The following is a 56211-nucleotide window of genomic DNA, read 5'->3' as shown; positions in this document are numbered from 1 at the left end:
AGGCAGGCGGTGCGATGATTGTGACGGCCGACCACGGTAATTGCGAGGTGATGATCGATCCCGTCACCGGCGGGCCGCATACGGCGCATACGACAAATCTCGTCCCTGTCGGCCTCGTGGGTGGGCCTGCGGGCGTCCGTTTGCGTGCCGGGCGTCTAGCGGATCTTGCCCCGACATTGCTTGATCTGATGGGCCTGCCCAAGCCTGACGAAATGACGGGCGAGACACTGATTCAACGATGACCAGCCGCTTTATCCTCTCGTTAACTCTTTCACTGGGTTTGGGTTTTGCCTCGGCGGGGCCAGTGGTGGCACAAGATGTGAGCGAAACCGCATTGCGCGCCGCCGATGATTTGCGCGTAGCAGTCGAGGCGTTGCAAGTCGCGCAGACAGCAGAGAGCCGCGTAAGCGCCCTGACGGAAACGATCACCGCCTATGAAAAGGGGTTGGGGGCGTTGCGCGACGGGTTGCGCCGTGCAGCCATACGAGAGGATGAGATCAAGGGGCGGTTCGATTCAAAGCGCGCGTATCTTGGGCAATTGCTTGCCGTGATGTCGACGATGGAGCGGTCGGAGGGGCCGCTTTTGCTTTTGCATCCCTCGGGCCCTGAAGGGTCAGCTCGATCGGCCATGGTCTTGTCCGAGGTCACGCCGGCTCTGCAGGCTGAGGCCGAAAAGTTGCGCGTGGATCTCGAGGAGATCGCAAGCTTGCGCGCGCTGCAACAAAATGCGGCCAACACGTTGCGGGATGGTTTGGCGTCCGTGCAATCGGCCCGCACGTCGCTGTCGCAAGCCGTTGCAGATCGGTCAAAACTACCGGAGCGTTATCTGGAAGACCCCGAGGAGCTACGTGCCTTGGTTGAAAGCGCAGATACAATGGAGGGCTTCGCCACGGGCTTGGCGGATCTCGATGTGGATATCGGCGCGCCGATGGAGGATTTTGTCGGCGCGAAGGGGACGCTGCATCTCCCAGTGATGGGGACGCTTCTGCGCCGCGCAGGTGAGGCGGATGCCGCGGGCATTCGCCGCCCCGGTATGATCTTTGCGACAGGGCCCGCAGCGCTCGTGACGACACCTTGGCCGGCGACCATTCGATACCGCGGTCCTTTGCTAGACTACGGAAACGTGATGATCCTTGAGCCGGAAGAGGGCTATCTTCTGGTGCTGGCGGGTTTAGGAACGGTTTATGGGGAAACGGGAGACGTGCTCTCCAAGGGCGATCCGATTGGTTTGATGAGCGGATCAGAGCCCGCAGCAGAGGAATTCGGCGCAGAATTTGTCGCCGCCGCCCGAGAAGGCTCTGGCGCGGCGCGCAGCGAGACGCTTTATATGGAACTCAGACTGGGCGGGAAGCCCGTGGACCCCAGATCGTGGTTCATCGAGACGAAGGATAACCAAGGGTAGACGATGAAAAAATTTGCAATCGCTGCACTCGGCGGCACCGTGGCTGGCCTGCTGATGACAACGCAATTCGCAGGGCCGCTGATCGCGCAAGAGGTCGACAAGCCCGCTAATGTCTATCAACAGCTCGATCTGTTCGGTGACGTGTTCGAGCGCATCCGCGCCGATTACGTTGAAGAAGTCGATGAAAGCAAACTGATCGAGGCGGCGATCAACGGGATGTTGACCTCGCTTGACCCCCATTCGTCCTTCATGAACGCGACAGATTACACCGACATGCGTACGCAAACGCGCGGCTCCTTCGGCGGTCTTGGGATCGAAGTGACGCAAGAGGACGGGTTTGTGAAGGTCGTCACGCCGATGGATGGCACCCCAGCTGACTCCGCAGGGGTTGAAGCGGGTGATTTCATCACGCATGTCGACGGCGAAAGCTTGCTCGGCTTGCAGCTTGATGCAGCGGTGGAGTTGATGCGCGGCGAAGTTGGTTCGGAAATCGTGATCACCGTGGTGCGCGAGGGTGAACCAGAGCCGTTCGACATCTCGATCATCCGCGATACGATCAAAATGACGGCCGTGCGTGGCCGCACCGAGGGCGATGTGGTCGTCTTGCGGATCACCACGTTTAACGATCAGACCTTCCCGAACCTTGAGGAAAACCTCACCAAAGCGGTGGAGGAACTCGGCGGGATGGAGAATGTCACCGGCTTCGTAATTGATTTGCGTAACAATCCAGGTGGCCTGCTAAATCAAGCTGTTATGGTTTCCGATGCGTTCTTGGAAAGCGGTGAGATCGTTTCGACGCGTGGTCGCAATCCTGATCAGGCTGAACGCTTCAATGCGGAAGCGGGCGATCTGGCGCAAGGCAAACCCATGGTGGTTCTGGTCAACGGTGGCTCGGCCTCTGCGGCGGAAATCGTGACGGGCGCCCTGCAAGATCATCATCGCGCAATCGTTGTCGGTACGCGGTCATTCGGCAAGGGCTCCGTGCAGACAGTGATGCCGGTGGGCAATGGGGATGGCGGGATGCGTTTGACGACGGCGCGCTACTACACGCCTTCGGGTCGCTCCATTCAAGCTTTGGGGATCGCGCCTGATATCATCGTTGAGCAGCCGCGCTCTGCGCCGGTGGCGGAAGATGAAGCGGATGCGGAAGAGGCATCCATCGCTCAGCGCTCACGGTCCGAGGCGGATCTGCGCGGTGCGATTAGCAACGACTCGATGACCGAAGATGAAAAGCAGCAAGCTGTCGAAGAGCTTGAGAAGGCCGAAGCCGTGGCGAAGCTGCGCGAAAGCGATTATCAACTCGCCTATGCGATTGATATTCTCAAAGGCCTTTCGGTTCTCAAGCCCGGTGAGGCGCAAGAAGATCAAGCATCTGCGAACTAATCAGCATCGCAAAAAAAGACCAAGGGCGCCTTCGGGCGCTCTTTTTTCCAAGAGAGCTACGCCATGACACCGCAAGAAATCGAGAAGATGCCCTACCGCCCCTGTGTGGGGATTGTATTGGTTAATCAGGACGGAAAGATCTTTGCCGGTCTGCGCCTCGATAACCCGACCCCTGCGTGGCAAATGCCGCAAGGTGGGATTGACGATGGCGAGAAGCCTAAGGAGGCCGCGCTGCGCGAACTCTGGGAGGAGACGGGCGTCACATCCGATCTCGTCGAGATTATTGCGAAGACCGACGACTGGATCACCTATGATTTGCCGACGGAGATGATCGGCAAGATTTGGAAGGGGCGCTATCGTGGTCAGAAACAAAAGTGGTTTTTGATGCGCTATAGCGGCACGGATGCGCAGGTCAACATCGCGAGCGAGCACCCCGAGTTTTCACAATGGGCTTGGAAAGAGGCTGACGAGATTATCGCGTCGATCGTTCCGTTCAAGCGCGCTGTGTATGAGGATGTGATCGGGCGCTTCCGCGAACATATTTGATCGCGCCGCCCAAGCAACGATGTTACAGGCGCGCGGCCACGAAAATGGCCGCGCGTTTTCTTAGAAATCCAGCCCCAGATCGAGCGTACGGGCGGAATGCGTCAATGCACCGGAGGAAATATAATCCACGCCGGTGGCCGCGACCTCCGCAATCCGGTCGAGTTTCATGTTTCCGGAGGCTTCAAGCGTGGCGCGGCCCGCGTTGAGCTTTACCGCCTCAATCAGTGTTGGGGTTGTCATGTTGTCCAGCAAGATGACATCCGCTCCGCCAATCGCGAGCGCTTCTTCCAGCTGATCAATCCGGTCCACCTCAAGCTCGATCCGCATCATGTGGCTGCGGGCGGCTTTTGCGGCGTGCAGAACGGCGGATATGCCCCCGGCTGCAACGATATGATTATCCTTGATCAGGATCGCATCTGACAAACCATAGCGATGATTGTGCCCCCCGCCATGCGTCACCGCGAGCTTTTCAACAGCGCGCAATCCGGGCGTCGTCTTGCGCGTGCAGGTAATCCGCGTGGATGTGCCCTGCGTTTGCGCAACGAAACCTGCAGTTAGGGTCGCGATCCCTGTCATCCGGCCCGCGAAGTTGAGGGCAACACGCTCGCCCATCAGGATCGACGCGGCCGCGCCTTCAATCGTCATCAATATATCGCCGGCCTTACAGGGCTGGCCATCATATATATGTGTCTGAATGACGAGCGATGCATCGACCATCCGAAACGCCATCGCGGCAATTTGCATTCCCGAGACCACGCCCGCCTCGCGCGCATTCAGCCGCGCCTCATAACGGACGCCCTGTGGTACGACGGCGCGCGTCGTAGCATCGCCCATAGGGGCGAGATCTTCGGTTAACGCCATCCGGACGAGGGGTTCCAGCAGAAAGTCTGGCAAGGAATTTGGCTGGGACATTTAGGCCTCCGTCGGGTTGGCGCGCAGCGCAAGCGCCTCGGCAAGTGTGATAGTAGAGCGCATGGCGAGCGTTGGGTCTGCCTGCGGGTAATCCGTGCGGAAATGGCCACCACGGCTCTCGCGGCGCGCAAGAGCGCTGGCCGCAATTAAAGTCGCGGTCGCGGTCATGTTCAGCATCGCATTGGACGCGGGTGCCATTTTCTCGATCCGCTCGATTTCCCGCAGAGCAAAGCGCAAGCCTTCGGCATCGCGCATGACGCCGACGTGGTTTGTCATCACGCGGCGAAGTTGCGCGACGGCCTCCTCATCGACGACCTCATTGCCCGATGAGAACGTCAGCGCGACGGGGTCTGCCCGCAGTTGATCGGGGAGGGCGGCCTCAATCCCGAGGGCGCAAATACGCGCGTAGACCAAGGCTTCCAGAAGCCCGTTTGACGCCAGACGATTAGCGCCGTGCAAGCCTGTGGAAGACGCCTCGCCGCACACCCAAAGATTGCCCAGAGACGCCCGCCCGAGGGCATCTGTCGTGATGCCGCCCATGTGGTAATGCGCGGCTGGTGCGACGGGGATTGTGTCGGCGACAGGGTCGATGCCGGCGGATTTGCATGCCTCGGCGACGGCGGGGAATTTCGTTATTACCTCCGCGCCAATTGTTGCGCGCGTGTCGAGCATCGGACGGCGGCCCGCCTGATGCTCCGCGAAAATCGCACGGGCTACGATATCGCGCGGGGCGAGTTCCGCATCGGGGTGAACCGCCAACATAAAGCGTTCACCTGCATTATTAATCAGCGTCGCACCTTCGCCGCGCAAAGCCTCCGTCGCCAAGGGGGCAGGGTCTTCACCGATATCCATCGCGGTCGGGTGGAATTGCACGAATTCTGCATCGGATATCTGGGCACCTGCGCGTGCCGCCATGCCGATCACTTGGCCACGGATGCGGGGCGGATTGGTCGTGACAGCGTAAAGTCCGCCGGACCCACCACCCGCGAGAAGTATCGCTGGCGCGCTCAACAAGCGACGATCGGAGGGCCGATCCGCAGCCTCGAGCCAGACGCCTCTCACAATCCCGTCCTCAACCTCTAGGCCGGACGCAAGCACGCCTTCCGCCACTTGGACGGAGGGCGTCTCGCGCACGGCGCCAATTAGGGCCTGCATTATTTCGCGCCCCGCTTGATCGCCTTTGACTCGGACAACGCGAGGTTTTGAGTGTGCCGCTTCGCGCGACATCACGTAGCCCCCTTGCGTATCGCGATCAAACGGCGTCCCCAGATCGGTGAGATCGAGGATATGTGCCTTCGCCTCTGCCGTGACCATTCGCGCGATGGTCGGATCGACGGTGCCCGCGCCGGCGGTCATCGTATCCAAGGCATGCGCTTCGGCGCTATCGGAGGCAGACATCGCGGCCGCGACACCGCCCTGCGCCCAAGCAGAGGATGCACCAACGCCTAAAACTTCTGGCGAGATAACGAGAACAGGGCGCGGCGCCAGTTTCAGCGCCGCGTAAAGCGCGCCCAAACCCGCGCCGACGATTACAACGCGGTCAGTGGAGGTGGTCATTTGGCGGACAACTCGATCATACGCTCAACTGCGAGGCGCGCTTTCTCCGAGACGACAGGATCGACAGTCACTTCCTGACCCATCGTATGCAGCGACCAGAGAATTTTCTCCAATGTGATCTTCTTCATGAACGGGCACATGTTGCAGGGCCCGACGAAATCCACCTCTGGATGCACATCCGCGATATTTGATGCCATTGAGCATTCCGTCACCAAAAGCGCCTTCGCAGGTTTCTCGGCGGCGACATAATCGATGATCCCTTTGGTCGAGCCCGAGAAGTCCGCCTCGGCGACGACATCGGGCGGGCATTCGGGATGCGCAATGATCCGTGTGTCGGGCTGCCATTCGCGGAACTCCCGCAGATCCTTCGCGGTAAAGCGCTCGTGTACGATGCAAGAGCCTTCCCACCAGACGATGGTCTTTTCGGGCACTTGGTTCGCCACATTCTGCGCGAGATATTGATCCGGTGTCATGATCACCACGTCGCTGTCCATTGCGCGGACAATCTGCGCAGCGTTGGACGATGTGCAGCAAACATCGGACGCGGCTTTCACTTCGGCTGTCGTATTCACGTAACTGACCACCGGCGCACCGGGGTATTTTGCACGCATCTGGGCGATATTCTCGGCGTTGATGCTTTCGGCTAGCGAACAGCCCGCATCCATATCAGGGATCAAAACCGTTTTCGCAGGATTGAGGATCTTGGACGTCTCCGCCATGAAATGCACACCGCATTGCACGATCACATCCGCCTCGACGCGCGTAGCCTCGATCGCGAGCTGAAGACTATCCCCGACGACATCTGCGACACCGTGGAAAATTTCCGGCGTCATGTAGTTGTGCGCAAGGATCGCGGCGTTGCGCTTTTTCTTCAAATCGTTGATCGCCACGACATAAGGCGCGTAGCGCACCCAATCGGCGTAAGGCACGACTCGGTCCATCTTGGCATGAATGTCGCGCGTAGCCTCCGCAAGTTCAGCGGACGGCGCCAAGTCATAAGACGCGGCCAAAGTTGCGCGAAGTGTCAGCATATCCAGCATGGGTTTCCCTCCCCCAGCGAAAACAGGCCCTCACTTAAGGGCAGGACGGGGGGAGGTTCCATGGGAAATATCAAAAAACCACTCTTTTTTAGCTTTTGCGGCCCTTAGTCAAAGGCGCAACCCGTTCTTCCAGACGGATGAGAGGGCCCAATCGGCGTCTAGCAAGGCAAAATTCGCTGGCAAGCCGGAGGCGATCCGGCCCAGATCTGCTCGGGATATTAGCTCAGCTGGCAACCGTGTCGCCATGTTGAGCGCCCGAACGGGGCAAGTGCCCCATGTGATCAGATTTCGAACTGCCTGCGCCATCGTCAGATCCGCACCCGCCAAAGTGCCGTCTTCCAGAGTCAGCCTGTCATTGCGTCGCAAAATCCGGCGGCCTTGGAGCCAGAAATGATCGACCGCAGCCCCTGAAACGGCCATCGCATCCGTCACGAGGAAGATCCGATCCGAGGTTGCTAGGGCCATGCGCGCACTCGCGGGGTGAACGTGAATGCCGTCCGCGATCAGCCCCGCGTAGATCGGAAGGTCCAAGGCGGCGCCGACAAGTCCAGGCTCGCGTGACCCCATTTGCGACATTGCGTTAAAGAGGTGGGTGGCGATAGACGCACCGGCCTCGTGATAGGCGCGCGCGACGTCATAGCGACAATCTGCGTGTCCAAGCGCGATCAAGACGCCCGATTGCGTCAAGCGAGAGACCTGATCAACCGTTGCCGAGGCCGGCGCCACCGTGATTTTAAGTGTCTTGAGCGCCCGCTTCGCGTCGATGTATCGCTCAAGATCCTCGTCCGACATGGGGCGTATCAACGCGGGATCATGTGCGCCCGCTCGGCGCGGATCGAGGTGGGGGCCTTCGAGATGCAGGCCTTCGAGACCCGGAGTGCGACAGGCCGCGCGGATCAACGCTCGCGTTGCGTCCGGCGTGTCGGTGATCAAGGTGGGCAGGATCGTCGTGGCCCCCAATCGCGCGTGTGCGGCGCCGATTTGGGACAGCGTTTCTGGCGTGCTTGTGCCACTGATCATGTGCCCGCCGCCGCCATTGACTTGGAGGTCCACGAAGCCGGGGCATAATGTGCCGCTGAGGCGCTCGACCGGCCGATCACCAATCTCACGTTTCGGAATCAGCGCCGCAATTCTCCCGCCATCCAATGCGACGGCGTGGTCCGTGCTCAGGCTATCGCCGATCAACATGCGGTCGGGCAGGAGAATTGTGCTCATTTTGCGGCCTCCATGGCAAGGGCGACGGCCCCGTCGAGAGATGTTCCTTTCGCGGGGATGACGTTCCAGTCTGTCGAGAGAGAGGCAGAGAAAACAGAGCCTAAACCACCCAAAAGTACAACCGGTAGGTTTTTCTGAACGGGTTGAAGATGCACTATTGCTGTCGTGATTTCGCCTAGAGCAGCTTTGAAAATGATGAGGGCTGCCGGATCGCCAGCTTCTTTTGCGGGCAGCAGGTCGCGTGCGAGGCTGGCAAAATCCGCAGGCGTTGCGGTTGCGCCGAAGGCGACGATCCCTTGCGCACCGCCCATTTTTTCACGCAGGCCGATCAGGAGTGGGGTATCGGGCGCCGCGCCTTCATAGGCGCGCAAGGCCGCTCGGCACAGCTCGCGGCCCATCCAAGCGCCCGAGCCCTCGTCGCCCAGTCGTAATCCCCAACCTCCGATGACGCGGGTCTGTTGCGCATATCGCGATGCAAACACCGACCCAGTGCCAATAGCCGCGAGGATTCCATCCGTACGGCCCAAAGCACCGATGAGCGATGTCTCGACATCCTGCACGATGCGCGCGGATTTGAAAGGAAGGTGTGCGGCCAGCCAATCGCGCGGATCTTGAAGACTCGCCCCCGCAAGCCCGAGACCTGCGTTGATATCAGCTAATACTGCTTTGCCATCAGTGGCCTGCCTTGCGGCGGTAAGAATGTTGTGCAGCGCTTGATTGCGGTCCGTCGCTATATTGGCAGGGCCGGATGCCCCTTCGCCCAGCACGTTTCCATCGCGATCAACCAATCTCGCGCGGCAACCTGTTCCGCCACCATCAATCCCGAGATAAAACATTCAACTCTCCCGCGCCTCATACGGCGCACACGTTTCGCCTGTCAGGCTCAGAGCAGTGATGATAGCGCGATGAGCGCCACGATTTCGGACGCGAGTATCAGCGCGCCGAAGACATCGCCGGTTTGTCCCCCGAGCATGCGCATAGCAAACCCGGCAACCGCCAGCGCCGTGAACGCGGCCATGCACAGCGCAATCAAGCCCGCTGGTCCGAAGGCCATTGCGAAAGTTATCACGAAGAAGGACACGGCAAGCCGATGATTGCGCGCCACGCCGCCAAGAGCAAGCCGCCCCAGCCCATCATCGCGGGCGGGGGGCATATGGTGGATTGCGAAAACAACAAGTGTGCGCGAGATGACCGGCGGCAACACCAATGCAAGAGCTGGCAGGTCGATCATAGCGCCCCAGCGCAGGCCAATCCCCAGCACCAGAGCAATGACGCCGTAAGAGCCGATACGGCTATCGCGCATGATCTCCAGTTTGCGGGCCCGATTGGCCGATCCCGCGCTGTCGGCGAAATCGGCCAACCCGTCTTCGTGTAAGGCGCCAGTTACCCAAATCATGACGAGCAGTGAAAGCCCCGCGCTCACGACGGGGGATAGGTTAAAGGCGGGCGCAAGCGCCATCGGTAGCGCGCCTAACCCCCCGATGAGCGCCCCGATCAGTGGAAATGCCCATGCCGATTGCACAAGTGTCGGGACCTGTCCCCTTATCTCGCCGACGGGCAATCGCGTCAGGGCCATGAATGCCATTTGCACTTGCGCGCGGGCAATCATGCCTCCGATACCCCGGCCTCGCCAAAGGTGGCCATGCCGTTGTGGCATTCCAAAGCGGAACGCAAGATTCCGAGAGCCAATGCCGCTCCGGACCCCTCGCCGAGTCGCATGTCAAATTCCAGCACTGCTTTTTGGCCGATAGCGTCGAGCAAACGGCGATGCCCCGGTTCGGCGGAGCAGTGGCCGACGAGGCAGTGATCCAAAAGCGTTGGATGGGCGGCGTAAAGCACCGCAGCCGCAGCGGTGCAGATGAAGCCATCCAAAATCACCGGAATATGTGCCATTCGCGCAGCGAGGATCGCGCCACAGATCGCCGCCTGTTCGCGCCCGCCGAACCGAGCAAGAGTTTCGAGAGGGTCTTGTCCCGCATGTCGCGAGAGGCCCCGCGCAATCGCATCGATCTTGCGCGCGATGCCTTGCGAATCGGCTCCCGTCCCCGGCCCGACCCAATCTACGGGTTGTCCCCCAAAGAGCGCGGCGGCGAGGGCTGCGGCGACCGTCGAGTTTCCAATGCCCATTTCACCGAGCAATACCACATCCGCATTCGAGCGCACCGAAGCCGCGCCAATATTCATTGCTTCGATTGTCTCGGCCTCGGTCATCGCGGGGCCTTGGGTGAAATCTTGCGTCGGCGTCTCAAGATCCAATGGGATCACCGAAAGATCGGCGCCGTTCACGCGGCAGAGTTGGTTGATCGACGCACCGCCTGCGTTGAAATTTGCAACCATTTGCGCGGTCACGGCCTGCGGATAGGGGTTCACACCCTGCGCGCAGATGCCGTGATTGCCCGCGAATATCAGGGCCTGGGCAGAGGTGATCTGCGGCCGTGGCGTGCGTCTCCATCCGGCCATGAAGATCGACAGATCCTCCAATCGACCAAGTGATCCTTGCGGTTTGGTTAAGCTGTCTTGGCGCTGTTTTGCGCTGGCCGCGGCCTCCTCATCGAATTGTGCGAGCGGCAATGCGGCAATATCGGCAAAACATTTCAAAATCAGGGGCATCTACTTAACTTTCACAGGTAAACCGCAAACGGCGAGCGTGACCTCATCCGCTTGGGCTGCGATTCTTTGATTGAGCGCGCCTGCCGCATCCCGAAACGCGCGTGCGAGGGCATTCTCGGGCACGATTCCGCTGCCTAACTCATTCGTCACAAAAATCACAGGATGGGTTTGCTCGGCCAGCACCGTGAGTAAACTTTCGGTCGCGGCGTTCCAGTCATGCTCGCCAAGCATCAAATTGGTGAGCCAAAGCGTCAAACAATCGACGAGCCGAGGCGCGGTATCAGTGGCGCGGATCACCGAGACGATATCGAGGGGTTCTGCGTGGTTGATCCATTCCGGCCCGCGCCTTGCGCGGTGGGTGGCGATGCGCGCTTCCATCTCGGTGTCAAAAGCTTGCGCCGTGGCGATGTAATGCGCTTGCGCGCCCGTCCGCAACGACAGGGTGCGCGCTTCTGCGAGCGCGCTTTTGCCCGAACGGGCGCCTCCGGTGATCATAATCGTCTTGCTCATGGCATCGTGACAAAGCAGAAACGGAGAGACATCGAAAGGGGGAATACGACGATGCAGCGCCGCGAGACGACAGAGATTGTAATGATCCGTCATGCTCCCTCTGTGGACGGGGGGTGTTTGGCAGGCGCGCGCGACGTCGCGGCCACGCTTGAGGGGGCGAAGCTTGCGCAGCTGCGCGCCGCAATCGGAGATGTTGATCATGTGATTGCCAGCCCGATGCAGCGATGCCGCCAAACTGCGGCCGCCCTATTCGATGACTGGTCCATCGAGCCAGAGTTGCGCGAGCAGAATTTCGGAGATTGGGAAGGGGTGCCTTATACCGAGTTACCCGATATCGGCGTGATGTCTGGCGCGGAGTTGGCGTTGCATCGCCCACCGCAGGGTGAGAGTTTCGCCGATCTTTGCGCGAGAGCGTGCCCCGTTATTTCCGGCCTCGGTCATCACGATCAACACCGGAAAATAGCGCTCGTTGTTCACGCGGGAACGATCCGCGCCGCGCTCTCATTGGCGGTGGGGCAGCCCGCCGCGCTTTCGTTCCAAGTCGCAAATCTGTCTCTAACGCGGCTGATTTTGCTTCCTCAAGCGGCCTATTCGATCGCAGGTGTCAATTGGACAGCGTGATCCGTGTCGAGGGGCATTTCGGAGAATTGGTGCAGGGGCGCCTAGGAGCGTCAGGTCCCGTGGTTCTTGTGTCGTTGCCCTGCGCGGCGCTTGCCGTGACGGCACGCCTCTTGCCGCAGGCCGGCCTCTCGATTCATGGGAGCGGGCAGCGCATCATCTCGCCTGCGCGCGCGCGGGCTCTCCTTCAAGATCTCGGAATCCGGATGACGGGGCGCATTGTTTTGCGGGCCGATATGCCAGCGGGAGGTGGTGCGGGGGCGTCAACGGCCGCTTTGGTTGCGATCGCCCGGCTGGCCGGCGTGAGTGACAGCGTCTCCATCGCGCGGGCTTGCCTACGCACTGAGGGCGCGACTGATCCCTTGATGTTTCCCGATGCTGGGCGCCGCGTTTGGGCGTCTCGGCTTGGCAAAACAGTGTCAAACTTGCCTGAAATAGAGCCGTTTGATGTCATCGGCGGCTTTATAGGGGCGCCCGTTGCTACCGACGCACGGGATGCGAGATTCCCCGATGTCGAAGACCTCATCAAGAGCTGGACGACTGGTCGTCTGGATCAGGTCGCCGAGCTGGCAACGGAATCGGCGCGGCGAACGATTGCTCTGCGTGGCCCGCGTCACGATCAGAGCGAGGCGCTCGCAAAGCGACTGGGCGCTCGTGGATGGATGATCGCGCACACAGGGTCCGCGCGTGGATATATGTTTCCGAAGGGTCAAACCCCGCCAAATGCGAAGAGCATCTTGCGGGACGCGGGCTATAAATCTGTGGTTCGGTTTCGGGGGGGGGCATGACAACAGCTTGGATCATGCTGGTGGCGATCGGTCTTGACGCTCTTTTGAGCTGGCCGAGCAGGATCTACGTGCGGATCGGACATCCGGTGACTTGGCTGGGCGCCCTCATTACCGCGCTGGAACGTCGCTTGAATCACGGTGGTTTGCGGCGCGCGAAAGGTGTGGTGATGATGCTCATCGTCGTCACGCTAGCCACCCTTGTCGCGAGTGCGGTGCAGGTAGGTATCGCTCACTTCGTCTCTAATTCTGCCCAATCCTATCTTTTATTGGGGGTCGTGGCGTGGCCCTTCATCGCGACACGTTCGATGTATGACCATGTTCGCGCAGTTCTAGTGCCCTTAAAATCGGGTGACATCGCCGCGGCACGTTTTGCCGTCTCAATGATTGTGGGGCGCGATCCATCCGCGCTTGACGATGCCGGGGTCTCACGCGCCGCAATTGAAAGCCTTGCCGAGAATACTTCGGACGGAATTGTCGCGCCGGTCTTCTGGGGTTTGGTCGCGGGATTGCCCGGAATTGTTGCCTATAAAGCGATCAACACACTCGATTCCATGATCGGGCATCGCTCCGAGCGCTATGAGGCCTTCGGTTGGGCGTCTGCGCGGATTGATGATCTTGTGAATCTGGTTCCTGCACGGATCACGGGGATGCTGTTCGCCGTCGTATCGCCTTCGCCGCTGAGGTCTATGCGCGCGATGTTTAGGGATGCGCGGCATCATCGGTCGCCGAACGCGGGATGGCCAGAGGCTGCCATGGCGGGCGCGCTCAACATCCGGCTTTCCGGTCCGCGGGTCTACGATGGTCAGCTCTCGCAAGAGCGGTGGGTAAATGGCGGAGGTCAAGATCCCCGTGCCGATGATATCGCACGTGGGTTGAGGTTGTATCTTCGGGCGATGGGCCTCATGACGGTTCTAGTCGCTTGCCTAGTGGAGGTATGATGCGTGATCACGGTGGCAATTTAGACGCAGCTCGCTTGCGCTACGGCGGTAGCGATTGGATCGATTTGTCGACAGGTATCAATCGCGCGCCATACCCCTTGCCGTCTATTTCGCATGAGGCGTGGGCCAGTTTGCCGCAACGCACGCAAGTGGTGCGTCTTTGCGAGCAAGCGCGCGCGACTTACGCTGTCGCCGAGCAGGCTGACATCTTACCGGTCGCCGGGGCGCAAGCGGCGATCCAGATGTTGCCTCACGTGTTGCCGCGCGGGCGCGCGCACATCTACGGCCCAACCTATAACGAGCACTCAGCAGCGTTGAGTGCGGCGGGTTGGGATGTCCGGACGGTTACATCGCTGAGTGATGTCGAGGGCGCGGATCTGGGCGTGATCGTTAATCCGAACAACCCCTCAGGCGAGGTTTTCCAGCCCGAGACTTTACTTGCCTTGCGGGCAAATGTTGGCGCGTTGATCGTGGATGAAAGTTTCGCGGATCCGCAGCCCGACCTATCGCTCGCGCCATATGCGGGGGAGGCGGGCCTGCTGATCTTGCGATCGTTCGGGAAGTTTTACGGGCTTGCCGGTTTGCGACTTGGCTTTATCATTGGGGCGCCTGATCAAGTTGCAGCATTGCGTGACATGGCGGGGCCGTGGCCGGTGTGTGGACCGGCGCTTGAGATCGGTCGAACCGCATTGGGCGACAGGGATTGGGCGAAGGTAACGATTGCGCGGCTTCGTGAGGAATGCGGCGTGATCGACGCGATCGCCCGCCAAGCGGGATGGACGATGATCGGTGGTTGCGAGCTATTTCGGCTCTATTCTTGCGAAAATGCGCAGGCCGCGCAGGACAAACTTGCGCGGGCTAGCATTTGGAGCCGGATTTTCCCTTGGTCAGACGAATTGATCCGACTCGGCTTGCCGAGCGGGGACGTGGAATGGGGCCGTCTCAGGGCGGCAATGGAGGGCTAATGGAATTCTCATCTGAGCAAGCATTGGTATTGCGCGAGATATTGCGCTGGCGGCGTGATGTCCGTCATTTCCGGACGGATCCGGTTGAGGAAGAGACCCTTCGGATGCTGATCGCGGTGATGGCGGCCGCGCCGTCCGTCGGGAATGCGCGCCCGTGGCGCGTCGTCCGCGTGCGCGATAAAGCTTTGCGCGGGGCGGTGCGGGCGGAATTCGAGCGGTGCAATTCTGCTGCTTTAGAGACGTATTCCGGCGAGCGAGCAGAAACCTATGCGGGACTGAAGCTCGCAGGGCTCGATGCGGCACCTGAGCAATTTGCGATCTTCACGGATATGGAGCCCGAAGCAGGGCACCGCCTCGGCCGTGCGACGATGGCTGAAACCCTGCGGCAATCTACGGCGATGGCAATCCACACGCTTTGGCTGGCTGCAAGGGCGGAAAATCTTGGAATGGGCATGGTGTCCATTGTCGATCCGGAACGCATGGAGCAAATCTTTGATGTTCATGCAGATTGGGAATTCTCCGCCTATCTTTGCATCGGGCACCCCGAATTTAAGGATGACACACCGCTTTTGCACCGCGCCGGATGGCAAGAAAACGCGCCAACTCTCTGGGATGATCGCTAGCGCGCAACCGAAAGAATTGCGTCGACATCGCAATGCCGTTCCAAATGCTGCGCGAGCGCGTTGAGCGTTTCATCAATGAGTTCAGAGTGGCGCAGGCCAGAGTTGGGCGCACCCAGCTTCGACAAGAACGCGGAGCGGAAGGTGTCATCCGCGAACATCCCGTGAAGGTAGGATCCCGTGATCCGGCCATCCGCCGATTGCGCGCCCTCTGGCTGCCCGTCGATCAGGGCGAAGGGACGTGCGCAATCAACGCCCGTCGTTGTGCCAATATGAATCTCGTAGCCGTCGATGTTTAAGCCGGTGGAAGCATGCGTCGCAGTGACGCGTGTGAGGCGCTTGTTGGGGGTCATGAGAGTTTGGGTTTGGAGAAAGCCGAGCCCCTCGGTTTCTCCCGCGGTGCCTTCGATACCCTCTGGATCGGCAATGCGCTGCCCCAGCATCTGGTAGCCGCCGCAAATCCCCAACACATGCCCGCCACGCCGAATATGGGCGTGAATATCGATATCCCAGCCTTGCGCACGTAGATAGGCGAGATCACCCCGCGTCGATTTCGATCCCGGAATGATGATGAGATCGCAAGGCGGAATCGCTTCGCCTGCCCGCACCATCGTCAGCCGCACGGACGGCTCGGCCGCGAGCGGATCAAGGTCGTCGAAATTTGCGATCCGCGAGAGGGTCAAAGCGCAGATATGAATTGGCCCGTTGCCGGAATTCCGGCGAAGATCGAGCGCATCCTCCGCCGGCAGGTTACCTGCATCGGTGAAGAACGGAACAACACCCATCCCGCGCCAGTTGGTTCGGTGCTCGATGAGCCGGTAGCCATCATCAAACAGCGTTGGGTCTCCGCGAAACTTGTTGATCAAAAAGCCTGCGATCATCGCGTTGTCTTCCGGGTCCAGCACGGCTTGGGTTCCAACGATCTGCGCAATGACGCCGCCGCGATCGATGTCTCCCGTCAGAATAACGGGCACATCCGCCATCCGCGCAAATCCCATATTCGCAATATCGTTGGCGCGCAGATTAACCTCAGCAGGGCTGCCGGCGCCCTCTACAATAACAAGATCGCATTGCGCTTTCAGCCGGTTAAAACTTTCCAAGACCGGTGCCATAAGGGATGGTTTTAGGGCGGAATAGTCTCTTGCCCGAACGGTTGTGAGACGCTTTCCTTGCACAATGACCTGCGAGCCGGTCTCGGACTCGGGCTTTAGCAGGATCGGATTCATATCCACAATCGCATCGCGTTGTGAGGCGAGCGCTTGCAAAGCCTGCGCGCGCCCGATTTCACCGCCGTCCACTGTCACGGCTGCGTTGTTTGACATATTTTGCGGCTTGAACGGCGAAACTGACAATCCCCGCAGCACCGCGGCGCGGCACAAACCCGCAACCAGCAACGATTTCCCAACGTTAGAGCCTGCGCCCTGGATCATAACCGCGCGTGTCATCGCGTCAGAACTCCACGCCGATCTGCGCTTTGATACCCGACCGGAACGGGTGTTTGATCAACGTCATCTCGGTCACAAGATCTGCGATCTCGATCAGCTCCTCCTTAGCATTCCGCCCTGTGAGGCAGACATGTGTCATTGGAGGCTTTTCCTCCCGCAGGAACCGGACCACCTCCTCGATATTGAGATAGTCGTAGCGCAACGCGATATTGATTTCATCAAGCAAAACAAAACGGATTTCGGGATCGAGGATGAGTTCTTTGGCCTTCGCCCATCCTTTCTCCGCGGCGGCGATGTCGCGGGCCCGATCCTGGGTTTCCCACGTAAAACCTTCGCCCATCGCATGGAATTGGCACAGATCAGAGAAGTTCGCCTCAATCAGGCGGCGCTCGCCGGTATCCCACGCGCCCTTGATGAATTGTACCACGGCGCAAGGCATCTCATGCGCGATACACCGCAAGATCATCCCGAATCCCGAGGAAGATTTGCCTTTCCCCGCGCCGGTATGCACGAGGATCAGCCCTTTCTCACCCTCCTTCGCAGCCATGATCTTATCACGCGCGGCCTTCTTCTTTGCCATTTTCATCGCGTGACGGGCGTCAACGTTGTTCTCATCGGTCATCTGTTGATCCATCCTTGACAATAGGGGCTGCGGTGCCTCAGTTGGGCCGCATGTTGGTTCCTGTTCTAGGACAGGTGAAGAGGGAATGCGACAGGTTTACGACCGCTCATCGGTCGCAACCGAAGCGCAGCCGCCCCCGCGACCGTGACCGGAGAGACCCGTCAACGCCACTGGGAAACCGGGAAGGCAGAGGGGTTGAGGGGAAACCCAGATCCGCAAGCCGGGAGACCTGCCAGCATCGACTGAACGGGCGAACGGGGTGTTTCGCAACCGGCAGAGACCGCGCGCGGTTTTGGCTGGCTATGCCCTATTCTCCCCCGATATTGGAGAGGCCGATGACGACGCTTTACGTATGCACCACATGTAAGCGCGAGGGCGCTGACCCCGACGCAGACCGCGACGGGGCGAAGCTTTTGGCCGCAATCGTCGCGCAAAATGTGCCTGATGCTGTGCAAGTTGTGCCTGTGGAGTGTCTCTCCGCGTGTTCGAATGGCTGCGCAGTTGCGCTGACCGAGGCCGGGAAATGGACCTACGTCTACGGACGTATGGATCCGGATCTTCATGCCGCCGAGATTCTGGAGGGCGCTGCAAAATACGCGGCCTCCGCCGATGGGATCGTGCCGTGGCGCGACCGCCCCGTTATTTTTCGCAAACAATCTGTTGCGCGAATTCCGCCCCTTGTTCCGGCTCAGGAGTAACTCATGTCCGATCTCGCTAAAATTCCCGTCACGATCATCACCGGCTTCCTTGGCTCGGGGAAAACAACTCTGATCCGGCATCTCATGGCCAATCCACAGGGCAAACGCCTCGCGGTTCTGGTCAATGAATTTGGCACCGTCGGCGTCGATGGCGATATCCTTAAAAGCTGCGCTGACGAAAATTGTCCGGCGGAAAATATCGTCGAACTCGCGAACGGTTGTATTTGCTGCACCGTGGCGGATGATTTCATCCCGACGATCGAGGCGCTGATGGCGATGCCACAGCGCCCTGATCACATCTTGATTGAAACTTCGGGTCTTGCTTTGCCAAAGCCGCTGCTTAAGGCCTTCGATTGGCCTGCGATCCGGTCCAAAATCACGGTCGACGGCGTCATCGCATTGGCGGATGCGGAGGCAGTCGCGGCGGGCCGCTTTGCCCCGGATGTTAAGGCCGTGGATGCGCAGCGCGCCGCCGACGACAGCATTGATCACGAGACGCCGCTGTCGGAAGTTTTCGAAGATCAGATCGCTTGTGCTGACATCGTATTGTTGTCGAAGGCGGATCTCGCAGGCGAAAGCGGTCTTGCTGCCGCGCGTGCGGTGATTGACGCGGAGGCGCCGCGTAAGCTTCCTGTTCTGTCAATGACGGATGGGGTCATTGACCCGCGTGTGATTTTGGGTCTGAACGCCGCAGCGGAAGATGATCTGGATGCGCGGCCGTCGCATCATGACGGGGCGGATGACCACGAACATGACGATTTTGAATCGGTTGTCATTGAAATGGGCGAAATTTCTGATCCAGAGGATCTCGCGGCGCGGATCGTCCGCCTCGCGCGGGAAAATCATGTTTTGCGCGTGAAGGGTCACGTGGCGGTTGCCGGCAAGCCAATGCGCTTATTGGTGCAAGCGGTCGGTGAGCGTGTCCGTCATCAGTATGACCGTCCCTGGGGGACGGAACGGATGTCGGCTCTCGTAGTGATCGCAGAGCATCACGACATGGATGAGGCCGCGATCCGTACGGTATTGCTCGGCTGATGCACGTCGTTTTTCGCGAAAGTCACGGCCTCGAAGAAAGCGAGACGCCAACGGATCTGGGGCAGACGCCCGCGGATATGGTTGTGCTTTCGTTTTCCGATAGTGACTTGGGGGCTTTCGCGGCGGGGTGGCATCGGGCGGAGGGTGGTTTGCCGAGTTTGCGCTTGGCGAACCTTGTCGCGTTAAAGCATCCGCTTTCGGTGGATGTTTATTGCGAACAAACCTTGGCCGAGGCGAAGGCGATTTTGGTGCGCGTGATCGGCGGCGAGAGCTACTGGCCTTACGGCCTGGCCTCGCTGCAGGATCTCGCGCGGCGAAACAACATTGCATTGGCCGTTCTGCCGGCGGATGGGCGGGCAGACGAGCGTCTTACCGCGCTCTCGACTGTTGCAAATGAGACCCTGACCCGGCTCAAAACGCTTTGTGATGCGGGCGGGGCCGTGGCCGCGCAAGCCGCGTTGGCGACCCTCGCAAAAGCCGCGAAACTGCCCGTGGGAGATGTCGCGGAGGCGGTCGATCTGCCGCAAGCTGGTTGGTACGATCCCGATAGGGGGGCAACCTCGCGGCCGGATGCGGCAGATGTGGTTGTGACGTTCTACCGGAGCTATCTCGTTTCGGCCGATTTAGAGCCTATCGATGCGCTTATTCGTGATTTTCGCAAGCGAGGGTACCGCGCGGCTGGCCTGTTTGCGCCTTCGCTAAAGGGTCCTTCGGCGGCATGGGTATCAGAGGAACTCTCGCAAATCGCGCCGTTGGCCGTTGTTAACGCGACCGCGTTTTCCGCGAAGGGTGACGACGGGCGTTCACCATTGGATGCGGCAGGTTGCCCCGTGTTCCAAGTGGCTCTTTCAACCGCGCGGCGCAAAGAATGGCTTGTGGCTGATCGCGGTCTGTCGCCTGCGGATCTCGCAATGCATGTTGTTTTGCCAGAGGTCGACGGGCGGATCTTCGCTGGTGTGATCTCGTTCAAGGCGCCGACAAAGCGGGACGCCGATCTGGAGTACTCCCGATTTGTTCACCGCGCGGATGCGGGCCGGATCGCCGCCGCATTGGACCGTATTGAGGGGTGGATAAAGCTATCGCAAACCCCCGCGAAGGACAAAAAACTGGCGATCATCCTGTCGATATATCCCGGTCGGGCGGATCAGTTGGCTCATGCGGTAGGTCTGGATGCTTTGGCATCTGCGCAGGCACTTTTAACGCGGTTGCGAGTTGGCGGCATTAAAACGGCGCCTGTAGACGATCTGGGCAAACGACTAATGGATGCCAAGATTAAGTGGCCCCTTGATCAGTATAGGGCGCAGTTTTCGGCCGACTTAGAGCCTTTTTTGAGCCTTTCGCAGGCTTGGGGTGCGCCTAGCGATGACCCGCTTCTAGAAGATGGCGCTTTCAAGTTTTCTGCCATTCAGTCGGGAAATGTTATCCTTGCTTTGCAACCAGAGCGCGGTGACGTTCTTACGCGGGATGATGATTATCATGATCTCGCGCGGACGCCGCGCCACTCCTACGTTGCCTTCTACCTTTGGCTTAAGGCGCTGGGCGTCGATGCCATTATTCACATGGGCGCACATGGCACCCTCGAATGGCTCCCGGGTAAGGCTGTTGCGCTTTCGGATTCCTGCTGGCCGGAGGTGTTGACGTCTGCGCCTGTCATCTATCCGTTCATCGTGAATGACCCAGGCGAGGCGGCGCAGGCGAAGCGCCGAATCGGGGCGGTGACATTGGGGCACATGCCTCCGCCAATGCGCGAAGGGTCTTTGCCTGAAGGCTTCGAACATCTGGAGCAGTTGCTCGACGAATACTCTACCGCGGACGGTATCGATCCCAAACGTCGTGAGCGGTTGATTGCGCGGATTTTGGAGGAGGCAAAAGGCCGCGGCCTCGAAGAAGATCTGGGCATTCCGCAAGGGGCCTCGGCAGCAGATGCCATCACGCGCATCGATCGGTTCGTATGCGACATCAAGGAATCCCAGTTTGGGGACGGGTTGCATATTTACGGTGATGCTGCGGGTGAGGCTGAGGGGCTTATGGCCGCGATCGAGGGAAAGTTCGTGGCGGCGGGGCCTGCTGGATCTCCCTATCGTGGCCGCGATGACGTTTGTCCGACCGGTCGCAACCTTTTTTCGGTCGACCCCCGCGCTGTGCCGTCACGGGCTGCGTATACGCAGGGTGTTAAGCTGGCCGAGGAGCTGTTGCGCCGTCACCTGCAAGATCACGGGGATTGGCCGAAGGGCCTCGTGATCGATCTTTGGGGGTCGGCCACGATGCGCACCGCCGGCGAGGAATTCGCGATGGCGCTTCATCTGGCGGGGCTTGCGCCAACATGGAACGACGGGTCTGCGCGGGTGTCAGGTTTCGAAATTCTTCCGCTTGCGGTTCTCGGGCGACCGCGTATCGACGTTACGATCCGCACTTCGGGCCTGTTTAGAGACGTTTTCGCGGGCCTTGGTCAGATATTCGAGGCAGGCTCGGCTGCGCTTGCGCGCCGAGACGAGGACCCTTCCGATAATCCGTATCTGTCCCGTTCTCCGCGCGTGTTCGGCCCCAAGCCGGGCCAGTACGGCATGGCGATGAGCGAGGCGATGGAAACCTATTCTGATGAGGGGCGTGATGCTGCCGGTGAGGCATGGTTGAAAGCGTCGGAGTGGGCAATCGACGCGAACGGAGCCGCCTATCGGGATCGCGCTGCTTTGGAGGCGCGCGTTCTCAAGTCTGACGGGTTCGTCCATGTCCAAGATTTGGCAGAGAGTGATCTTTTGCTCGCGTCGGATTATGCGGCGCATGAGGGCGGCTTCGCGGCGGCTGTTCAAAGCCTTGGGGGCAATAAATCGAGCCTGTATCACCTAGATACGACGAATCCGGACGCCCCGCGCGCCCGCGCTTTGACAGAAGAAATCGCGCGAGTTGTGCGCGGGCGCGCGGCCAATCCCGCGTGGGCGGACGGGATGATGCGGCACGGGTTCCGTGGCGCTGCGGAAATTACGGCGACGCTTGATCATCTCGCGGCGTTTGCGCATTTGACCCGCGAAGTTCCTGCGCATCTCTTTGATCTTTACTACGAGGCGACGCTGGGGCGCGATGACCTTGTGGAATTCATGCGGGCTGCCAACCCTGCGGCGCTGTCCGCCTTGCAGGCACGGTTTGATGCGGTCTATCAGGCAGGTCTTTGGGAAACACGCCGAAATTGGATCGCAAGCGCATTGGAGGGTGATGATGTCTGAGCCGATCATTCAAGGCTGGTGCCCCGGCGCGCGGCAGCCGATGATGTCCGGTGACGGGTTGGTTGTACGTGTGCGCCCGCATCTGGGGCGGCTTTCCGCGGATCAGCTTGCAGGCATTGCGGCTTTGTCGCGCGAGCATGGTAACGGGCTGATCGATCTCTCAAACCGCGCGAATTTGCAGCTGCGCGGGGTGCGTGAGGCGCGTTTTGATGTGGTGTTGGCGGAGCTTGATACACTTGGTCTGCTGGACGCGGATGTCGAAACGGAACGACGCCGCAACATAATCACCTCGCCGCTTTGGCGGCCGCAGGATGCGACTTTGCGCGTGGCGGAACAACTCGAGGCATTGCTTGCCGCCGCGGATGACTTGCAGCTTCCGAGCAAGTTCGGATTCGCAGTCGATCTTGCGGGCGCTCCGGTTTTGCATGGCTCGGCGGCGGATATCCGTATTGAGCGCCATGGTGAGATGGCTCTGATCAGGCCGGACGGGTCTAATTCTGCGATGGTTGTCCCGCTGGTGAAGGCGTCGGAAACTGCGTTGCGCTTGGCTTATTGGTTCGTGATGACGGGCGGTGTTGTTGACGGGCGTGGACGTATGGCGGCGCATCTAAAGCGCAGAGATATCGGCCTGCCTGCTGCGTTTGATCACATGATCGCCCCGTGGGACAGGCAGCCCCCACCCAACCCAGGGCCGCACGAACTGGGATATTTCGCTGGGTTTGCGTTTGGCCAGATGACGGCAGATATCGTCTCTCACATTGCCAAATCCTGCGATTTCATTCGTCTGACGCCTTGGCAACTCATTCTCATGGAGGGGCTGGCGGACGCTCCCGCGATTGACGGGCTCGTGACGAACCCCGCGGATCCGATCCGCCGCGTGCGCGCGTGCACGGGAGCGCCGGGCTGCCCGCAGGCACTTCAGGCAACTCGTGATCTGGCGCGCGCGCTTGCTCCAAGCGTTCCGGAGGGAAAGCTTCTGCACGTAAGCGGTTGCGCGAAAGGCTGCGCCTATCCGGCATCGACGCAGCGGGTTTTGATCGGGCGCGAGAACGGCTTTGACCTTGTGAAAAACGGCCGGGCGTCCGATACGCCCGAGGAACATTCGCTCAGCGTGCCAGCGCTGATGGCGGGGAAAGATATCTGGGGGGCGTGATGGCTTGGGCATATGAAAAAAACGGCGCGGAAATCTATGTACAATCGTTCAGGACGATCCGCGCTGAAGCCGATCTCGCACGGTTCACTCCGGAGGAAGAAATCGTTGCCGTCCGGATGATCCATGCGGCGGGGATGGTCGGGCTGGAAGCGCATGTTGAGTTTTCCGCGGGCATGGCCATCGCGGCGCGTGCAGCTTTGGAGGATGGCGCGCCGATTTTATGCGATGCCCATATGGTTTCAGAAGGAATTACGCGAACGCGTCTGCCGCGGGAGAATGAAGTGATCTGCACCCTGCGCGATCCCCGCGTGGCGGGTTTGGCGCAAGAGATGGGCAATACACGCTCTGCGGCTGCTCTGGAACTCTGGCGCGATAAGCTCAGGGGTGCTGTTGTTGCGATCGGGAACGCGCCGACGGCTCTCTTTCACTTGCTTAATATGCTTGAAGATCCGTCCTGTCCGCGCCCTGCCGCGATTATCGGCTGCCCTGTCGGTTTCATCGGCGCGGCGGAGAGTAAAGACGCTTTGATGCAGGTTCAGCCCGTCCCCAGCATGGTGGTGCGCGGGCGTCTGGGCGGGTCCGCGATAACTGTTGCGGCTGTCAATGCTTTGGCAAGCCGGAAGGAGTAAAACATGGCGCGGATTATCTGCACGGGGCTTGGGCCTGGCAATCCGGATCTGATGGCGGTGCGGTCGGACCGCGTGATCCGCGCCGCGACCCAGATTGCGTATTTCCGCAAGAAGGGGCGCAAAGGGCAAGCACGTCAGATCGTCGAGGGTATGTTGGGCGAGGGCGCGACCGAGCTTCCGATGGAGTATCCTGTCACTACAGAAATCCCCTTCGACAGTCCCGAATACATCCGCCTACTTGCGGAATTTTATGATGATTGGGCGGAACGCCTCGTCGCGATGGAGGGCGAAGTTGTTGTTCTGTGCGAAGGTGATCCATTCTTTTACGGCTCATTCATGCACCTTTACACGCGGTTGCTGGGGCGGGTGGAGATGGAAGTCATTCCTGGGATCACAGGCATGACGGGATGTTGGAACGCGACCGGGACGCCGATCACATGGGGTGACGACGTCATGACTGTTTTGATGGGCACCCTGCCAGAACACGATCTCATCGCGCAGATGGAGCAGTCGGACGCCATTGTGGTTATGAAAACGGGCCGGAACCTGCCGAAAGTTCGCCGCGCATTGGCCGCCGTTGGTCGGCTGAATGATGCGTGGCTGGTCGAACGCGGTACGATGCCAAACGAGCGGATCGTGCGGTTGGCCGAGGCCGATGAGGCGGATTGTCCGTATTTTGCCATCGTCCTCGTTCATGGCCATGGTCGCCGACCGGAGATTGCGCAATGAGCGGTTGGGTCAAAATCGTCGGTTTGGGGCCGGGAAATGAAGGATTCGTGACGCCGGATGTGCGCGATGTCATCGCGACTGCGACCGATATCGTTGGCTATATTCCCTACGTCGCGCGCATCGCGCCGCGCGAGGGGTTGCGATTGCATGCAACCGACAACCGCGTTGAGATTGATCGCGCGGCACATGCGCTGGAAATGGCGGCGGAAGGTCGTCGTGTCGCGGTCGTTTCATCCGGCGATCCGGGGGTTTTCGCTATGGCTTCGGCGGTGTTCGAAGCGATGGAAGACCGGGCCGACTGGCAAACGCTTCCCGTTTCGGTTTTGCCCGGAATCACCGCCATGCTGGCGGCGGCAGCGCGGGCGGGCGCGCCATTGGGCCACGATTTCGCGGCGATTAATCTGAGCGACAACCTCAAGCCTTTCGCTCTCGTTGAGAAACGCATCCGTCTTGCAGCGCAGGCCGATTTTGCGATGGCCTTTTACAATCCAAGGTCCAAATCACGGCCACACCAATTTGAGCGCGTTCTGGAGATTCTGCGAGACGAATGCGAGCCTGCGCGCTTGATCATCTTTGCCCGCGCTGTTTCGACGTCGGACGAAAATATCATATGTGTCCCGCTTTCTGAGGCAACGCCCGAAATGGCGGATATGCGCACCGTTGTCATCGTTGGAAATTCCGCGACGCGGCGGGTTGGGCCGCATATTTATACGCCGAGACGGGCCTGATGGAGCCACGCGAGCGCCTCTTTGACGGTCCCCACTTGTTGCCGATCCGGCAATTGCGGGCGCGTGATCAAAATAACAGGCAGGTGCAAAGCGCGCGCGGCAAGGAGCTTCGCCTCGGCCCCCGCACCCCCCGAATTTTTGGCGACGACATGCGTGATCTCGTGCGTTCGAAGCAGCGCGAGATCGTCGTCCAAATAGAACGGTCCGCGGGCGATGATCGTGGCGCAGTCGGGCAGAGGAAGCTCGGTTGGCTGATCCACCAATCGAAGCAGGTAGTGGTTCTTTTTCCGCGCAAAGGGGGCGAGGTTTTGCTTCCCGATCGCCAAAAAGACACGCGCTCCTTCGGGAAGACTGTCGACGGCCGCCTCAATATCCCTGACGCAGGTCCAATCGTCCTGCGGACCGGCGCTCCATTCTGGCCGTTCGAAGCTCAGCAGCGGGATATCCATCTGCGTACATGCGGAAATCGCGTTGGCACTCATTTGGTGCGCGAAGGGATGGGTCGCGTCGATGACATGGGTGATCTTGGTATCTCGCAAATATGTCGCGAGCCCGTCTACGCCGCCGAAACCGCCAATTCTCATCGGCAAGGGCTGGTTTGCGGGCGTTTTCGTGCGGCCCGCATAGGAGAACACGCAATCCAATCGCGCCGTCGCCAAGCTCCGCGCCAACGCACTTGCTTCTGTTGTGCCGCCAAGAAGGAGAATGCGCATGTCTGACCCTTGGTTGACGATTGTTGGCTTGACGGAAGATGGACTGGCGGGACTGTCGAAGGCAAGCCTTGCTGCGCTTGAGCGTGCCGAAATCATATTTGGCGGCGCACGGCATCTTGCGCTGATTGATGCTGGGCAACGGGGAATGGCGTGGCCAATACCGTTCTCGATCGAGCCTATCATGGCGCAACGCGGACGAAATGTCGTGGCGTTGGTCTCGGGCGACCCCTTCTGGTTTGGCGCGGGGAGCACGCTTGCTGGTCACCTTGATCCGCAAGAATTTCAAACGCTGAGCGCGCCATCTATCTTCTCGCTCATCGCCGCGCATTTGGGCTGGCCGATCCAAACTACGGTTTGCACGGCGTTGCACGCGGCCCCGTTCGAGATATTGCTGCCGCATCTTCATCGCGGCACGCGTATCATCGCAACCCTGCGCGACGCACGCAGCGCAAGCGAACTTGCGGATTGGCTCACGCAGCGCGGGTTTGGCGAGTTTTTGCTGCATATCGTCGAACGGATGGGGGGGGCGGAGCAAAAGATTACCTCAGCTCGCGCGGATGCAGTGCCTCGCTGCGATACAGATAAGCTCGTCGCCTGTGCGATAGAGGTCGCAGGCGCGCAAGGCTTACCGCGTGGCTTCGGCTTGTCGGACGAGCGCTTCGCGTCAGACGGGCAGATAACCAAGCGTGTAATTCGCGCGATGACTCTCTCGACACTCGCACCACGGAACGACGATTTATTGTGGGACCTTGGGGCGGGTTCAGGCTCTATTTCAGTGGAATGGTGTCTGAATGGCGGGCGCTCGATCGCGGTTGAGCAAAAGGCCTCGCGCGTTACGAATATCACTGAGAATGCGAGACGCTTCGGCGTCGAGGCGCGGCTTTCGGTGCGTCTGGGCGATAGTATTGCGCTCTGCGCAGATTTACCTGATCCCGATGCGGTCTTTATCGGGGGCGGTGCATCGGCTGCGTTAATCGGCGCGGTGGTTCCACGGCTGAAAAGCGGGTCGAGGCTTGTCGTCAACGCGGTCACGTTGGAAACTGAGGCCGTGCTGATTGCGGAGCAGGCGGCACGGGGTGGGCGTTTGATGAAAATTGACGTCTCAGAAACGGAGCCTTTGGGTCGGATGCGGGGATGGACCGCCGCGCGCCCCGTTGTGCAATGGAGTTATATCAGATGAGCAGAGTCGTTGGAGTTGGATGTCGAGCGTCAGCCGGGAAAAGCTCGCTTATTGAAGCGATCGAGCGAGCATTGGTCGCGGCGCCAGGTCCTCTGGATACGCTAGCGACATCGGCGGACCGTGCTGGAACAACGTCTGTATTGGCCGCGGCAAAGCATTTTGGGTTGCGCGTCGTCCCCGTCGATCTTTCCGATATGCGCGGCGTCGCGACAAGCACGCAATCAGAGCGTATCCTCAGCAAGTTTGGTGTCGGCAGCCTGTCCGAAGCCGTTGCCTTAACCGTTGCGGGAGGCAATGCACGACTTTTGAGCCCGCGCGAGATTTCGTCCGACCGGATGGCGACGGCCGCAATCGCAGAAGGAGACCGCACATGACGGTTCATTTTATTGGGGCCGGCCCGGGCGCGGCCGATTTGATCACTCTGCGAGGGCGCGATTTGATCGCGGCGTCGCCCGTTTGCCTCTATGCAGGGTCGCTCGTGCCAGAGGCCTTACTTTCGCATTGCCCAGAGGGCGCGAGGATAGTGAATACCGCACCGATGAGCCTTGATGAGATCATCGCGGAAATCGTTGCCGCGACCGAGGCGGGGCAAGATGTTGCTCGCCTGCATTCAGGCGATTTGTCGGTGTGGTCCGCGATGGGCGAGCAACTTCGGCGCCTGCGGGCCCTGAATATCGCATATGATGTCACGCCAGGCGTTCCGAGTTTCGCCGCCGCTGCCGCCGCGCTGGGCGCGGAATTGACCTTGCCAGGCGTCGCGCAATCGGTTGTGCTGACTCGCACATCTGGCCGCGCGTCCGCGATGCCGGAAAGCGAAAGCTTGGTGAACTTCGCGCGTACGGGCGCGGTCCTTGCGATCCACCTTTCGGTTCATGTCCTCGAAAAAGTCATCGCGGATCTTACGCCGCACTACGGCGCAGATTGTCCCGTTGCGGTGGTTTGGCGCGCGACATGGCCGGACGAGCGGATCGTACGTGCAACGTTGGGGTCGTTGGAGTCCTCGATCAGCGCAGAGATGGCGCGCACGGCGCTTATTCTCGTGGGACATTCAATCGGCGCCGAGGACTTTGCGGAAAGCAGGCTTTATGCCGGAGATTACGATCGGCGGTATCGCCCCGTTGGCACCGAACCGCGCTTCCCCGAGCCGGAGACGCTCTAACTTATGACACGTGGTTTGATCATTTCTGCCCCTGCTTCGGGCACCGGAAAGACGACGCTTACTCTTGGCCTGATCGCCGCTCTGAAAAAGCAGGGGGTCAAGGTTCAGGGGTTTAAGAACGGGCCAGATTATATCGATCCTGCGTTTCATGAGGTTGCATCGGGTCTCCCCAGTTTTAATCTTGATTGCTGGGCGATGCCCGAGGCCCAAATCTCCGGCCTGATCGCAAGTGCAAAGGGCGCGGATCTGGTGATCGCGGAGGGTTCGATGGGCCTCTTTGACGGTGTTGCCACGCGCGGCGCGAGCGGGCAGGGGGCGACTGCCGATCTCGCGGCGCTGACGGGTTGGCCTGTCGTTTTGGTTCTTGATGTGAGTGGCCAAGCGCAATCTGCTGGCGCGGTTGCACTTGGGTTCGCCAAGATGCGGCCCGACGTTGTGATCGCGGGCGTAGTGGCGAACCGTGTTGCCTCCCCAAGACATGAGATGATGGTCCGTGAAGGGTTGGCGCAGGCTGGGTTGGCGTGTCTGGGATGCTTGCCGCGCAACAATGACGTGCGCTTGCCTGAACGCCATTTGGGTTTGGTGCAAGCCCAAGAAACGGCATCGATCAGCGCTATCCTCGATGAAGCGGGTGCGTTTGTCATGAAGCATCTGGATGTTGATGCGATCCGAGCGGTAGCCTTGCCCTGTCAAATGGCGGATGACACTGATGCAACCGCGCGCATCACGCCGCCCGGACAGAGGATTGCGCTTGCGCAAGATGTCGCGTTCTCGTTCGTCTATCCACATCTTTTACACGGCTGGCGCGCGGCTGGGGCGGAGATTTTGCCCTTTGCGCCGTTGAAAAACGAGGCGCCGGATCAAGCGGCCGATGTCTGTTGGCTGCCTGGCGGCTATCCTGAGCTTCACGCGGGTGAGATTGCTGCGGCAGGGGCTTTCCGCAGCGGGCTGCGCGAGTTCGCGCAGACGCGACCTGTGCACGGGGAATGCGGTGGGTATATGGCGTTAGGGGCGGGGCTGATCGATAAAGATGGTGCGCGCCACGAGATGGTTGGTTTGCTCGGTTTGGTGACATCCTATGAAAAGCGCAAAATGCACCTTGGATACCGGATTGCCACGTTAAACGCGCCGATTCCGTCTTTAGGGGCGGGAAGTCTCGCGCGCGGGCACGAGTTCCATTATTCTACGATTATCGATCAACCCGATGCGCCTCTCGCGTCGGTCCGCGATGCCTCGGGCAATGCCGTTCCGGAAACCGGTTCATGGCGCAGCTTCGAAGGCGGGGGCCGCGTCACGGGGAGCTTCTTCCACTTTGTCGCGGAGGCCTGATGGCTGGCTTTGTTTCTTTCGTTTCCTCCGGCCCCGGCGATCCTGAATTGCTTACGGTGAAGGCTCTCAATCGGCTTCAGGCGGCGGATGTCGTGCTTTACGATGATTTGTCGTCCGGCCCGATTTTGGCTTTGGTGCGCGAGGGGGCAGAGTTGATTGCGGTGGGAAAACGCGCAGGTCGGCCGTCGCCCAAGCAAGAATACGTGAGTGAGCTACTCGTTGAACATGCGAAAAAAGCGGCCAAGGTCGTTCGCTTGAAGTCCGGCGATTGTGGAATTTACGGACGGTTGGAAGAAGAAATTATTGCGCTGCGTGAAGCGGGAATTGCGTTCGAGATCATCCCGGGCGTGACGGCCGCTACCGCGACGACGGCCGCTGCGGGTATTCCTTTGACGCGTCGGTCAACCTCGCGGCGTGTACAATATGTCACCGGCCACGATTTGACAGGCGCGTTACCGGAGTCGCTCAATTGGGCAGCTCTGACGGATGGGGGTGCGACGACTGTGGTGTATATGGCGCGTCGGACGTTCCCTGATTTGGCCACGAAATTGATGGCGCATGGTCTCGCGCCCGAGACGCCCGCCCTGATCGCGGAAGGGGTCTCCACCGATGCCGAATCGATCCGCCATTTTACCGTCGCGAGCTTGGCTAAGTATCTCTCGGAGACGCCCGCGCCGGAGCGCGCGCCCTCTCTAATCATCTATGGCCCCCTGATGACGTGAACGACCACGCCAATGTCGTGCGTGACGCTTGACCGGTTTGGTTGGGCGTGAGACATGTGATGTGACGGTTCTGCAAAGCGTGCGAGCGCTGGTGGATGAAAAGGGAACGCGGTGAGGTGTAGCCATCAGGCGCCAAATCCGCGACTGCCCCCGCAACTGTGAGCTGAGAGTCGCCCCGATAAGCCACTGGCGAAAGCTGGGAAGGAAGGGGAGGCGTTAATCTGCGAGTCAGGAGACCTGCCGTCATATCAAGGGGCGTTTGCCCGCAACCAATCCGCCGTCGGGGATGACGGCCAGGAGTGAAGATATGCATATCGAACCGGGCGTCGTAAATGGCGCCAAACTCGCACTTTCCTATGCGACCGCCGCAGGGGCCGCCGTTTACGCTGGCCGTGAAGCGCTGAAGACCGTGTCATCTCGCGGCATTTTGTCCTTCGCGGCGCGGTCTTTGATCGCAACGATTGGCACATTCGTCTTCTTCGAAATTCTTCCGCATTTCGCGGCGGGCGTCTCGGAGGTTCATTTGATTCTGGGATCTACCTTGTTCTTGATGCTCGGGATCGGGCCTTCGGCGCTTGGTCTTGCGATGGGGCTTTTGCTGCAAGGGCTTTTCTTCGCCCCGACTGATCTGCCACAGTTCTTCATGAACTTGACGACACTTCTGGTTCCGCTGTTCGCGCTGCAAGCGGTCGCTCAGCGCGCAATCGCGAAAGATACCGCCTATGTGGATCTCAGCTACGCGCAAGCGCTGAAGCTCTCGGTTGCCTATCAGGGCGGGGTTGTAGCTTGGGTCGCATTCTGGGTGATTTGGGGGCAGGGCTTCGCGGCAATGTCCGAAATCATGACTTTCGGCGCGGCCTATATGACGGTTGTTCTGTTGGAGCCCCTCGTCGATCTCGCGGTTCTCGGAATCGCAAAATCGGCAAAGGGTTTGCACGGCTCTGGCCTCGTGTCCGAGCGCCTTCACACGGCGGCTTGATTAACGCATAAGCGCTTACCGGCCCTCTGCATGTGCAGGGGGCCGTTTGCATTCGGAGGCAGGATGGAACTCTTTTTGGTTGGGATCGGCACGGGTAACCCCGAGCATCTCACGCTTCAGGCCATTCGTGCCTTGAAAGCGGCAGATCTCATCATCGTGCCGCGTAAAGCAGGTAAGGATGATCTTTCCGAATTGCGGCTCGATATTTGCGCGGAAGTAGCGCCGGATGTCGCGATCCGCGAGTTCGATCTACCTGTCCGTGATCTTGCGGAGCCCGATTACGCAAAGCGGGTGAACGATTGGCACGATGCGATTGCGCAGGTCTGGATGACGGCGATCGACGGCGCTGGGCGGGTCGCCTTGCTCGTTTGGGGGGATCCATCGCTCTATGACAGCACATTGCGCATTGCCGCTCGGTTGTCACCTGCGCCGCTGATGACCGTCATTCCCGGAATTACGTCTATTCAGGCGCTCACCGCGGCGCATGCGATTCCACTGAACGATATTAACGAGCCCGTCGTGATCACAACAGGCCGGCAGTTGCGCGATGCGGGGTGGCCGCCATCCGCGCGCAGTGTCGTCGTGATGCTGGACGGCGAATGCTCATTCCAACATTTGCCGCCGGACGAGATCGAGATCTGGTGGGCCGCCTTTGCGGGGATGCCGCAGCAGGTGATATTGTCGGGGGCGTTGGGCGATATTGGCCCCGAGATCATCGAGACGCGCGCGCGGGCGCGGGCGGCGCATGGATGGGTGATGGATATCTATCTTATGCGTCGATCAGAAAAATCCTGAGATCATTCACATTCGTGCCGGTGGGCCCCGTCACAAAAAGCGAGTCGATGGCATTGAACGCGCCCCATGCGTCATTCATCGTGAGCGCGGCAAACGGGTCAACGCCCGCGGCTTTCATTGCGTTGAAGCTCTCGCCATCGACATAGGCGCCCGCATTATCTTCCGATCCGTCGATGCCGTCAGTGTCTGCGGCGAGGCAAGAGATGTTCCGCGCACCACGCAAAGCGATCGCCACGCCAAGAGCGAATTCGGCGTTGCGCCCGCCGCGCCCATTTCCGCGTAAAGTGACAGATGTCTCACCGCCCGAAATCAAAGCGAGGGGCGCTTTGCCGAGGAAATCCGCACTCATCGCGATTGCGGTCAGTGCTTTGCCAACCTCTCTCGCCTCGCCTTCAATGCGGTCCGATAGGATGAGTGTCGTATAGCCTTGTGATTCCAGATATCGCGCGGCGGCTTCAAGGGATTGCCGCGGCGATGCAACCATATGCGCCTGAAGATCGCCTGTTTCCGGCAAGCGCGACGCTTGGGAGGCGAGTGCGGCTGCGACCCTCGTATTCGGGATGATGTTGTAGCGCGCGAGGATTGTCTCCGCGCTTTCCAAATGGGGTGGTATTCGCACCGTGGGCCCAGATGCCACGGTTTCGGCATCATCGCCAGGCACGTCGGAAATGAACAGCGTCACGATTTTCGCAGGCGCTGCGAGGGCTGCGAGGCGGCCACCTTTAACCTGACTAAGCCGCTGGCGGATAACGTTCATCTCGCCAATCGTTGCGCCGCAAGCCAGCAGTGCCCGCGTCAGCTCTTGTTTGTCATCAAGGCTGATCCCGTCGATCGGTTGGCATAACAACGCCGACCCACCGCCCGATATCAAGGATAGCACCAGATCATTTGGCGTGAGACCTGATAGCAAATCCATGATGCGCCGCGTGGCATCCAATCCTGCTTGATCGGGAACGGGATGCGAGGCTTCAACCACGCCGATCTTGCGCAAGGAGACGCCTTCCGCGTGCCCGTAACGCGTGACGACAAGCCCCTCGACGGCATCGCCCCATTGCGCCTCAACGGCCGCGGCCATCTGCGCCGCCGCTTTGCCTGCGCCAATGACAATCACGCGGCCGCTCGGTCGTTCCGGTAATGCGGCAGCAATACATTGCGCTGGCGTTGCGGCGTCCACGGCCGCGGCGAAAGCGCCGCGCAAGATTTGCTTGTTCACGTTAATATCCTCTTCGGCGTTCCCGCGATAAAGGCATCAATACCTTCAATGACTTGCGCCCATAGCGCCGTCATCGCTTCATCGCTCGCCCACGCAACATGGGGCGTAAGGATCACATTTGGCAAGTCCGCGATCCCCATTAAAGGGTTATCCGGCAGGGGCGGTTCCGGAGTGGTCACATCAAAGCCTATACCGGAAATATTTTTTCTCTTCAAAGCGTTAACTGCGGCAACCTCATCCACCAGACCACCCCGCGCAGTATTGATCAAGACAGGTCGCCGCGCCATCTTGCTAAATTCTTCAGCACCTATCAGGCCTATTGTCTCCGCGTTAAGCGGACAGTGAAGCGTGATCACGTCACTCTCGGCCAGAAAATCGTCGAACCCGATACGGGTTGATGTCGCGGCCTCTCCCTTGCGGGCAGCGAAAATGACCCGCATGCCAAAGGCTTGCGCCAGTCGCGCGACTGATTGCCCTATGGAGCCACCGCCGATGATCCCGAGGGTTTTGCCGGCCAGATCCTCAATGGGGTGATTAAAGAAACAGAATTGGCCCGACCTTGCCCAATCCCCCTTTATGACATCCTCACGGTAGCCCGGCAGTTGGCGCTTGAGCGCAAGAATGAGGGCCATCACGTGTTCAGGCACCGAATGGACTGCATATCCGCGCACATTCGAGACAGTGATCCCCCGTTCGCGGCAGGCATCGATATCAATCACATCATATCCCGTCGCGGCGACGGCGATAAATTTTAGATCTGGAAGATGTTCGAGGTGCTTGCGCCGAAGTGGAACTTTGTTGGTAATCGCAATCTCAGCGCCTTGTAACCGGGCAACCACTTGATCCGAAGATGTAGTAGGGTAGTCAGCCCACTCATGCGGCGCATTCGGGCGCGCGAGATTAATGGTTGGGCCGATTGTTGCGCGATCCAGAAAGACGATGCGGGTCAAAGGGGGCTCCTCGATTGAGCGGATCAGATGAGCGAAAGCTCGTTGTGATGGGCCGTGAAGGCGTGGCGAACTTCGGCGGGCGGACGCAGCAGCAGTTTCAGCCCGCGGGTCAGGTTTGGATCGGGTTTACCGAACAAGCGATCCGCCTCGGCAGAGCTAAAGCCCGCGATCTGCTCCGCCTCCAGCCGCGCCGAAACCGTATCGGCGGCTTTGATTGCTTTCTTCATCGCTGCAGGAAGGACAGTCGGCAGCCCAAAGCGCAGATGTATCGCCTCCGTCAGCCTTCGATCTAGTTCGATATATTGCGGGCCAACGGCCGCTTTTACTGGGCTGATCATATCACCAATCACGTATTCGGGCGCATCGTGCAGGAGGGCAGCGAGACGCCATCTGGCGCTGATGCCCGGATTGGCACGCGTAAAAATTTCCTCGACGAGCAGAGAATGTTCCGCCACCGAATAGGGCCAGTCGCCGCGCGTTTGACCGTTCCACCGCGCCACAAAAGCCAGCCCGTGCGCGATATCTTCAATCTCAATATCCATCGGAGTCGGGTCCAAAAGATCGAGCCGTCGACCCGAGAGCATCCGTTGCCAAGCGCGCGTCGTCATTGATGATCCCTTCCGTTCGATTTGATCACGATTAGGGCGATGCTCAGGCCAAGTAAATATAATCGGGAACTTTTAGCGGCTTCCACTCGTTATATATCCAACATGAACCAGACAGTAGAAAGGCACATCATGCGCCGGAAACTGATGATCCTCGCCGCCGTAACGGCTGGCCTCGCCGTCCCAGTAACGATGGCAAACTCGAAAACCGACCCTCGCTCAGGGTTCGCACCGGAAACGCCGCAAGCGCAAAGCAGCTCGCGCCCAATGGATGATTTGTCGGGCGACAGCTTTGGCGATCTCTCCGTCTTTGATACGATCAGTACCTACGGGAACGATCAGACCTCGACGGAGCCCTACTGCGACCTGCGCCAAAATGTTGTCGAGACCCTCGACCATGATTTTGCGGAAACAGCAAAGGCAAACTCGCCGCTCGCGGACGGTCGATCTGTATCGCTCTACGCATCCGATATCATGGGCACGTGGACCGCAATTTATACCCGTGCCGATGGCATCGCATGTGTTGTGAGCTCCGGTATCGATTGGGAGCAGGGGGATAACCCCGTCGCGCTTCTGGAGCAAGAACAACTCCTTGCGCAAAGTTAATCTTGTCGCGCGCGATGCGCCCAATAAAGTTGGAAAGAAACACCGGCCCTCCTAGCATTTGCTTGGGGGGCCGGAGATTGTTCCTTAACCCCGAAGATGATATGAGCCGTGCAACGCAATACAGGAGCCGAGAATGGCCGACTACATCGTTAAAGACATCGCATTGGCCGCCTATGGCCGCAAAGAACTCGACATTGCTGAAACAGAGATGCCGGGCCTCATGACGTTGCGCGCGGAATATGGTGAGAGCAAGCCTCTCAAGGGGGCACGCATTGTCGGCTCGTTGCACATGACGATCCAGACGGCGGCCCTGATCGAAACGCTGACGGCGCTGGGCGCAGATGTGCGCTGGGCGTCGTGCAATATCTTCTCGACGCAGGATCATGCGGCGGCCGCGATTGCTGCGGGCGGAACGCCTGTGTTCGCGATCAAGGGGCAAACTCTTGTCGAGCATTGGGATTATCTGGATCGCTCGTTCCAATTCCCGGACGGTGCGAACATGATCCTCGATGATGGCGGCGATGCCACGCTCTACGTACTGCTTGGCGCACGTGTTGAAGCTGGCGAGACTGATTTGATCGCTGTGCCGACATCCGAGGAAGAAGAGGCAATCTTCGCACAGATCAAAAAGCGGATGGCGCAGTCCCCTGGTTGGTTCACAAAAACCCGCGATGCAATCAAGGGTGTTTCCGAGGAAACGACCACGGGCGTGCACCGCCTTTATGATTTGCACAAGAAAGGTCAATTGCCGTTCCCAGCGATCAATGTGAACGACTCCGTGACCAAATCGAAATTCGATAACAAGTACGGCTGCAAGGAATCGCTGGTCGACGGTATCCGTCGTGCGACCGATGTGATGATGGCCGGTAAAGTGGCCGTCGTGTGCGGCTACGGCGACGTGGGTAAAGGTTCGGCGGCATCTTTGCAGGGCGCAGGCGCACGCGTGAAGGTTACGGAAGTTGATCCGATCTGTGCTCTGCAGGCGGCGATGGATGGGTTTGAAGTTGTTTTGCTGGAAGATGTTGTGTCCACTGCGGATATCTTCATCACCACGACGGGCAACAAGGATGTGATCCGCATCGAGCATATCCGCGAGATGAAGGATATGGCGATCGTCGGCAATATCGGCCACTTCGACAACGAAATCCAAGTTGCTTCGCTCAAAAACCACAAATGGACAAATATTAAAGACCAAGTGGATATGATCGAAATGCCGTCTGGCGCACGGATCATTCTGTTGTCGGAAGGGCGCCTTTTGAACCTTGGAAACGCAACGGGCCATCCGTCCTTCGTGATGTCGGCATCGTTCACCAACCAAGTTCTCGCGCAGATCGAACTGTGGACAAAAGGCGACGAGTATCAGCCCGGCGTTTATATTTTGCCGAAGCATTTGGATGAGAAAGTTGCGCGTTTGCACCTCGATCGCATTGGCGTGAAATTGAGCAAGCTGAGCCCGGAGCAAGCCGCCTATATCGGTGTGACGGCTGACGGTCCGTTCAAGCCGGAGCATTATCGCTACTAAGTCTGCGTTACATGCGGACAAAGGCCGTGCCGCGAGGCGCGGCCATTTGCATATCTGGCCCGAAAAGAATTAGCTTTGTTCTCGTCTGCGCATCGCCTAGGCTTTGATGACAATCCTGCGTTTCAGGCGCAGATCATCAAAACTTGACGGACAGGACGACAATCATGGGCAAAAGAGACGACCTTATCGCCAAATATGCCGACGATCTGAAAACCAAATGCGGGATGACGCCGGATATGGATTTGCTCACGAAAGTGACAATTGGATGCGGCCCCGCGATCTATAACGCAGATGCATCGACCGTTGCCGGTTCGGACAAATCCGAGCTTGAGACGGTAAAGAAGAATTTTCTCGAGAAAAAACTTGGCCTGAAAGATGGGCCAGAGCTGGATGCAGCGATTGATGCAGTCATCGAGACCTATGGCAAGTCGGAGCGCAACAAGTTTCGCGCCGTGATTTATTATATGCTCACAAAGCACTTCGGAAAAGAAAGCATCTACGCCTGAAGTAGAACCCGATCTTATCGCGAGGGGCTTCGCCGAAAGGGGAGCCCCTCTTTTTTAGGGCTAAATCATTGCCTTAATTGCCGTGACATGATCCGCGCTCGCGCCGCAAACGTCGCGGGTGAGAGCATCGATCTCTGCGTCGAATGTGCAAATATCGACGATCCGATCGATCAACCCCCAATTCAACGCCTCTTGCGCCGTGATTTTCGCGCCTGCCATCAGGATCATCTTGGTCCGCGCAGGACCAATCAAGCGGACCATGCGCGCGGGATCGGAGGGTTGCGGCAAAAAGCCGAGCTTCATTACCGGATAGAAAAAATTGGCATTCGCGACACTGATGCGCAGGTCACAGGCTAATGCCATTCCCATCGCGCCGCCTGCCAAGGTGCCATTGAGCGCGGCGATCGTCAGGCAGGGCAGGGCCGCAATCGCGCCCGAAACATCTTCCCAAATCGGATCAACGGCGAGGCCTTCGGCCGCTTGCGTCAAATCGGCCCCTGCGGAGAAAACCTTGCCCTCCCCGCGTAGCACAAAGGCGCGGGCGTTGGCCTGTGCCGCCGCACGCGCATGGGCTACGATCGAGTTTAACATGTCTCGCGTGAGAGAATTTGCCTTCTCCGGCCGATTAAGTGTCACGGACCAGATGCCATCACGTTTGTGCAAGTCGATCAATATTCTCTCCCCCAAGTCAATTTGCCGCCGATGCATCGCTTGACCTTTTGGGTCAGGGTCATGATGTATCATACTAACAGATTGTGGAACTGCCGGACGGAAGATTCCCGTGGCGCTGCAACGAACTCGATAGGTGGAAGTAATGTCTTTGAAAAAATCCCTTGTCATGAGCACTGCTCTCGCAGCGTTTGCTATTCCTGCGCAGGCAGATATCAGCCCTGATGATGTCTGGGGATTGATGCAGGAATATTACACCAGCGCCGGTTTGACTGTCACCGCCAAGGAGACGGCGCAGGGCAGTGATCTGATTTTGCGCGACGTCGTGATGACGTTCCCGAACGAGACCGGCGATGCGGTGCTGACAATCCCTGAGCTGCGTTTGGCGGATGATGGGGGCGAAGTAACCCTGACGATGTCGGATAAGGCGCGCGGCGTTATGTCGAACACGGCGCTCGACGGGAGCGAAGCGAAGACAGAAATTGAGTTGATCCAGACCGATCTCGTCGCGCAAATCTCGGGTGATGTGGACGATATGAAGATTGTCTTCGATCTGCCTGCGATGGCAATCGAGGCGCGGACGGACCAACCTGCAGGTTTGAACGGCGAGGAGAGCTTGCCTGTCACCATGCGCTTCACGGCGGAAAATCTGCGCGGCACGGAAACGGTGACCTCTGGCATGGGCATGCAGGTTGCGTCGGATTTCCAGATCGAGCGACTTGGCTATACGGCGACCGGTGCGGATCCTCAGGGCGAAGGCACCTTCACATCATCGGGCGAAATTAACGACGCGACGATGAAGTTTGACATGAAGACTCCCGAAGATGCGGCGAGTACAGATCTGGCGACTGCGCTCGAGAACGGGATGCGTATGTCGGGCGAGATGAAGTTCGGACAGTCCACAGGGTCGAGTGAGGCTGATGGCCCGATGGGCGCAATGACCACTAAAACGACCGCCCAAACGGGCACGCTTGCGTTCAACATGGATCAAACCGGTGCGCGCTACTGTGTCAGCTCTGCCGAGGCAACGGCGGATGTGGCGATGCCATCGCTTCCGTTCCCGATCCATCTTGATATGGCGAGCGCGACGGGTGGATTGCAGATCCCGATGGTTCCCGGTGAGGCTGCGCCAGTCGGAGTTGAGCTGCGGATGGAAAACGTGACGGTGAATGACGAGGTTTGGGCCATGTTCGATCCGTCAGGGCATTTGCCGCGTACTCCCGCGAGCATCGTGGTTGACCTCGAAGGCATGGGAAAAGTGACCGGCGAGATTGGCGCATCTGTCGACATGGCCGCCACCGGTCAAGTTCCCTTCGAACTGCAATCGGTCGCGCTGAAATCGCTGCAAGTTAAACTGATGGGCGCGGACTTGACCGGAAGCGGCGCGGCGACAATCGACAATGCTGCCGGGATTCCGATGCCGGCCGGAGCCGTCGATCTGCGGCTCGAAGGCGGAAACGCATTGATTGATAATCTGGTGGCGACGGGTCTTTTGCCATCAGATCAATTGATGGGCGTTCGTATGATGCTTGGTCTGTTTGCTGTTCCTGCGGGAGATGATGTCTTAACGTCGAAGATCGAGATGCGTGAGGATGGCGGTGTATATGCCAATGGCCAACGCCTGCGCTAAGTCGCGCGAATGCTCCCAAACATGGCGCTACGCCAAGGCGCAGCCCACATCATTAAAGGCGATCCGATGACAGACCTCTCCGTATTGACGCATGCCCTCCTGAACGCCGCCAAAGCGGCGGGAGCGACGCAAGCAGACGCCATCGCCGTCGACGGGCGCGCAGTGTCGATTGATGTGCGAGAAGGGCGGCTGGAGCAGGCCGAGCGTGCGGAAGGCGTGGAGATCGGGTTGCGCGTTTTGATTGACGGTCGTCAGGCATGCGTGTCTGCATCCGATATTTCGCAGCGCACGATGGATGAAATGGCGCAGCGCGCGGTTGCAATGGCGCGGGAAACGCCTCCGGATCCCTATCTGGGCCTCGCCGATCCCTCGCAGCTCGCACAAAACTGGGACTTGGATGCGTTGGAGCTTTCCGATGCCTCGCCCGAGCCCTCCGCAGAGGCGTTGGAGCATGATGCGCGGGTTGCGGAATCGGCGGCACTTGGCGTTCAAGGTGTTCAGCAAGTGCAGTCTGCATCTGCGAGCTATTCGAGCCGTCGCTTGCACATTGCCGCGTCAAACGGGTTTGAGGGCGGATATGGTCGCACGTCGCGGTCGACCGCTGCGGTTGCTATCGCTGGCGAAGGGCTGGAGATGGAGCGCGATTGGGCCGCGGAGAGCTGCACGTATCAGGCCGATCTGCCCGATGCTGCTTCTATCGGCGTGCTGGCAGGTCAGCGCGCGGTTGAACGCAAGGGGGCGCAACAGCCGCCGACGGGTGCTTATCCCGTACTCTACGACGAGCGTATTGCAGCGGGATTGATCAGCCACCTGATCAGCGCGACGAACGGCGCTTCAATTGCGCGCGGTGCGTCTTGGGCACGTGCGCTCTTGGGCGAGCAGGTGTTGCCGAATGGTTTGACGATTACTGAAGATCCGCACCGCCCGCGAATCTCGGGATCGCGGCCCTTCGATGCGGAAGGGCTTCCGACGGCGCGCCGTACGATCGTGGAAAATGGTGTCTTGATGGGGTGGACGCTTGATCTCGCAACGGCGCGCAAGCTGGGCTTGCAAAGCACTGGGTCCGCAGCACGTGGGACATCATCGCCGCCGTCTCCGGGAATGTCGAATATCGCGTTGACGCAAGGCGACAATACTCGTGAGGCTTTGTTGCGCGAGATGGGCACCGGGCTTTGGATCACCTCAATGATCGGCTCCTCGATCAACCCGACGACGGGCGATTATTCGCGCGGAGCGGCGGGCTTCTGGGTCGAGAATGGCGAGATTGCCTATCCTGTTAACGAATGCACCGTGGCGGGTAATTTGATCGAAATGTTGCGCAGTGTTATCCCGGCCAATGATGGGCGCGCCTATTCTAGCCATGTGATCCCAAGCTTGCTGGTTGAAGGTCTCACCCTTGCCGGAAAGTAATACGTCACACCAAGATGACCTTGCGATCTTGATTGAGGCCGCGAAAGCATCAGGAGATATCGCATCGCGTTTTTGGCGTAAGAATCCCGAGGTCTGGGAGAAAGACGCGGGCGCAGGGCCGGTGACTGAGGCAGATCTTGCGATCAATGCCATGCTTGAGGCAGAGCTTCGCCGCGCCCGGCCGGATTACGGCTGGCTTTCGGAAGAAAGCGTCGATGATCTCGCGCGCCTGGATCGCGAGAGCTGTTTTATCATTGACCCGATCGATGGGACCCGTGCTTTTATCGAGGGGGCCGACGGGTTCTCTCATTCGCTCGCAATATCGCGTGGCGGGCAAGTGACGGCGGCGGTGGTGTTTGTGCCGATGCGCGGCGATCTCTACACTGCCACTGTAGATGGCCCCTCCTTGCTCAACGGAGAGCATTTGGCCCCTGCTGACAGTGCGCCTTTGGGGCCAGAGACGACAGTTATTACCTCGGCGGCGAGTTTTGCTTCCCATCATTGGCGCGCGGGGAACGTCCCGCAAGTTACGCGCACTTTTCGGTCGTCTCTTGCTTGGCGGCTTTGCTTGGTTGCGTCAGGGCGTTTTGATGTGGCCCTGTCGATGCGTCCCGCGTGGGAATGGGATATCGCGGCCGGTGCTCTGATTGCCGGGCGAGCCGGTGTAATATCCACTGACCGTCAGGGCCTTGCGCTCACGTTCAATCGAGCGATCCCCCAATCCAACGGTCTGATCACTGCCCAGCCTTCCCTGCATCAGTCGATGCTTGATCGCATCGTGCCATAACAAAAACGTAAATGGTTTATGGCTTAAGCGCACGTTAAGGCCCCCTTGTTATACCCACTTTGTAACAAAGTGAGGTGGCCCATGTCCGCGCGCGATTCCGCAGCTCCAATCATTATCAAGCGTAAGAAAGTCGTCGGTGGCGGTGGCCATCATGGTGGCGCTTGGAAAGTGGCCTACGCCGATTTTGTGACCGCGATGATGGCGTTCTTCATGCTGATGTGGCTGCTAAATGCCACGACTGAAAAACAGCGTAAGGGGATTGCGGATTATTTTAGCCCGACGATTCCGATCAACCGGATCTCCGGTGGCGGTGATGGGGCCTTCGGGGGGGAATCGGTTTTCTCCGAGGACCAGATCGCGCAAATCGGCTCCGGTGGCAGTGCGCCAAATCCTACCGAGGAACATCAATCCCGGGGTCAAACGGGCATGGAAACCCAAGGCGCTGATTCCGAGAATGGTAAGCTTGAGGAGATCGCGAAGGAGATCGACAAAGCGCTCATGGGCAAGAGTGGGGAATCGATGGTCAGTGAACAACTGGCCCGTCATATCGTGACACGCGTTACAGACGAGGGGCTCATCGTCGAGTTTTTCGATATCAAAAACGATCCCTTATTCGAGCGCAATTCGGCACAGCCAACACCGATCATGATCGAAATTGTATCCATGATCGCGCGCGTTTTCGGCGTCGTTTCGAACGAGATTGCGATCAACGGGCACACCAAAACCTATCCAAATATTCTGAAAGTGAACCCAAGTTGGGATCTCTCGACCGACCGCGCCGCAGCGGTGCGCGATATCTTCACCGGTGCGGGTTTTGATGCCGCGCGGATCGAACGGATCTCGGGATTCGCGGATCGCAAACGGGTCGCGACGAACCCGATGGCGGAACGAAATAATCGAATTGAAATTATTCTTCTGCGCTCGGACCGGAAGAAATCCTGACGAATGTGTCGTCGTTAGCAAGATCTTAAACCACAGCACGCATCTTGGTTCCAATAGGGAATGCCAGCATCAGAAAGGCGCAAATACATGTCCATTTCTTCATCGCTCAACGCGGGCGTTGCGGGGCTTGCCGCCAACGCGACAAGGCTTGCAACCATCTCCGACAACATCGCGAATTCCGGAACTTACGGCTATAAACGCGCAGAGGCAGATTTTGATAGCCTTGTGATCACCAACTCCACGAATTCGGGCACCTATTCGGCGGGCGGTGTTCGTGCGACGTCCTCGCGCGCGATCGATGAGCGCGGCGCACTCGTCACGACTTCGAACGCCCTCGATATCGCCATTTCCGGCCGTGGGATGTTGCCGGTCACGACGGAGGTGTCGCTCAATTCCAACAGTGGTGACGAGCCGTTGATGATGACGACGACGGGGTCGTTCTCAACGGATGAAGACGGAATTTTGAAGACGTCATCCGGCCTCGTTCTTCTTGGCTGGCCTGCGAATGCGGATGGTACAATTCCGACCTTGCCGCGCGATACAGTCGCGGGCCTTCAACCCGTTGTGATCAACGCCAACCAGACCGCGGGCGACCCTACATCCAAAATAAATCTCGGGGTGAATTTGCCCGCGACGTCGACCTACGCTGGGACGAGCGGTGAGGCTCTGCCGCTTTCCGTTGAGTATTTCGGAAATCTTGGTACGTCCGAGACCCTAGATGTCACCTTTACACCGACCGTCCCGGCGACAGGCTCGTCAAACTCGTGGACAATGGTCATTCGCGACTCCGCCACTTTGGATGATACATCTACTGCGGGCGTCGACGAGAGCATCATGGGCACCTACACGTTGGTATTCGACAACACGAGCGTGAACGGCGGTACGCTGTCCTCCGTCACGACTGTTTCGGGGCCGGCTTACGACGCTGCAACGGGCACCCTTGATCTGACGGTCGCGGAGGGTCTGCAAAGTATCAACCTCACGATCGGTAAGATTGGCGATACAAACGGTCTGACCCAGCTCTCTGATAGTTTCGCGCCGACATCCATCACTAAAGACGGGTCTCCAGTCGGGAACCTGACGGGTGTCGAAATTGATGAAAAAGGTCTGATTACAGCGACTTATGACACTGGTTTTACGCGCAGCATCTACCAGATTCCGCTCGTTGATGTTCCCAATGTTAATGGGCTCAATGCTCTAAACAACCAGACATTCCAAGTGTCGCCCAAATCCGGATCGTTCTTCTTGTGGGATGCCGGTGACGGCCCGACGGGTGCGGTTGTGGGGTATGCGCGTGAAGGTTCTGCGACCGACGTCGCGCAAGAGCTTACTTCGCTTATCCAGACCCAGCGCGCCTATTCGTCGAACGCCAAGGTCATCCAGACGGTCGACGAGATGCTGCAAGAAACCACCAACATCAAGCGGTAAGACTTTTAAACAGATGGGATTCACGACATGAGCATCACGGGATCGCTTACCAACGCATTGTCAGGGCTTGCAGCGGCTTCGCGTGCTGCTGATGTCGTGTCTTCCAATGTCGCCAATGCCATGACTGAGGGCTTTGCGCGCCGCGAATTGAACCTATCGTCACAGACCGTCGACGGGAATGGCGCCGGCGTCAAGGTTGACGGGGTGGCGCGCGCCGTAAACACTGTTGTTCTCGCCGATCGTCGCCTTGCAGATGCCGCCACGGCAAACGCATCGACACTTGCCGATTTTTATGTGCGGATTGAAACCGTCTTGGGAGAAAGCGGCGCGGATGGGTCTTTGACCTCGGTGATCGATGATTTCGAAGCCTCCTTAATTGACTCGGCGAGCCGCCCCGATAGCGAAGCACGTCAAGCTAGCGTTCTCGCCAAAGCGGAAGATCTTACCGAGAAGATTAATTCCATCTCCAAGGAGATCGAGACGATCCGTACCTCGGCGGACGTTGAAATTGGTCGTCAGGTGGAGACCCTCAATACGTCATTGCAGCGCGTCGACGAGTTGAACGCACAGATCATCGCTCAGCTGAGCTCCCAACGTGACGCGACTGCTCTGATGGATGAGCGACAATTGCTCGTGGATAAGATCTCCGAAATTGTTCCCGTGCGCGAGGTTACGCGGGATTTAGGGCAGATTTCCCTCTACACGACTGGCGGCGCAATTTTGTTGGAGGGGAACGCGAAATCGATCGGGTTTAGCACTTCCGGCGTTGTAACCGCGGAACGCACCCTGACGAGCGGGGTTTTGTCTGGTTTGTCACTCGGAAGTCTCTCGATCGATAGCTCCGATGCGGGTGTTATGGGGGGGGGGACGCTCGGCGCCCTTTTCACGATCCGTGATACAGTGGCGCCGGAGATGCAAATCCAGATTGACGCTCTTGCACGAGACTTTATCTCGCGCTTCGAAGAGACCGGCCTGGATCCCACGGTGTCCGCCGGGGATCCGGGTTTGTTCACCGATGCTGGCGCCGCGCTTGATATTGCGTCTGAGACGGGTCTCGCAGGCCGGATCGCTGTGAACGCTTTGGTTGATCCTGCCCGCGGCGGCGAACTTTGGCGTTTGCGTGATGGCTTAGGCGCGATCTCGCAAGGATCCGTTGGGAATTCAGCGCAAATATCGGCCTTCGCAGAGGCGCTATCCAACACAGCCTATGCGAGTTCAGGAAGCTTCACAGGCGTTGCTAGGTCGTCAAGCGGGCTCGCGGCGGAGATTTTGTCCCAAGCGTCTTCGTCGCGGCAAGACTACGAAGATCGCGAGACATACGCGCTATCACGCTCTACGGCCCTGAATGAGATGCAACTCGAAGACGGCGTCGACACTGATTACGAAATGCAAAAACTGATGCAGATCGAGCAGTTTTACTCAGCCAATGCGCGCGTCATTCAGACGCTTGACCAATTGATGCAACAAATTCTGGATCTGTAACATGAACTTCGTATCCGTCGGCGACATGGCTCAAATGTTCCGTTTGCAGCGCCAGAATGTTTCAATTAAAGCGGAAATGGGACGTTTAACACAGGAGCTCACGACTGGCCGCGCCGCGGATGTCGGAGCGGCGCTGAAGGGCGATTTCACGGCACTGGCCGGGATTGATCGATCGCTTAAAACACTTGAGAGTTACAAATTCGTCTCGCAAGAAGCGTCCACGCTCAGCGCGAATATGCAGGCCGTTACCCAGACTATCAGTGATATTACGTCCGATTTCGGTGCAGCTTTGTTGACGGCGGGATCTTCACTCAGTGAGTCAATGATTGATGTCGTTGGCCTGAGCGCCAACGAAAAGTTCGAAAGCGCCGTCGCGGCATTCAATACCAATACTGCGGGCCGTTTTTTGTTCTCGGGTAAGTCTACCGACACAGCTCCTTTGGCCGATCCACAGATTATTCTCAGCGCGATCGGCAGCGCGATCGCAGGCGAGACAACCAGCAGCGGTGTTCTCAGCCAAGTTGATGCGTGGTTCGATGCGCCAGCGGGTAGCGGCGGGTATCTTGACGTTGCCTATCGAGGTGGCGAGGCGTTCGAACCGTTCAAGCTTGCGGAAGGAGAGACGGCGAGCCTTAGCGTTACAGGTGCAGATCCAGATGTCCGGCAGGTTTTAAAATCGCTTGCAATTGGTGCATTGCTTTCGGAGGGCTTGTTTGCCGGCGAGACCGATAAACGAGCCTTCATCGCAAATGCTGCGGGCGCGGCGCTTATTTCCTCTGCGAGCAGCGTTTCGAATATCGGTGCGAGCATCGGTACGGCACAGGAACGTATCGAGAGTGTCGCCACGCGAAACAGCGCGGAGACAGCAGCCCTGACGCTCGCGCGGGCTGAAATGATTGCCGTCGACGAGTACGACTCTGCGACGGCATTGCAAGCATTGGAGACCCAGATGACAACGCTCTACACTCTAACAGCACGGCTCGCGAACCTTAGTTTGACGGACTACATGTGATGTGGAAAATCGTCATTGCCCTTTTACTTGCCGTCCTGCCGAGTTTGGCCTCAACGGCGCCAATCAGAATTAAAGATCTGGTTGAATTTGACGGCGTGCGCGGAAACGATCTTGTCGGCTATGGCCTGGTCGTTGGTCTCAATGGAACAGGCGACGGCTTGCGCAACGCACCCTTCACTGAAGAAATGATGAGCAATATCTTAGAGCGTCTCGGCGTTAACGTTACGGGCGAGCAATTTCGACCGAAGAATGTGGCGGCTGTGCTCGTTACCGCCACCTTGCCTCCCTTCGCTCGCGCAGGCAGTCAAATTGATGTAACGGTGTCGGCAATTGGTGACGCGAAAAGCCTTCTCGGAGGCACATTGATTATGACTCCCCTCAATGCTGCGGATGGTGAAATTTACGCTGTTTCTCAGGGCACGATTATTGCGGGCGGCGTGAGCGCCGAGGGCGATGCTGCGAAGATCACCCAGGGCGTTCCGACCGCAGGTGTTATTCCCGCGGGTGCGCGGGTTGAACGCGAGATCGCGTTTGATTTCACCACCCTCGATACGATCCGTTTGGCGTTGCGCAGTCCAGATTTTACGACTGCCGGCCGTATCGAGAATGCTATCAACAGCGAGTTTGGTCGGCGCGTCGCGCTGATGCAGGATGCCGGAACGGTCGCAGTGGATATTGCGACGGCGAATATGCGCTCGCCGGCGCATGTTCTTGGCCGGCTCGAGAATATCCCTGTTGAGCCAGAGCGCCGTGCGCGCGTTGTCGTGGATCAACGCTCCGGCACGATTGTTATGGGCCAAGATGTGCGGATATCGCGTGTCGCCATCAGTCAAGGCAATCTGACACTGCGTATTCAAGAAACACCACTAGCCATTCAGCCAAATCCGTTTGCTGAGGGAGAAACCGTAGTGGTTCCGCGCACGGAGGCCTCGATCGTCGAAGAGCCCGGGACGCGGATGGCTGAGCTTCCTGATACGTCCTCACTTTCGGAAGTTGTTGCGGGCCTGAACGCGCTTGGCGTGAGCCCGCGCGATATGATCGACATCTTGAAAAGTATAAATTCCGCTGGGGCATTGCACGCGGAATTCCTTGTCCATTGATCTGAGGCCGGCGCTAAATCAGACGGCGCGCCGCAGCTATTGTTAGGAGCTGCGATGTTGTCCGCGTGCCGGTTTTGCGCCGGGCACCGGATAGGCGCGCTTTCACAGCGCTATCGGTAATTCCTGCCGCCTGTGCGATTTGCTTGACGCGCATCCCGCGTGACAGCATCCGTAACGTTTGAACTTCCACGGCAGTCAACTCTGGTTCTCGCGCGAGACCTGCATGTAGAGTTTTCACGATCTCCTGAAGCGCCGAGATCTCGATCCGCTCGAAGGGGCGTTCTGAGCGATAGAATGTCGCATAACTGCGCAAGCACTGCGAGTGCTCGCGTTCCACCGAGACCACAGCACCGTACCGTAGGCCAAACCGCCGCGATAGGAGGAGCACATTCGCGGGATCGTCGAGCTTTAGGTCTTCTATGCGGGCGGCTCCATCATTCGCATAGATCCAGCGCAACACGGGATCATGCACAAATAAGCCACGAGACGTGTAAAATTCGATCCAATCCAGCGGCAGGCGATTGATTTCTCTCTCCGGAAACGCAAACCCGACGTGCAGGGCGAGATAAAATCCGGCAGGGGCCGCTGCCGCAAGCTTTTCGTAAGTGTCTGAATAACCCATCTACGGCCTGACCTTAGGTGACGTTGCCGCCGCGCGATGGGCGATTGCCCGAGAAAAGAAGTGAAGACGCATCGTCTTTAAGAAAGCCCTTGAACTGATCTTCGAGTTCGTCTCTTGTCCGGCCATATTAAGGTGACAGTTTGAATCAAGATGAATTCCAACATTCCGCAGCATTTGCAACCGTTGATCGACACGCTGGACCAGATGAGCGACGCAGGGCTCGCCATCGGGCTGCAGATGCGCTTCGCACATCCGGTTTTGCTTGTAAGCACTTACCCCACGGCTTGGCTTGAGGTTTACGACGCGGAAGGCCTGATGCTCCACGATCCGTTGATTCATTGGTCGATGTCCAACACCGGAGTCATAAGGTGGGACGACATTCAAATTGCTGATACGAAGCATGTTTTCGCGCGTGGTCGGGAGTTTGGCCTGAATCATGGGATCGCCTGCGCTGTGGGTCCGCTGTCTTGCCGATCCATGGCGGGCTTTTGTCGAAAAAATACCCCCTTTAGCGTGCAAGAGATGGGCACCATTCACGGTATTTTGCAGGATTTGCACGACCTCTCCCTTGCCGCTTAAGTTTGAGTCGCTAACGCGAGACCGTCGACAACGGCTGTGAAAGCTTCGCCGTAATCCTGCTGTGACGTAGGGCAAAGCGTGGCCATCTCCCGCGAGACCATACCCATCAGGCTCGAGCCGCCGACGAAGACGACGGATTTGATCTGCTGCGGTGCGGTTTGGGCCCTTACCAGTGTTTCCATCGCAGCATTGCGGATTTGATCGCCATAAGTGGAGAGCGCCGCATTGAGGCTGCCTTCTGTGATTTGCGCGGCCAAGCCTTTTTCGATCAGACCCATCTCGATTTGACTGCGCGCGCCCGTCGCGTTCGCCGCAATCTTCCCACGCTCAACCGCAAACGCGAGATCATGTCCCAATTCGTCCACCAAGACATTTTCAAGACGTCCGAGTTTCTGCGCCTCCACGGCTAAGGGAAGCATCTGCTTCACCATGCGCCGCGTATCTTGCGTGTAGAGAAACGGAATTTTTTCCCAAGTTGCGAGATCGACAAAAATGCTGCTTGGGACAGGAAGCCTGCCGTCCCCTAGCTCGCGTTCGAGCTCGCTGCCGTGGCCGAGATGCTCCATCACGTGGCTCATTGACACGGCGTGGTCAAAGTTGGTTCCGCCCAGACGGATCCCGTGGCTCGCGAGGATTTTGACCTGCGTTCCGTGCATTTCGAATACAGAGAAATCTGATGTGCCGCCGCCGATATCGACGATGAGCCCGATGTCGCCCGATGCCGCGGCGCCTGCGCTCGCCAATGCTGCGGCCTCCGGCTCATACATGAAATCGACCGCCTCAAACCCCGCTGCAAGATAGCACGCCCGCAGATCAGTTTCCGCTTGCGCGTCACGGGCATCATCTTTCGAATGAAAACGAACAGGTCTGCCTGAGAGAGCTTTGGTGAAATGCGCGCCTGTTGCCGTCTCGGCCCGCGCTTTGAGCTCCGCGAGGAACGCGGTTATGATGTCGGAAATTGATCGTCTTTTGCCGCCGATCAGGCGCGCCTCATTCAGAAGGGGCGTCCCGAGAGCACTTTTTAGCGCCCGCATGTATCGTCCCTCGTCGCCGTCGATCAGGGCCTGCCCTGCGGCCGACCCGATACGCATTCCGCCGCGCGATGCAGGGAAAAATACAGCAGTCGGGAGCGTTTCACTCTCGCGTTCCATCGGAATGCGGCGAACAATGCCGTTATCGATGATCGCGCAAGCGGAGTTTGAGGTCCCAAAATCAATAGCAAGGGTTTTGCTCTGCTGTGTGGTCATGGGGCGCTCCGAATTGGCAAAGGACGCGCAGTAGACAATTTGCGCGCGTCACACAAGCACGAAACGCTTATTTTGTTGGGCGTGTAAACACTGCGCGCGCGAGATGTGCGGCGGGCCTAATACTGCATGAAAGGTGATGATCGTTGATCAATCCCATGGCCTGCATGAACGCGTAAACCGTTGTAGGGCCGACGAACTTCCAGCCGCGCTTTTTCAAATCCTTCGAGATCGCAATGGAGGCGGGCGAGGTGGCAACGTTGACGGGGACTGTCAATTCCTCAGGTTCAAAGGCCCAGAAATATCGCGCGAGACTGCCTTCCGCTGTCTGCATCTCCAACGCGCGCTTGGCGTTGTTGATAACGGCCTCAATCTTGCCTCGATGACGGACAATCCCTGCATCGTTGAGGAGACGCGTGATGTCATGGTCATTAAATTGCGCGACAGTGGCAATATCGAACCCGCGGAATGCCGCGCGAAAATTCTCGCGCTTGGTCAAAATCGTGCGCCAGCTGAGACCGGACTGAAAGCTCTCAAGGCAGATTTTCTCAAAGAGACGCTGATCATCCGCGACGGGAAACCCCCATTCCGCATCATGATATTCAAAAAACTCCGGTGCGGCCGCGCACCATTTGCAACGCGGCAGGCCGTCGGGGCCAGTAACGGTCATTTCCATATAAGACTACCTCGCCATCAAAGCCCAATGATATGCATTAACCGGACCAGAGCACGGCGGATGGCCTTCCTGATCTGGTTTAAACCTAGTAACATAGGCGCCAAGCGGGCGCACGGTCCGACACTTCAGAAAGTAACAGCATGGCAGCACTTGCATGACGGCGGCACGATGAACGGGTGCGAAACACCTGAAAACAGCGTGCCATTACTTGAATCGCTTGGTTGGCAGCCATTTTTCGCGGATCAGGTCAAGGCGGGGGACACCCGTCCTGTTGTTAGGATCACCGAAGTGCATCGTAACGGCCTGAGAGGGCGGGGCGTCGAGGTCACACCGGTATTGCCGCCGACGGTGGCCGCAACCGTGGGCGATTGGGTGCTTTATGACGTCGAAACACCGGCCGCATCGCATGTTCTTGAGCGTAAAAGCCTAATCAAGCGACGCGCAGCCGGGCATGAGCGCCAGACACAGCTGATCGCAGCGAATATTGATACGGTGTTCATCACCTCGTCTTGCAATCAGGATTTCAATATTGCGCGGCTGGAACGGTATGTTGCGTTAGCTTTGGATGCGGGCGTTGCGCCGGTCGTCGTTTTGACGAAGGCCGATTTGTGCGAAGATCCAGAAGTCTATGTGGCGCAGGCTAAAACAATTTCGGATCTTGTTCCCGTGGTGGTGCTGGACGCCCGATTTGACGCGGCGAAGTCCGTATTGGCGCCTTGGTGTGGGCGCGGGCAGACGGTCGCATTCTTGGGGTCGTCGGGTGTCGGGAAATCTACATTGACCAATGCGCTCACAGAGGCTCAAGTCATGGAAACTCGCGGCATTCGTGAGGATGACGCTAAGGGGCGCCACACGACGACGCGGCGCGAACTGCATGTCATCCCATCTGGGTGTGCTGTCATTGATACGCCTGGGATGCGCGAATTGCAGTTGACGGATGCAGGTTTTGGCGTCGCTGCGTTGTTTCCAGATTTATACGAGCTTTCGACGAAGTGCCGCTTTCGCGATTGCAAACATCAGACCGAGCCGGGATGCGCGGTTCGTGCGGCAGAAGCGAGTGGCGAAGTCGATCCCGAACGGTTGGCGCGTTGGGAGAAGCTCGATGCCGAAGAAAAGGCGAACGCCCACGTTCTCGCAGTGCGTAAATCAACCGATAAAACCGGCGGGAACAACCTCAAATATATGAAGCGGCAGATCACGAAAGGGCCCAAGCGCCGGCGGTGAGACGAGGTCAACCGCCCATTTGCAGGGTGGCTTTCACGGCGCGCGACCAGCGTTCGTATTTTTCGGCTCGAGTGTCCTCTGCCATCTCCGGCGCAAACTGACGTTCTAACGCCCAAGCCTGTGCAAAGCCCTCTTGATCGGGGTAAAGTCCGACAGACATTCCAGCGAGCCACGCCGCACCCAAAGCCGTGGTTTCGGTTATCTCGGGGCGATCAACCGGTGCGCCGATGATATCTGCCAGAAATTGCATCGCATATTCCGAGACGACCATGCCGCCATCGACACGCAACACTTCACGCGCGGCGGGCGTGCCTTTTTGCGAGTCCTCCCAGTCGGCTGTCATCGCCTCCAGCAAATCGCGCGTCTGGTAGCCGACGCTTTCCAGCGCGGCCTTTGCGAGTTCATTCGGGCCCGAACCACGTGTCAGGCCGAAGATTGCGCCGCGGCATTCTGGGGCCCACCAAGGCGCGCCTAGCCCAGTAAATGCGGGAACAAGAACGACATTTTGATGCGGATCTGCTGCCTCGGCTTGTGCCTGAACTTCTTTCGCTTGCGATATTGTGCCCAATCCATCGCGCAGCCATTGCACAACTGCGCCTGCGATGAAGATTGACCCTTCGAGGGCATAGGTAGGCTTGCCGTCCAACTGATACGCAATCGTCGTCAAAAGCCGATGCGTGGAGCGCACCATGACATCACCTGTATTCATCAACGCAAAGCATCCGGTCCCGTAGGTCGATTTCATCATGCCTGCCCGGAAACATGCCTGACCCAAGGTGGCCGCCTGCTGGTCACCCGCGACACCGCGGATCGGGATCGCGCCGCCAAAAAGCTCTGGGTCGGTTTCTCCGAAATCTGCGGCGCAATCCTTCACGTCAGGCAGCATCGTCAGAGGAATCCCGAGCTTGCTGCATATTGTCGTGGACCAACGCCCCTTCGCGATGTCGTAAAGCATGGTGCGCGCGGCATTGGTCGCGTCGGTGGCATGAATTTTGCCGCCTGTGAGCTTCCAGATCAAGAAGCTGTCAACCGTTCCAAAGAGTAGATCGCCTGCTTCGGCGCGGACGCGGGCGCCGTCGACGTTTTCCAAGATCCAGCGCAACTTCGTTGCAGAGAAATATGGATCCAGAAGAAGGCCGGTACGCTCGGTCACAATGGGCTCGAATCCGTCCTCGCGCAGCCTCGCGCAATCATCAGCGGTGCGACGATCCTGCCAAACGATCGCGTTATAGACGGGCTCACCGGTATGGCGATCCCAAACGAGAGTCGTTTCGCGCTGGTTTGTGATCCCGATCGCGCGAATATCATCGGCGGTTACATCAGCCTTTTTCAACGCCTCGTGCACAGTCGAAAGAACAGTCGACCAAAGGTCCGCCGGATCATGCTCTACCCAGCCGGAATTGGGGAAATGCTGCGGAAACTCTTCCTGACCGGAAACATGCGCGCGCATCGTTTCATCAAACAGGATTGCTCGCGATGAGGTGGTGCCTTGGTCAATCGCGAGAATGTAGGTCATGGTCTTTCCCCAAATGTTTTATCGTAAATTACCCGTGGCCTTTGCCCTATGCTACGGGAATATGTCGCTTTGGCCTTAGTGATCGTGAGAGGGGGCGATGCGATGGTGCGCCGCCCCCTCATTTTTGCTTAACGCGTTAGTTCCACGAGGCAATCAGCTCGTCATAGCTGATGGTTTCGGGCGTTGGGCGTTCGTTTTCAAGTTTCGCCTTCGGCGCGCCGGGCTGGCTCAACCAGTATTCTGGATCCATTTCCTCGTTGAGTTTGGGCCCAAGCTCTCCTTGAACGCCTGCGCGCTCGAGACGGGCGAGAACTTTCTCTTGCTCTGCGCAGAGGCTGTCCATCGCCTCTTGCGCGGTTTTAGCACCTGAGGACGCATCCCCGATGTTCTGCCACCACAATTGCGCCAACTTCGGATAGTCCGGAACGTTGGTGCCGGTCGGCGACCACTGAACGCGCGCTGGCGAACGGTAGAACTCGACCAAGCCACCAAGTTTTGGAGCGCGCTCGGTGAAGGACTCGTGCTGGACTGTGGATTCGCGGATGAAGGTCAGGCCAGTATGGGCTTTCTTCACGTCCACTGTTTTCGAGGTCACGAACTGTGCGTAAAGCCACGCAGCCTTCGCACGGTCCACGGGGGTGGACTCCATCAATGTCCACGAGCCGGCATCTTGATATCCGACCTTCATGCCTTCTTCCCAATACGCGCCATGCGGGCTGGGGGCCATGCGCCATTTGGGCGTGCCGTCCTCGTTCATAACCGGAAGGCCTTCTTTTACCATGTCGGCTGTGAAGGCGGTGTACCAGAACATTTGCTGGGCGACTTCGCCCTGCGCAGGAACCGGACCGGCCTCGCCAAAGACCATACCAGCGGCGGTCGGTGGCGCATATTTGGTCAACCAATCGATATATTTCTCGATCGAGTAAACAGCTGCCGGGCCATTCGTGTCACCGCCACGCGCGACGCACGAGCCAACCGGCTGCGAGTTCTCGTTTACGCGGATGCCCCATTCATCGACCGGCAAGCCATTCGGTTCACCCTTATCGCCTGCACCTGCCATGGAGAGCCAGGCATCGGTAAAGCGCCAGCCAAGCGACGGATCTTTCTTACCGTAATCCATGTGGCCATAGACTTTTTTACCATCGATCTCGCGACCCGTGAAGAACTCCGCGATGTCCTCATAAGCAGACCAATTTACCGGAACGCCCAAGTCATAGCCGTATTTCGCTTTGAAATCTTCCATGTTTTTGGGGTCGGTGAACCAGTCCTGACGGAACCAGTAGAGGTTCGCGAACTGCTGGTCTGGCAATTGATAGAGTTTGCCATCCGGGCCGGTTGTGAAGGACGTCCCGATGAAATCCGCAAGATCAAGGCCTGGGTTGGTGACGTCCTTGCCTTCACCATCCATCCAATCGGTCAGGTTGCGGGCTTGTTTGTAGCGCCAATGCGTCCCGATGAGATCGGAATCGTTAATATAGGCGTCGTAGATATTCTCACCCGATTGCATCTGCGTTTGCAGCTTCTCTACGACGTCGCCTTCACCGATCAGATCATGCGTGATCTTGATACCCGTGATCTTCTCAAATGCTGGTGCGAGGACTTTCGCCTCGTATTCGTGGGTCGTGATGGTTTCGGACACGACGCGAATATCCATCCCCGCGAAAGGCTTGGCGGCGTCAATAAACCATTGCATTTCAGCCTCTTGATCCGCGCGCGATAGCGCCGACAGATCACCGATCTCGGCATCAAGGAAGCCCTTCGCGGCGTCCATATCCGCCCAAGCGGGGCTGCTGACCATGAGCGCGAGCGCCATGGCAGTCGAGGTTCTACGCAGTTTCATTATTTCTCCTCCCTGAGAATTTGTGATGCGTATTAGGTGCAGGCGTCAGACCCAGCGGAACACCGCTGCGGCGTAGACGAGGCACAGGATCAGCGCGCCGGTAAGCGGAGCGCCGAAGGCGGCGAGCCAGCCTAGATTGATAAAGGCCGAGCCCAGCAGGGTGATAAACAAGCGATCCCCCCGCGTTGTTTCGATCCGTAAGACGCCCTTGCGCGGCGTCTCGGGGAATTTAATTGCAAGTACCGTGAAGGTGACGAGCAAGCAGGCGATCACGATAAAGAAAATCGCGGTCGGGGTGGTCCATGCCATCCAAGCCATCAGCAAGTCTCCTTACACGCGGCCAAGGGCGAAGCCCTTAGCGATGTAGTTGCGAACAAAGTAAATCACGAGGGCACCGGGCACGATCG

Annotated in this window: 58 protein-coding genes and 2 riboswitches (2 of these 60 running past the window's edge); of the genes, 36 read left to right on the top strand and 22 right to left on the bottom strand. The window is 58.7% G+C overall.

What is annotated here, in order from left to right:
• The 4 genes from gpmI to SJY32_RS12740 all read left to right on the top strand — a co-directional run.
• A protein-coding gene (gpmI, locus tag SJY32_RS12755; protein WP_376875910.1) for a 2,3-bisphosphoglycerate-independent phosphoglycerate mutase crosses the window boundary here: on the top strand, positions 1 to 242 show its 3' portion. Its footprint begins 1279 nt before the window's first position; the window shows 242 of its 1521 coding nt (coding positions 1280-1521); the start codon falls outside the window, past its left edge; its stop codon occupies positions 240 to 242.
• The gene (locus SJY32_RS12750) at positions 239 to 1402 is read left to right on the top strand and encodes a murein hydrolase activator EnvC family protein (protein ID WP_376875907.1); all 1164 of its coding nucleotides are present in this window, start codon (positions 239 to 241) and stop codon (positions 1400 to 1402) included. Before gpmI ends, SJY32_RS12750 begins: the two co-directional genes overlap by 4 nt.
• Before the next feature lie 3 nt (positions 1403 to 1405).
• Positions 1406 to 2785, top strand: coding sequence for a S41 family peptidase (locus tag SJY32_RS12745; RefSeq protein ID WP_376875904.1), 1380 nt, complete (start codon positions 1406 to 1408; stop codon positions 2783 to 2785).
• A gap of 63 nt (positions 2786 to 2848) precedes the next feature.
• Entirely contained in the window at positions 2849 to 3331 is a 483-nt protein-coding gene (locus SJY32_RS12740) for an RNA pyrophosphohydrolase (RefSeq protein ID WP_376875901.1), read from the top strand.
• Between the two features lie 60 nt (positions 3332 to 3391).
• Here the strand turns inward: SJY32_RS12740 and nadC are convergent, their stop codons facing one another.
• From nadC to cobU, 8 genes are all read right to left on the bottom strand, one after another.
• Positions 3392 to 4243: a carboxylating nicotinate-nucleotide diphosphorylase gene (nadC, locus tag SJY32_RS12735; protein WP_376875898.1), complete on the bottom strand. Its 852-nt coding sequence runs from the start codon at positions 4241 to 4243 to the stop codon at positions 3392 to 3394.
• Positions 4244 to 5800, bottom strand: a complete 1557-nt coding sequence (locus tag SJY32_RS12730; protein ID WP_376875895.1) for an L-aspartate oxidase — start codon at positions 5798 to 5800, stop codon at positions 4244 to 4246.
• Positions 5797 to 6840, bottom strand: a complete 1044-nt coding sequence (gene nadA, locus SJY32_RS12725) for a quinolinate synthase NadA (RefSeq protein WP_376875892.1) — start codon at positions 6838 to 6840, stop codon at positions 5797 to 5799. Before nadA ends, SJY32_RS12730 begins: the two co-directional genes overlap by 4 nt.
• Positions 6841 to 6948: 108 nt before the next feature.
• On the bottom strand, positions 6949 to 8055 hold the full coding sequence (nagA, locus tag SJY32_RS12720; protein WP_376875889.1) for an N-acetylglucosamine-6-phosphate deacetylase: 1107 nt from the start codon (positions 8053 to 8055) through the stop codon (positions 6949 to 6951).
• Complete coding sequence (locus tag SJY32_RS12715) at positions 8052 to 8891, bottom strand: BadF/BadG/BcrA/BcrD ATPase family protein (RefSeq protein WP_376875886.1); 840 nt, start codon at positions 8889 to 8891, stop codon at positions 8052 to 8054. The genes nagA and SJY32_RS12715 overlap by 4 nt, the downstream gene beginning before the upstream one ends.
• A gap of 47 nt (positions 8892 to 8938) precedes the next feature.
• The gene (gene cobS, locus SJY32_RS12710; RefSeq protein ID WP_376875883.1) at positions 8939 to 9640 is read right to left on the bottom strand and encodes an adenosylcobinamide-GDP ribazoletransferase; all 702 of its coding nucleotides are present in this window, start codon (positions 9638 to 9640) and stop codon (positions 8939 to 8941) included.
• Positions 9641 to 9660: 20 nt separating this feature from the next.
• Positions 9661 to 10665, bottom strand: a complete 1005-nt coding sequence (gene cobT, locus SJY32_RS12705; protein ID WP_376875880.1) for a nicotinate-nucleotide--dimethylbenzimidazole phosphoribosyltransferase — start codon at positions 10663 to 10665, stop codon at positions 9661 to 9663.
• The gene (gene cobU / locus SJY32_RS12700) at positions 10666 to 11268 is read right to left on the bottom strand and encodes a bifunctional adenosylcobinamide kinase/adenosylcobinamide-phosphate guanylyltransferase (RefSeq protein ID WP_376875877.1); all 603 of its coding nucleotides are present in this window, start codon (positions 11266 to 11268) and stop codon (positions 10666 to 10668) included.
• On the opposite strand from cobU, the gene SJY32_RS12695 reads away from it, so the two are divergent.
• From SJY32_RS12695 to bluB, 5 genes are read left to right on the top strand one after another with little or no spacing between them, the layout of a single operon-like run.
• Entirely contained in the window at positions 11257 to 11796 is a 540-nt protein-coding gene (locus SJY32_RS12695; RefSeq protein ID WP_376875874.1) for a histidine phosphatase family protein, read from the top strand. The two genes, cobU and SJY32_RS12695, sit on opposite strands and share 12 nt — an antisense overlap.
• Positions 11793 to 12581, top strand: coding sequence for a propanediol utilization protein (locus tag SJY32_RS12690; protein ID WP_376877726.1), 789 nt, complete (start codon positions 11793 to 11795; stop codon positions 12579 to 12581). The genes SJY32_RS12695 and SJY32_RS12690 overlap by 4 nt, the downstream gene beginning before the upstream one ends.
• The gene (cbiB, locus tag SJY32_RS12685) at positions 12578 to 13519 is read left to right on the top strand and encodes an adenosylcobinamide-phosphate synthase CbiB (RefSeq protein ID WP_376875871.1); all 942 of its coding nucleotides are present in this window, start codon (positions 12578 to 12580) and stop codon (positions 13517 to 13519) included. The genes SJY32_RS12690 and cbiB overlap by 4 nt, the downstream gene beginning before the upstream one ends.
• Positions 13519 to 14484: a threonine-phosphate decarboxylase CobD gene (cobD, locus tag SJY32_RS12680; protein WP_376875868.1), complete on the top strand. Its 966-nt coding sequence runs from the start codon at positions 13519 to 13521 to the stop codon at positions 14482 to 14484. The genes cbiB and cobD overlap by 1 nt, the downstream gene beginning before the upstream one ends.
• Positions 14484 to 15107, top strand: a complete 624-nt coding sequence (gene bluB / locus SJY32_RS12675) for a 5,6-dimethylbenzimidazole synthase (protein ID WP_376875865.1) — start codon at positions 14484 to 14486, stop codon at positions 15105 to 15107. The genes cobD and bluB overlap by 1 nt, the downstream gene beginning before the upstream one ends.
• Here the strand turns inward: bluB and SJY32_RS12670 are convergent.
• Both SJY32_RS12670 and cobO read right to left on the bottom strand, forming a co-directional pair.
• Entirely contained in the window at positions 15104 to 16549 is a 1446-nt protein-coding gene (locus tag SJY32_RS12670; protein ID WP_376875862.1) for a cobyric acid synthase, read from the bottom strand. The two genes, bluB and SJY32_RS12670, sit on opposite strands and share 4 nt — an antisense overlap.
• 4 nt (positions 16550 to 16553) lie before the next feature.
• The gene (gene cobO, locus SJY32_RS12665; RefSeq protein WP_376875859.1) at positions 16554 to 17171 is read right to left on the bottom strand and encodes a cob(I)yrinic acid a,c-diamide adenosyltransferase; all 618 of its coding nucleotides are present in this window, start codon (positions 17169 to 17171) and stop codon (positions 16554 to 16556) included.
• 37 nt (positions 17172 to 17208) lie between these two features.
• Positions 17209 to 17423: riboswitch (cobalamin riboswitch) on the top strand.
• Between the two features lie 83 nt (positions 17424 to 17506).
• On the opposite strand from cobO, the gene SJY32_RS12660 reads away from it, so the two are divergent.
• From SJY32_RS12660 to cobJ, 7 genes are read left to right on the top strand one after another with little or no spacing between them, the layout of a single operon-like run.
• A complete protein-coding gene (locus SJY32_RS12660) occupies positions 17507 to 17869 on the top strand; it encodes a DUF1636 family protein (RefSeq protein WP_376875856.1) in 363 nt (120 codons plus the stop codon).
• Positions 17870 to 17872: 3 nt separating this feature from the next.
• Complete coding sequence (gene cobW / locus SJY32_RS12655) at positions 17873 to 18904, top strand: cobalamin biosynthesis protein CobW (RefSeq protein WP_376875853.1); 1032 nt, start codon at positions 17873 to 17875, stop codon at positions 18902 to 18904.
• The gene (gene cobN, locus SJY32_RS12650) at positions 18904 to 22125 is read left to right on the top strand and encodes a cobaltochelatase subunit CobN (RefSeq protein WP_376875850.1); all 3222 of its coding nucleotides are present in this window, start codon (positions 18904 to 18906) and stop codon (positions 22123 to 22125) included. The genes cobW and cobN overlap by 1 nt, the downstream gene beginning before the upstream one ends.
• Positions 22118 to 23278 (top strand): precorrin-3B synthase, encoded by a 1161-nt coding sequence (gene cobG / locus SJY32_RS12645; protein ID WP_376875847.1) that lies wholly within the window; start codon positions 22118 to 22120, stop codon positions 23276 to 23278. Before cobN ends, cobG begins: the two co-directional genes overlap by 8 nt.
• Positions 23278 to 23907, top strand: coding sequence for a precorrin-8X methylmutase (locus SJY32_RS12640; protein WP_376875844.1), 630 nt, complete (start codon positions 23278 to 23280; stop codon positions 23905 to 23907). Before cobG ends, SJY32_RS12640 begins: the two co-directional genes overlap by 1 nt.
• Before the next feature lie 3 nt (positions 23908 to 23910).
• Entirely contained in the window at positions 23911 to 24636 is a 726-nt protein-coding gene (locus tag SJY32_RS12635) for a precorrin-2 C(20)-methyltransferase (protein WP_376875841.1), read from the top strand.
• Positions 24633 to 25364 carry a precorrin-3B C(17)-methyltransferase gene (gene cobJ, locus SJY32_RS12630; protein WP_376875838.1) on the top strand — a complete coding sequence of 244 codons (732 nt, stop codon included), beginning with the start codon at positions 24633 to 24635 and terminating at the stop codon, positions 25362 to 25364. The genes SJY32_RS12635 and cobJ overlap by 4 nt, the downstream gene beginning before the upstream one ends.
• On the opposite strand, the gene SJY32_RS12625 is transcribed toward cobJ, so the two are convergent.
• Positions 25343 to 26077: a cobalt-precorrin-6A reductase gene (locus tag SJY32_RS12625; protein WP_376875835.1), complete on the bottom strand. Its 735-nt coding sequence runs from the start codon at positions 26075 to 26077 to the stop codon at positions 25343 to 25345. The genes cobJ and SJY32_RS12625 overlap by 22 nt on opposite strands.
• Here SJY32_RS12625 and cbiE point away from each other — a divergent pair.
• From cbiE to cobF, 7 genes are all read left to right on the top strand, one after another.
• Positions 26076 to 27257 (top strand): precorrin-6y C5,15-methyltransferase (decarboxylating) subunit CbiE, encoded by a 1182-nt coding sequence (cbiE, locus tag SJY32_RS12620; protein ID WP_376875832.1) that lies wholly within the window; start codon positions 26076 to 26078, stop codon positions 27255 to 27257. The genes SJY32_RS12625 and cbiE overlap by 2 nt on opposite strands.
• Complete coding sequence (locus SJY32_RS12615) at positions 27254 to 27631, top strand: cobalamin biosynthesis protein (RefSeq protein ID WP_376875829.1); 378 nt, start codon at positions 27254 to 27256, stop codon at positions 27629 to 27631. Before cbiE ends, SJY32_RS12615 begins: the two co-directional genes overlap by 4 nt.
• The gene (gene cobM, locus SJY32_RS12610; RefSeq protein ID WP_376875826.1) at positions 27628 to 28416 is read left to right on the top strand and encodes a precorrin-4 C(11)-methyltransferase; all 789 of its coding nucleotides are present in this window, start codon (positions 27628 to 27630) and stop codon (positions 28414 to 28416) included. The genes SJY32_RS12615 and cobM overlap by 4 nt, the downstream gene beginning before the upstream one ends.
• 3 nt (positions 28417 to 28419) lie before the next feature.
• The gene (locus tag SJY32_RS12605; RefSeq protein WP_376875823.1) at positions 28420 to 29745 is read left to right on the top strand and encodes a cobyrinate a,c-diamide synthase; all 1326 of its coding nucleotides are present in this window, start codon (positions 28420 to 28422) and stop codon (positions 29743 to 29745) included.
• Positions 29745 to 30467: a uroporphyrinogen-III C-methyltransferase gene (gene cobA, locus SJY32_RS12600; protein WP_376875820.1), complete on the top strand. Its 723-nt coding sequence runs from the start codon at positions 29745 to 29747 to the stop codon at positions 30465 to 30467. Before SJY32_RS12605 ends, cobA begins: the two co-directional genes overlap by 1 nt.
• 48 nt (positions 30468 to 30515) lie before the next feature.
• A riboswitch (cobalamin riboswitch) is annotated at positions 30516 to 30727 on the top strand.
• A 47-nt stretch (positions 30728 to 30774) separates the two neighbouring features.
• Positions 30775 to 31446, top strand: a complete 672-nt coding sequence (locus SJY32_RS12595) for an energy-coupling factor ABC transporter permease (RefSeq protein ID WP_376875817.1) — start codon at positions 30775 to 30777, stop codon at positions 31444 to 31446.
• 63 nt (positions 31447 to 31509) lie between these two features.
• Entirely contained in the window at positions 31510 to 32241 is a 732-nt protein-coding gene (gene cobF, locus SJY32_RS12590; protein ID WP_376875814.1) for a precorrin-6A synthase (deacetylating), read from the top strand.
• Here the strand turns inward: cobF and SJY32_RS12585 are convergent.
• Genes SJY32_RS12585 through SJY32_RS12575 form a run of 3 tightly spaced genes read right to left on the bottom strand, consistent with a single transcriptional unit; the run spans position 32216 to position 35012 of the window.
• On the bottom strand, positions 32216 to 33454 hold the full coding sequence (locus SJY32_RS12585) for a glycerate kinase (RefSeq protein WP_376875811.1): 1239 nt from the start codon (positions 33452 to 33454) through the stop codon (positions 32216 to 32218). The genes cobF and SJY32_RS12585 overlap by 26 nt on opposite strands.
• A complete protein-coding gene (locus SJY32_RS12580; RefSeq protein ID WP_376875808.1) occupies positions 33451 to 34404 on the bottom strand; it encodes a D-2-hydroxyacid dehydrogenase in 954 nt (317 codons plus the stop codon). Before SJY32_RS12580 ends, SJY32_RS12585 begins: the two co-directional genes overlap by 4 nt.
• A gap of 23 nt (positions 34405 to 34427) precedes the next feature.
• Positions 34428 to 35012 (bottom strand): HD domain-containing protein, encoded by a 585-nt coding sequence (locus tag SJY32_RS12575; RefSeq protein ID WP_376875805.1) that lies wholly within the window; start codon positions 35010 to 35012, stop codon positions 34428 to 34430.
• A 129-nt stretch (positions 35013 to 35141) separates the two neighbouring features.
• On the opposite strand from SJY32_RS12575, the gene SJY32_RS12570 reads away from it, so the two are divergent.
• The 3 genes from SJY32_RS12570 to SJY32_RS12560 all read left to right on the top strand — a co-directional run bounded on the left by SJY32_RS12570 (position 35142) and on the right by SJY32_RS12560 (position 37643).
• The gene (locus SJY32_RS12570; protein WP_376875802.1) at positions 35142 to 35615 is read left to right on the top strand and encodes a hypothetical protein; all 474 of its coding nucleotides are present in this window, start codon (positions 35142 to 35144) and stop codon (positions 35613 to 35615) included.
• Positions 35616 to 35748: 133 nt separating this feature from the next.
• The gene (ahcY, locus tag SJY32_RS12565) at positions 35749 to 37137 is read left to right on the top strand and encodes an adenosylhomocysteinase (RefSeq protein WP_376875799.1); all 1389 of its coding nucleotides are present in this window, start codon (positions 35749 to 35751) and stop codon (positions 37135 to 37137) included.
• Between the two features lie 164 nt (positions 37138 to 37301).
• The gene (locus tag SJY32_RS12560) at positions 37302 to 37643 is read left to right on the top strand and encodes a DUF2853 family protein (protein ID WP_376875796.1); all 342 of its coding nucleotides are present in this window, start codon (positions 37302 to 37304) and stop codon (positions 37641 to 37643) included.
• A 60-nt stretch (positions 37644 to 37703) separates the two neighbouring features.
• On the opposite strand, the gene SJY32_RS12555 is transcribed toward SJY32_RS12560, so the two are convergent.
• Positions 37704 to 38315, bottom strand: coding sequence for an enoyl-CoA hydratase/isomerase family protein (locus SJY32_RS12555; protein WP_376875793.1), 612 nt, complete (start codon positions 38313 to 38315; stop codon positions 37704 to 37706).
• Positions 38316 to 38457: 142 nt separating this feature from the next.
• Between SJY32_RS12555 and SJY32_RS12550 the strand changes: the two genes are divergently transcribed.
• The 8 genes from SJY32_RS12550 (at position 38458) to SJY32_RS12515 (ending at position 48103) form a co-directional block, all read left to right on the top strand.
• Complete coding sequence (locus tag SJY32_RS12550) at positions 38458 to 39942, top strand: DUF2125 domain-containing protein (RefSeq protein ID WP_376875790.1); 1485 nt, start codon at positions 38458 to 38460, stop codon at positions 39940 to 39942.
• A gap of 66 nt (positions 39943 to 40008) precedes the next feature.
• Complete coding sequence (locus SJY32_RS12545; protein ID WP_376875787.1) at positions 40009 to 41352, top strand: TldD/PmbA family protein; 1344 nt, start codon at positions 40009 to 40011, stop codon at positions 41350 to 41352.
• Positions 41339 to 42139, top strand: coding sequence for a 3'(2'),5'-bisphosphate nucleotidase CysQ (locus SJY32_RS12540; protein ID WP_376875784.1), 801 nt, complete (start codon positions 41339 to 41341; stop codon positions 42137 to 42139). Before SJY32_RS12545 ends, SJY32_RS12540 begins: the two co-directional genes overlap by 14 nt.
• Before the next feature lie 81 nt (positions 42140 to 42220).
• On the top strand, positions 42221 to 43081 hold the full coding sequence (locus SJY32_RS12535) for a flagellar motor protein MotB (RefSeq protein WP_376875782.1): 861 nt from the start codon (positions 42221 to 42223) through the stop codon (positions 43079 to 43081).
• An 87-nt stretch (positions 43082 to 43168) separates the two neighbouring features.
• On the top strand, positions 43169 to 44509 hold the full coding sequence (locus tag SJY32_RS12530; RefSeq protein ID WP_376875779.1) for a flagellar hook protein FlgE: 1341 nt from the start codon (positions 43169 to 43171) through the stop codon (positions 44507 to 44509).
• 27 nt (positions 44510 to 44536) lie between these two features.
• Entirely contained in the window at positions 44537 to 45991 is a 1455-nt protein-coding gene (gene flgK, locus SJY32_RS12525) for a flagellar hook-associated protein FlgK (protein WP_376875776.1), read from the top strand.
• Position 45992: 1 nt separating this feature from the next.
• On the top strand, positions 45993 to 47003 hold the full coding sequence (locus tag SJY32_RS12520) for a flagellin (RefSeq protein WP_376875773.1): 1011 nt from the start codon (positions 45993 to 45995) through the stop codon (positions 47001 to 47003).
• Positions 47003 to 48103: a flagellar basal body P-ring protein FlgI gene (locus SJY32_RS12515; RefSeq protein WP_376875770.1), complete on the top strand. Its 1101-nt coding sequence runs from the start codon at positions 47003 to 47005 to the stop codon at positions 48101 to 48103. The genes SJY32_RS12520 and SJY32_RS12515 overlap by 1 nt, the downstream gene beginning before the upstream one ends.
• A gap of 13 nt (positions 48104 to 48116) precedes the next feature.
• Here the strand turns inward: SJY32_RS12515 and SJY32_RS12510 are convergent, their stop codons facing one another.
• Positions 48117 to 48725: a helix-turn-helix transcriptional regulator gene (locus SJY32_RS12510; protein ID WP_376875767.1), complete on the bottom strand. Its 609-nt coding sequence runs from the start codon at positions 48723 to 48725 to the stop codon at positions 48117 to 48119.
• Between the two features lie 150 nt (positions 48726 to 48875).
• Between SJY32_RS12510 and SJY32_RS12505 the strand changes: the two genes are divergently transcribed.
• On the top strand, positions 48876 to 49304 hold the full coding sequence (locus tag SJY32_RS12505) for an autoinducer binding domain-containing protein (protein ID WP_376875764.1): 429 nt from the start codon (positions 48876 to 48878) through the stop codon (positions 49302 to 49304).
• Here the strand turns inward: SJY32_RS12505 and SJY32_RS12500 are convergent.
• Together SJY32_RS12500 and SJY32_RS12495 are read right to left on the bottom strand one after the other, a co-directional pair.
• Complete coding sequence (locus SJY32_RS12500) at positions 49301 to 50551, bottom strand: Hsp70 family protein (RefSeq protein ID WP_376875761.1); 1251 nt, start codon at positions 50549 to 50551, stop codon at positions 49301 to 49303. The two genes, SJY32_RS12505 and SJY32_RS12500, sit on opposite strands and share 4 nt — an antisense overlap.
• Before the next feature lie 67 nt (positions 50552 to 50618).
• Positions 50619 to 51224 carry a DNA-3-methyladenine glycosylase I gene (locus SJY32_RS12495; RefSeq protein ID WP_376875758.1) on the bottom strand — a complete coding sequence of 202 codons (606 nt, stop codon included), beginning with the start codon at positions 51222 to 51224 and terminating at the stop codon, positions 50619 to 50621.
• Positions 51225 to 51392: 168 nt separating this feature from the next.
• On the opposite strand from SJY32_RS12495, the gene rsgA reads away from it, so the two are divergent.
• Positions 51393 to 52448 (top strand): ribosome small subunit-dependent GTPase A, encoded by a 1056-nt coding sequence (rsgA, locus tag SJY32_RS12490; RefSeq protein ID WP_376875755.1) that lies wholly within the window; start codon positions 51393 to 51395, stop codon positions 52446 to 52448.
• A 7-nt stretch (positions 52449 to 52455) separates the two neighbouring features.
• Here the strand turns inward: rsgA and glpK are convergent, their stop codons facing one another.
• The 4 genes from glpK to SJY32_RS12470 all read right to left on the bottom strand — a co-directional run.
• The gene (gene glpK / locus SJY32_RS12485) at positions 52456 to 53964 is read right to left on the bottom strand and encodes a glycerol kinase GlpK (protein ID WP_376875752.1); all 1509 of its coding nucleotides are present in this window, start codon (positions 53962 to 53964) and stop codon (positions 52456 to 52458) included.
• Between the two features lie 136 nt (positions 53965 to 54100).
• Positions 54101 to 55804, bottom strand: coding sequence for an ABC transporter substrate-binding protein (locus SJY32_RS12480; protein WP_376875749.1), 1704 nt, complete (start codon positions 55802 to 55804; stop codon positions 54101 to 54103).
• Between the two features lie 45 nt (positions 55805 to 55849).
• Positions 55850 to 56122, bottom strand: coding sequence for a DUF2160 domain-containing protein (locus SJY32_RS12475; RefSeq protein WP_376875746.1), 273 nt, complete (start codon positions 56120 to 56122; stop codon positions 55850 to 55852).
• Positions 56123 to 56134: 12 nt separating this feature from the next.
• Positions 56135 to 56211: the 3' end of a carbohydrate ABC transporter permease gene (locus SJY32_RS12470; protein ID WP_376875743.1), read on the bottom strand. The gene runs 727 nt beyond the window's last position; 77 of the gene's 804 nt are visible here — the last part of the coding sequence; its start codon lies beyond the right edge, outside the window; it ends in the stop codon at positions 56135 to 56137.

Origin of the sequence: Albirhodobacter sp. R86504 (assembly GCF_042466415.1) — a bacterium.
GTDB lineage: Bacteria > Pseudomonadota > Alphaproteobacteria > Rhodobacterales > Rhodobacteraceae > Albirhodobacter.
Note: the sequence above shows the minus strand (reverse complement) of the source record. Positions and strands in the feature narration are given on the sequence as shown.

Coding starts and splice junctions, on each gene's coding strand:
- SJY32_RS12515 (WP_376875770.1), top strand. CDS start 47,003: ATGTGGAAAATCGTCATTGCCCTTTTACTTGCCGTCCTGCCGAGTTTG.
- cobF (WP_376875814.1), top strand. CDS start 31,510: ATGGAACTCTTTTTGGTTGGGATCGGCACGGGTAACCCCGAGCATCTC.
- cobD (WP_376875868.1), top strand. CDS start 13,519: ATGCGTGATCACGGTGGCAATTTAGACGCAGCTCGCTTGCGCTACGGC.
- SJY32_RS12475 (WP_376875746.1), bottom strand. CDS start 56,122: ATGGCTTGGATGGCATGGACCACCCCGACCGCGATTTTCTTTATCGTG.
- SJY32_RS12740 (WP_376875901.1), top strand. CDS start 2,849: ATGACACCGCAAGAAATCGAGAAGATGCCCTACCGCCCCTGTGTGGGG.
- ahcY (WP_376875799.1), top strand. CDS start 35,749: ATGGCCGACTACATCGTTAAAGACATCGCATTGGCCGCCTATGGCCGC.
- flgK (WP_376875776.1), top strand. CDS start 44,537: ATGAGCATCACGGGATCGCTTACCAACGCATTGTCAGGGCTTGCAGCG.
- SJY32_RS12715 (WP_376875886.1), bottom strand. CDS start 8,891: ATGTTTTATCTCGGGATTGATGGTGGCGGAACAGGTTGCCGCGCGAGA.
- SJY32_RS12660 (WP_376875856.1), top strand. CDS start 17,507: ATGACGACGCTTTACGTATGCACCACATGTAAGCGCGAGGGCGCTGAC.
- SJY32_RS12745 (WP_376875904.1), top strand. CDS start 1,406: ATGAAAAAATTTGCAATCGCTGCACTCGGCGGCACCGTGGCTGGCCTG.
- SJY32_RS12575 (WP_376875805.1), bottom strand. CDS start 35,012: ATGACGACGCGCGCTTGGCAACGGATGCTCTCGGGTCGACGGCTCGAT.
- SJY32_RS12495 (WP_376875758.1), bottom strand. CDS start 51,224: ATGGAAATGACCGTTACTGGCCCCGACGGCCTGCCGCGTTGCAAATGG.
- SJY32_RS12535 (WP_376875782.1), top strand. CDS start 42,221: ATGTCCGCGCGCGATTCCGCAGCTCCAATCATTATCAAGCGTAAGAAA.
- SJY32_RS12615 (WP_376875829.1), top strand. CDS start 27,254: ATGAGCAGAGTCGTTGGAGTTGGATGTCGAGCGTCAGCCGGGAAAAGC.
- SJY32_RS12510 (WP_376875767.1), bottom strand. CDS start 48,725: ATGGGTTATTCAGACACTTACGAAAAGCTTGCGGCAGCGGCCCCTGCC.
- cobT (WP_376875880.1), bottom strand. CDS start 10,665: ATGCCCCTGATTTTGAAATGTTTTGCCGATATTGCCGCATTGCCGCTC.
- nadA (WP_376875892.1), bottom strand. CDS start 6,840: ATGCTGGATATGCTGACACTTCGCGCAACTTTGGCCGCGTCTTATGAC.
- cobN (WP_376875850.1), top strand. CDS start 18,904: ATGCACGTCGTTTTTCGCGAAAGTCACGGCCTCGAAGAAAGCGAGACG.
- nagA (WP_376875889.1), bottom strand. CDS start 8,055: ATGAGCACAATTCTCCTGCCCGACCGCATGTTGATCGGCGATAGCCTG.
- SJY32_RS12480 (WP_376875749.1), bottom strand. CDS start 55,804: ATGAAACTGCGTAGAACCTCGACTGCCATGGCGCTCGCGCTCATGGTC.
- SJY32_RS12625 (WP_376875835.1), bottom strand. CDS start 26,077: ATGCGCATTCTCCTTCTTGGCGGCACAACAGAAGCAAGTGCGTTGGCG.
- bluB (WP_376875865.1), top strand. CDS start 14,484: ATGGAATTCTCATCTGAGCAAGCATTGGTATTGCGCGAGATATTGCGC.
- SJY32_RS12530 (WP_376875779.1), top strand. CDS start 43,169: ATGTCCATTTCTTCATCGCTCAACGCGGGCGTTGCGGGGCTTGCCGCC.
- SJY32_RS12560 (WP_376875796.1), top strand. CDS start 37,302: ATGGGCAAAAGAGACGACCTTATCGCCAAATATGCCGACGATCTGAAA.
- SJY32_RS12730 (WP_376875895.1), bottom strand. CDS start 5,800: ATGACCACCTCCACTGACCGCGTTGTAATCGTCGGCGCGGGTTTGGGC.
- cobW (WP_376875853.1), top strand. CDS start 17,873: ATGTCCGATCTCGCTAAAATTCCCGTCACGATCATCACCGGCTTCCTT.
- SJY32_RS12750 (WP_376875907.1), top strand. CDS start 239: ATGACCAGCCGCTTTATCCTCTCGTTAACTCTTTCACTGGGTTTGGGT.
- SJY32_RS12640 (WP_376875844.1), top strand. CDS start 23,278: ATGGCTTGGGCATATGAAAAAAACGGCGCGGAAATCTATGTACAATCG.
- nadC (WP_376875898.1), bottom strand. CDS start 4,243: ATGTCCCAGCCAAATTCCTTGCCAGACTTTCTGCTGGAACCCCTCGTC.
- SJY32_RS12595 (WP_376875817.1), top strand. CDS start 30,775: ATGCATATCGAACCGGGCGTCGTAAATGGCGCCAAACTCGCACTTTCC.
- cobU (WP_376875877.1), bottom strand. CDS start 11,268: ATGACGGATCATTACAATCTCTGTCGTCTCGCGGCGCTGCATCGTCGT.
- cobO (WP_376875859.1), bottom strand. CDS start 17,171: ATGACCGATGAGAACAACGTTGACGCCCGTCACGCGATGAAAATGGCA.
- SJY32_RS12695 (WP_376875874.1), top strand. CDS start 11,257: ATGATCCGTCATGCTCCCTCTGTGGACGGGGGGTGTTTGGCAGGCGCG.
- SJY32_RS12550 (WP_376875790.1), top strand. CDS start 38,458: ATGTCTTTGAAAAAATCCCTTGTCATGAGCACTGCTCTCGCAGCGTTT.
- cobJ (WP_376875838.1), top strand. CDS start 24,633: ATGAGCGGTTGGGTCAAAATCGTCGGTTTGGGGCCGGGAAATGAAGGA.
- SJY32_RS12545 (WP_376875787.1), top strand. CDS start 40,009: ATGACAGACCTCTCCGTATTGACGCATGCCCTCCTGAACGCCGCCAAA.
- SJY32_RS12605 (WP_376875823.1), top strand. CDS start 28,420: ATGACACGTGGTTTGATCATTTCTGCCCCTGCTTCGGGCACCGGAAAG.
- SJY32_RS12635 (WP_376875841.1), top strand. CDS start 23,911: ATGGCGCGGATTATCTGCACGGGGCTTGGGCCTGGCAATCCGGATCTG.
- SJY32_RS12570 (WP_376875802.1), top strand. CDS start 35,142: ATGCGCCGGAAACTGATGATCCTCGCCGCCGTAACGGCTGGCCTCGCC.
- cobM (WP_376875826.1), top strand. CDS start 27,628: ATGACGGTTCATTTTATTGGGGCCGGCCCGGGCGCGGCCGATTTGATC.
- glpK (WP_376875752.1), bottom strand. CDS start 53,964: ATGACCTACATTCTCGCGATTGACCAAGGCACCACCTCATCGCGAGCA.
- SJY32_RS12505 (WP_376875764.1), top strand. CDS start 48,876: ATGAATTCCAACATTCCGCAGCATTTGCAACCGTTGATCGACACGCTG.
- cbiB (WP_376875871.1), top strand. CDS start 12,578: ATGACAACAGCTTGGATCATGCTGGTGGCGATCGGTCTTGACGCTCTT.
- cobA (WP_376875820.1), top strand. CDS start 29,745: ATGGCTGGCTTTGTTTCTTTCGTTTCCTCCGGCCCCGGCGATCCTGAA.
- cbiE (WP_376875832.1), top strand. CDS start 26,076: ATGTCTGACCCTTGGTTGACGATTGTTGGCTTGACGGAAGATGGACTG.
- SJY32_RS12500 (WP_376875761.1), bottom strand. CDS start 50,551: ATGACCACACAGCAGAGCAAAACCCTTGCTATTGATTTTGGGACCTCA.
- cobS (WP_376875883.1), bottom strand. CDS start 9,640: ATGGCATTCATGGCCCTGACGCGATTGCCCGTCGGCGAGATAAGGGGA.
- SJY32_RS12670 (WP_376875862.1), bottom strand. CDS start 16,549: ATGACACGCGCGGTTATGATCCAGGGCGCAGGCTCTAACGTTGGGAAA.
- SJY32_RS12520 (WP_376875773.1), top strand. CDS start 45,993: ATGAACTTCGTATCCGTCGGCGACATGGCTCAAATGTTCCGTTTGCAG.
- cobG (WP_376875847.1), top strand. CDS start 22,118: ATGTCTGAGCCGATCATTCAAGGCTGGTGCCCCGGCGCGCGGCAGCCG.
- rsgA (WP_376875755.1), top strand. CDS start 51,393: ATGAACGGGTGCGAAACACCTGAAAACAGCGTGCCATTACTTGAATCG.